Here is a 54,393-nt window from a genome sequence, read left to right as displayed (position 1 = left end):
AACTCCACAAATCACGCCAGCACGCCGCGCCGAGGCGTGCCTCCTTGGCGGCCGAAGCCGACGCTCAAGGATTGGCGAATTTGAGATCACCGATCTTCGATACGATGGTCTTGAGAAGGGGTGATGTATTGGCTTCGTTGTAGCCCAGCGACAGGTCGATCGTCGGCGGCACGCCGGCGAGTGGCCTGCTGACGACAGTTGGGGGCAGCAGGTTGCGCGCATAGAGCGGCATCAGGGCGATGCCGCGGGTCGAGGTGACCAGCGACATCGCCATCGCGAGGTTGTCGACATCGTGGTCGGGCGTGAGATCGATGCCCAGTTTCGCGCCGTAGGCGTCGGTCACCGCCCTGAGCGCCGGGGACTTGTCGTGAGGAACGCCGACGCGTTCTTCCCCGATGATGTCCTCGCTGGTGACGGCACTGCGCGCCGTGAGCGGATGATCCACTGGCATCAGCACGATCAGCGGCTCATCGATCAATCGCGTGAAGACGATTCCCGGCGCGTTGCGTTCGTGCCGGAGAAAGGCGAGGTCGATCTTGCCGCGCATCAATCCCTCGGCCAGGTCAGGCGATGAGAGGCTGAGAAGTACGACCTCGGTATTCGGCAGTTCGTCACGCATGATGCGCATGACCGCCGGTAGCCAATCGAATTCATAGCCGGTCAGGAAGCCGAGGACGAAAGACCGCTTGGCGGGCACTGCGGCGCGGCGCGTGGCCTCGACCGTCGCTTCGACCTGGACGAGCACGGCGCGCGCGTGGTCGAGAAACACGCGACCAGCAGCGGTCAGTTCAATGCCCTTTGCACCGCGGATCAGAAGCGCGCACCCAAGCTCGGCCTCGAGATCGCGCATCTGCCGGCTGAGGGATGGCTGCGCGGTATGCAGCCGCTTCTCCGCCGCGACGGTCAGGCTGCCTTCCTCGGCGACGGCGATGAAATACCGGAGATGACGAAGATCCATAATCCATGCCTTACAAGCATGGACCCCAAGAAACAAAGTCTTTTTCCCCGAAGAATTCCAAGCCTATTCCTCTCTCACCGGCCGGATTGTCCAGCCGAGTTTACGCAAGCCCGAAATCCACGATGGCCGAGCCAGACAATCAAGGCATGGCATGGCCAACTGGAACATTATTTCGAGTGGAGAATAACATGACTACGCCCGTCGTTCTGATCACCGGCGCACTCACCGGCATCGCCCGCGCCACCGCTTTCGCCTTCGCCGGGAAAGGGGCGAAGATCGTCGCCTCCGGCCGCCACGACGATGCGGGGGCCGCTCTCGTCGCGGAACTGCGCGCCGTCGGCGCGGAAGCCGAATTCGTCCGCGCCGATGTGCGCCATGAGGACGACGTTCGTGCCCTCGTCGATGAGGCCGTCAGGCGCTTCGGCCGGCTGGACATCGCCGTCAATTCCGCCGGCACCGAAGGCACGCCCGGCCCGGCTGTCGACCAGACCCCCGAGAGCTATGCCGCGACTTTCGACACCAACGTCCTCGGCACGATCCTCAGCATGAAGCATGAACTGCGCGTCATGCAGGCTCAGGGCAGCGGCAGCATCGTCAATATCTCCTCGACCTTCGGGCACGAGGGCGGCGCCGGCGCGTCGATCTATGCCGCGAGCAAGCACGCGGTCGAGGGCCTGACCAAGTCGGTCGCGCTGGAGGTCGGCAGCCTAGGCATCCGGGTCAACGCCGTGGCGCCGGGACCGATTCAGACCGGCATGCTCGATCGCTTCACCGGCGGCGAGGAGGTCAAGGCCTATCTGGCGACCCTCAACGCCCAAAAGCGGATCGGCCAGCCCGACGAGATCGCGCGCGCGATCCTCTACATCGCTTCGGACGACGCCAGCTTCGTCACCGGCCACATCCTGACCGTCGACGGCGGCAAGTCGGCCGGCTGAACCCAAGGGGGCCGGGGTCGAAACCCGGCCCCCGCTGGCATGCCCGACATCCCCGTTCTCATTCCCATTCAAAATGGTGCTGTCATGTCAAACGATCATCTGAAACTCTATGAGTCGAGCGGCTCGCCCAATTCGCGCCGCGTTCGCATCTTTATCGCGGAGAAGGGAATTTGCGTCTCGCGCGTCCCCGTCGATCTCGGCGCGAAGGAGCAGTTCTCCGAAGCCTACGTCAAAATCAATCCGCGCCAGGTCGTCCCGACGCTGGTTCTCGAAGACGGGACGGCGATCGGCGAGGTGCCGGCGATCCTGCGTTATCTTGAAGAGGCCTATCCCGGCACGCCGTTGCTCGGCACATCGCCCGCGGACAAGGCGCTGGTGACGATGTGGGAATGCCGGATGGAGCTTGAGGGCTTTGCGGCGGTGATGGAGACCATCCGCAACAAGGTTCCGGGGCTCAAGGGGCGCGCAATCGTCGGCACGCACGGTTACGAGCAGATCCCGGGGATCGTGGAGCGCGGCTATCAGCGGATCGCGGATTTCCATGCCGATCTGGAAACCAGGCTCGGCGAGGCGCCGTTCGTCGCGGGCGACCGGTTCAGCGCGGCCGACATTACCGCCGTCGTCGCGATCGATTTCGCGGCCAAGGCGTTGGCCCTCCCGATCCCGGACGGGAATGGCGCGACGCGCCGGTGGTGCGACAAGGTCGCCGGGCGCCCCAGCTTCGCGGCCTGAACGATTGCCGCCGTCCCCGACCAGGACGGCGGCTTCACGGTCATTCATGGTTTTCGGCGGCATATCGGAACGGAATATCCGAACGGGGCGAAGACCTGTTCGTTACACCGCGCCGATGGGCTCGTCAGCTTCGTCGTTGATGTCGATTGACCCCAGCCGGGCATTACGGCGGAGAACCTGTGGCGGCTGCCCAAAAGCGCGAAGAAATGCTCTCCTCATGTGGTCGCGGTCGCTAAAGCCGGTTTGCCGGGCCACCATGTCGATCGGATGGCGGCTTTGCTCCATGAGATTGCGCGCGCCCTCGACCCGAAGATTCTCGATCGCCTTGGCCGGAGACTGGCCCGTTTCGGCGTGGAAGGCGCGGCTGAACTGACGCGGGCTGAGGTTGGCCGCTTCGGCAAGGTCGGGGACGGTCAAGGGCTTATGAAGGTTATCGCGTGCGTAGGCGAGGGCCGCCTGGATGCGGTCCGATTTCGGCGAGAGCTCGAGCAAGGTGGAGAACTGCGACTGCCCGCCGCCGCGACGATGGTAGATGACCAGTTTTCGCGCCACGGCCTTGGCGATCTCGGGTCCGAGATCGTTCTCGATGAGCGCCAGGCCGAGGTCGACACCGGCCGTCATGCCCGCCGACGTCCAGATCGGCCCGTCGTTGATGAAGATGCGATCCTCTTCCATCTTCGCCTTCGGATAAGTCCGCTGTAGCGCGCGCGCATGAATCCAGTGGGTGGTGGCGCGCCGCCCATCCAGGAGTCCCGCCTCGGCCAGGACGAAGGCGCCGGTGCAGACCGCTGCGATCCGCCGATGACGCCTGGGCGCGTCCCGCATGAATTCGATGACGCCAGGGGTTGAGGGTGCAATCACGGCGGCACCGCCGACGACAAGCGTGTCGAACGGCTTTTCCGTGAACTGCTCTGTTTCCAGCTTCAGGCCAGTCGAGGTTTTGATCGGGCCGCCCTCTTCGGACACGTAGTGGAACGCGTAGGGCTCGGGATCGACCATAGAATTGGCCACTTCGAAGCCCGCCACCATGGCCAGCGCCATCAGCGAATAGCCGGGGTAAACGAGGAAAGCGATGTCACGCATGGCGTCCCGCCCTATGTCCTAAATGTCCGCTTATATGACATTTGAGACTTTTGGCTGCAAGCTTAGTGTCTGTCCACGGGCTCAATCACGAGCCGTCGAGACGGAGAAACACGATGAGCAGTCCATCCACCAAAGGCGTCGCCGTGATTACCGGCGCGTCGACCGGCATCGGCGCGATGTACGCCGATCGCCTCGCCAAGCGCGGCTATGACCTGATCCTGGTCGCCCGCAATGAGCAGCGGCTTCAGGCGGCCGCCGGGCGCCTGCAGGCCGAGACCGGAGTGACGGTCACCCCGCTGGTCGCCGACCTGAACAATCACGCCGATCTGGCGAAAGTCGAGGCGGTGCTCCGCGACGATCCCAAGATCACCATGCTGGTCAACAATGCCGGCGTCGGCTCGGTTGCCTCGATCCTGCAGGCCGACATCGACAAGATGGAGGCGATGATCGACCTGAATATCACCGCCCTGACTCGTCTGACCTACGCCGCCGCCCCGGCCTTCGTGGCCCGCGGCGCCGGCACCATCATCAACATCTCGTCGGTGGTGGGCGTCGCGGTGGAGGCCCTGAACGGGGTCTACAGCGCCTCGAAATCGTACGTGCTCAGCTTCGGTCATTCGCTGCAGAAGGACCTGGCCGAGAAGGGCGTCCGCATCCAGACGGTGCTGCCCGGCGCGACCGCCACGGCGTTCTGGGACGTCGCCGGCTACGCGCCCCAGAAGACCGCCGAAATCACCATGCAGGCCTCCGACCTGGTCGACGCCGCCCTGGCCGGCCTGGACGCGGGCGAGTTGGTGACCATCCCGGGCCTTCACGAAGGTGAGGCCTGGATCCGTTGGGAACAGGATCGTCGTGACCTGGCCCCGAAGTTCCTCAACCCGAAGCCCGCCCCGCGCTACCACGTCGCCTGACGTGCGCAACGCACCCCGCTAAGGCCCCCCGCCCCTTGGGGCGGCGGCCGTCACCCCAAGGCAAATCCCATGTTTCTGCTGAGCGGCTGATGCGCATCCTGCTGCGGCGCGTTTTGCGTGGCCGGCAGATAAACCGCCAATTTCAGTCCAAAATCCTCGTGGGCCTGGAATGTCGTATATTCGTAACAGATCGGGCCGTTGATTGGATGATGTAGCCGTTTGGTTCCCGATGAGGACGCTTGGACGGCGTGGTCCTTCCACCAGTGCGCGAGTTCCTTGCACCCTGCCTGCACGCGCTCCAGCAACTGTACGAAGGCGCGATCATACGCCCAGAGGTCATAAGTCGGCCGAGACAACCCGGGAGCCGAGATGGTCGTTATTCCAGGCGCTTCACACATGGTGCCGATGGAGGCGGCGGAACGGTTCAACGAAGAACTGATTCGCTTCCTCCGAACCATCGAGACCTGAACGTCCGAGAACCAAATCCGGCCGATGTCCGGACCATGCCTTCCATGCGTCTCGGAGCCAGCCAGCGGTGGGCGTCCTCTGTCAGGGGAGCGGGCGGTTGTCCCGGCAGCCCATGGAAGGGGCCGATGGCCGATGCCGTGCGCAGGCGGTGACGGTCGTAGGGGCGTGCCTGTGTATCCACCGGAGTCCACCAGGCGATGACATTGGACCCGGATCACGCCTCGGGGGCAGCCCACCTCTGGACACTAACATCCGCCAGCGCCTCGAATATAGCCGGTGTGCGTTCCAGGCGGGCGATCGTTCGCGCGCCTTCGAGGGCCGCAACCAATGCGGCTGCGCTAGAGGATGCGCGCGCGGGAGCGAAGCCGCATCCCCTGAAATGCTCCGCAATTATCTCGGTCGAATCGACAAATCCGCGCGCTACCCGTTTGGTCAACTCGGCATCGAGCGCCGGCAGCTCGTTCGCCAGATTTTGCATGAGACATCCATACTGGAAATCGGAGGCGACCATTTCGGCCGCGAATGTACTGAAAATCCGATTAACAAAATTCAGAGCATCGCCTGTCGTCTTCGCCGAGATGTCCTGCAATACGGCAATTCTACATGCAATGTAATGGTCGATCGCTTCTTCTGCGAGCTGAGTCTTTCCGCGAGGAAAGTGAAAGTAGAACGATCCTTTAGGCGCACCGCTTTCTTCAAGGATCTGGGTCAATCCAGTCGCAGTGTAGCCTTGGATGCGAAAAAGCCGTTCCGCCGCGGCGATCGCGCGAGCGCGTGCGTCAGTCTTACGTGCCATGCCGTGAATATACCACGCTTCGCTTGACTCCGCTATGGTGATCGCCATACTATGGCAATCACCATATAAAAAGTTCGGCGCCGTCTTGGCGATGGGGGCGGCCGCCCTGGTTGCGGCTTCACTGCGACCGGGCCACGCAAACCCATGGGAGGAACTGATTTGACGACACCGACATATGGCGGGGGAACGCTTCCCACGGGGGTCCGCTCGCGCATGATCCGTGGGGTCAATGGCCTCGATGTCCATATTCTCGAGGCCGGTTACGAAAGCTCGGGCAGGCCGCTCGCACTGCTTCTGCATGGCTTTCCGGATCTGGCTTACGGCTGGCGGCATCTGATTCCGATCCTGGCCGATGCCGGCTACCATGTCGTGGCACCCGACCAGCGGGGTTTTGGCCGCACCACCGGTTGGGTGAACGGCTATGATGCCCCTCTTGGGCCCTTCAGCCTCTTGAATATGACGCGTGACGCCCTCGGACTGGTTTCGGCGTTGGGGTTTCGACGGACGGCGATGCTTGTCGGGCACGATTTCGGCTCGCCCGTGGCGGCCTATTGTGCGCTGGCCCGACCTGACGTCTTTCCCTCGGTGGTGCTGATGAGCGCACCGTTCCCCGGTCCGCCGGCGTTTCCGTTCAACACTGCGGAAAGCGAGGCAGCGTCGGTCCAACCGAACAATCAATTTCAAAATTTGGCGACGGCGCTGGCGGCGCTGGACCCGCCGAGAGCGTATTATCAGCAATATCTCAGCGGGCGGCGGGCGAATGACGACATGTGGCACCCGCCTCAGGGTTTACGCAGATTTCTTCGTGCATTTTTCTACGTCAAGAGCGCTGACTGGCCAGGAAACAAGCCCTATCCGTTGAAGGGAGGAACCGCCGCAGACCTTGCACAGATGCCTACTTATTACGTGATGGATCTCGGCAAGACGATGCCTGAGACGGTGGCTCCATTCGAACCGTCCGCCGCCGAGGTCAAGGCCTGCAAATGGCTCACCGAGCCGGAACTTGGGGTGTACACGGAGGAGTACGGCCGCACCGGGTTTCAGGGCGCCCTGCAGGCTTATCGCGTCTTTTCCGACCCTGACCTAAACGCTGAGTTACGCCTGTTTTCGGGCAAGGCGATCGATGTCCCGTCGCTCTTCATCGGCGGGAAGAGCGATTGGGGCACCTATGCGGCGCCGGGCGCGCTCGATCTTATGAGGACGAGGGCGGCGACGAGGATGGGTGGCATCGCGCTGATTGACGGTGCCGGTCACTGGATCCAACAGGAACAGCCGGCTCGGCTCGGCGCGCTCCTGCTCGCCTTCATCAACGAGGTTGGTGGGACGGATCAATGATCAGTTCGCTGAAGCGTTCTTCGGGCTCCGCCCATCAAACGGACGCGGCACCATCGCCTGGGCCGGGGCGACCGAGACAAAGAAGGCGATCGACGCGGCGGCGGCGTTGCCGGGCACCTCGCGGAGCATGTCTCTGATCGGCGTGCCGAAGCTCGGCCTCGTTCGATTTAGGGGGCGATGACGTGGCAGGCTTCTGGTCAGCTCGCCCCGGCCCAGGCCACCGCGTCAGCCCCTGCGGGGATCCGCACGGGACTTGAGGGATCGGTCACCGCGCGCCATACGGCTTTGGCGACATCCTGCGGATGCGTGATCGGTCCTGGTTCGCTGAATCCAGCCATGAAGCCCTTGACGAGATCGGCATAGGCCTCGTGGTCGAGGCCCTGCATGCGGGAGCTGCCATTCTCGGCGAAGCGGGTTTCGGGAGCGCGTCCAGGAAGCACGAGGTGTGCGCGCACGCCGAACGGCTGGAGTTCCAGCGCCATCGACTCGGTGAATGCGTTCACCGCCGCCTTGCTCGCTGTGTAGGCTGCGATCAGCGGGATGGCCCTCAAGGTTACGCTCGACGTGACGTTCACGACCACGCCGGCCTTGCGCCCTCTGAACTGCGGCAGCACCGCCTGCGTCACCGCCATCGTGCCGAAGCTGTTGGTTTCGAAGACCTCGCGTATCGTCGACATGGGCGTGACCTCGAACGGCGCCGCCGCACCGAAACCGGCATTGTTGACGAGAGCGTCAAGCGGCCCCGCAGCCTCGACGGCTTGCCGGATGCTGTCCGGATCCGTCACATCGAGTGCGAGCACGCGCACGTTCTTTGAAGCGGGCAGCACGTCTTCGCGTGGTGTGCGCATCGTCGCGACAACCATCCAGTCGCGATCGAGGAAATATTCGGCCGTTTCAAGCCCGAAGCCGGAAGAGCACCCGGTGATCAGAATGGTTTTCATGAAGGACTCTCGGGAGTGGTTGTCTACGCCAAGAGGATAGACCGCCTTATCTGGATCATCTATTATTGAAAATCTATATTTAGTTAGTAAGAGTCCTGAATATGATTGATCCGCTGGCGGAGGTCGTCACACTGCTCCAGCCGAGCGCCCGATACGCGAAGCTGGTCGTTGGAGCCGGGCCGTGGCACATCCGCCGCTCGGACGCCGGGCAGCCCTTCTATTGCGTCGTTCTCGAGGGAGCCTGCTGCCTCGCGATTGACAGGCGCGAGACCATTGAGCTCCGTTCAGGCGACTTCATCTTGGTCCCCGAGGCTTATGGCGTCGCAATGACCAGCATCATGCCAGCTTCGGCCGACTCCTCCGAAGCGGTGCCGGTTGCGCTTGGCGGGGGCGAATTCAGGATCGGCGATCAGGACGGACCACCCGATCTAAGAATGCTGGCCGGCCACTGCGGCTTCGGCTCTCCCGATGCGGACCTGCTGGTGTCGCTGCTTCCGCAGGTCGTGCATGTCCGCGGCGAGCCCCGGCTTGCCACCCTCGTCCAGCTCGTCAGAGACGAGTTCCGCGACCGCCGACCGGCGCGCGAGGTCATCCTCACCCACCTGCTCGAGGTCCTTCTTATAGAGGCGCTTCGGTCGACGGCCGCGACACCGTTCTCGCCCGGTCTCGTGCGGGGGCTAGCCGATGAACGCCTTGCCATGACGCTACGCCGGATGCATGAAAGCCCGACCAAGACGTGGACCGTCGCACAATTGGCGAAGGAGGCTGCGCTTTCCCGTTCGGCCTTCTTCGAACGTTTCAGTCGCGTCGTCGGTCTGGCGCCGATGGCCTACTTGCTGAACTGGCGCATGGCTCTGGCCAAAAACATGCTCCGGCGGAGCGAGGTTGGTATCGCCGAGATCGCGCAACGTGTCGGCTACGGCTCCGCGAGTGCTTTCAGCGTCGCCTTCACCCGCCATGTCGGACTGCCGCCGGCGCGCTATGCGCGGCAGCAATCCGTTCCTGCGCCCTGACCGATGCGGGCGGCGCATCCGGCGACCGAGCGAAGCGGGGAACGGCTTGACTATAAGAGCATATGCTCCTATATGGTCCGTATTGGAGCATATGCTCTTATGTTCGCGCGGAGCAGAACCATGAGCGACGCTGACTTTCTCGTAAGCGGCGCGACGGGCCGGACCGGCGGCGTCGCCATAGACGAACTGTTGAAGATGGGTAGGCGCGTCCGTGCCTATGTGCGCGCCGATGATGAGCGGGCGGCTGCCCTGAGGGCGCGCGGCGTCGATATCGCGGTCGGGGATTTCACCGACATCGACCGGATCCGGGCTGCGATGGAAGGCGTCAAATCGGCCTATTTTCTTTATCCGATTGCGCCCGGAATCATCGGAGCCGCCGCCTGTTTCGCGCAAGCCGCGAAGGAAGCGGGCGTCGCCTCGATCGTCAACATGTCGCAAATTTCGGCGCGCCGGGAGTCGGCGAGCCATGCCGCGCAGGATCATTGGGTGTCCGAACGGGTGTTCGACTGGTCTGGCGTGGCGACAACCCACATTCGCCCGACCTTCTTTGCCGACTGGCTGGTGTACCCGCATTTCGCCAAGGAAATCTGGGCGAAGAAAAAGATCGAATTCCCCTTCGAGAATGGCCGCCATGCCCCGATCAGCACCGACGACCAGGGACGAGTGATCGCCCACCTCCTGGCCAGGCCGGCGGGCCATGAAGGCAAGATCTATACCCTCCATGGTCCGGTCGAGATGAACCATGCCGAAATCGCCGCCGCCATGAGCGAAGTGCTCGACGCCAGGATCGAGTACGCGCCGACTTCGATCGAGGCGTTCAAGGACAAGATGGAAAATCTCTACGGATTTCCGCCGTTCCTCGTACAGCACCTTGTCGAGGTCGCGCAAAACTATCGCGACGGGATCTTCTCGGGCGTCAACGATGCCGTCGAGACGATTACCGGGACGCCGCCGCTCTCGGTCCAGCAGTTCATCGCGCGGAATCGCGCCGTGTTCGCCTGAGCGCGATCCCGGACAGGTCGAGGGTTTCAAAATGTCACACACCCAAGATGAGCGTCATCCGTTTCTGGATGATCTGACGCCTGACGCCGAACTCGTCAGCTCGGTGTTGCGCGGCTCGGTGATCGGGCGCGAAGATATCCGGCTCGCGGTCAACGCCGTCGGAACGTTCTACGCCTCGCAGACACCGACGTTCGTTCAGACCGCCGGTTCGCGGCTTTTCATCGAATACGACGCCGTCCTGACGAGCGGCGAAAGCCTGAGCGCGAGCGTTGTCGTCGACCACAACGCCGATGGCTCTGTGCCGCGCGTGAGCGTGCGGATGAGTCCGTTGGGCGCTGTGCTGTCTCTGGCCTCTCATCTGCGGGATGCGCTCTCGAAGCAGTTGCCGGAAGGCATGTTCCTTTGAATTGACACCCGCCGGCCCGGCGCGAATTGGTTCCCGCCGGCTGCGATTCTCGAAATGGAGTTTGTCATGGACGTCACCGACGCCACCGTCTTCATCACTGGCGCAAATCGTGGTCTGGGTCTGGCCTTTGCACGTGAGGCGCGTCGTCGCGGAGCGGCAAGGGTTTATGCGGGCATGCGCAAGACGAGCGGTTTCGACGAGCCTGGCCTCATTCCGGTCAGGATCGATGTCACCGACAAGGCGTCGATCGCCGCGGCTGCGGAACTGGCGGCGGATACCACGCTGCTGGTCAACAACGCCGGCATCGCCGCCCTGATCGACGGGCCGCTGGCCGCCGATGTCGAAGCGCAGTCCGCCCGCATGTTCGAGACCAACTATTATGGCGTGGTGCGCGTCACGCAGGCCTTTGAGCCGATATTGTCGAACAAACCGCAGGCCGCCATCATCAACGTGCTTTCCGACATTGTCTGGCTTCCGCGGCCCATTCTGGCGCCCTATGCAGCGTCGAAGGCGGCAGCCTGGAACTATACGAACCAGCTTCGCTTTTACCTGCATGAGCGCCGCATCCAGGTTCTCGGGCTGCATGTCGGGTTCGTGGACACCGACCTGACCAATGGGATCGACGTGCCAAAGGCCAGCCCGGATGACGTCGTGCGCCAGACCTATGACGCTCTCGCCGCCGGCAAGAACGAGATCATGGCTGACAAGGGGACTGAGTTGCTGAAGAGCACCCTTGCGGCAGAGGCGCCCGGCTACATCACCCCGCCGGCCGGGCTTTCGTAGAAAATTGAAAGGACAAAGCGATGCTGCCGGTCAGCCAGCCTCTCGGAATCGATCAATGCAATTGCTTCGCCATCAGGAAGGCGAACCGGCAGGTCTCCCGCTTCTACGATGCCCACCTTGAGCCGGCGGGCCTGCGCATCACGCAATTCCTCACCTTGGCGGCCCTGAACGAGGTAGGGAGCGCGGCGGTTAACGCTCTTGCCGAACGGTTGGACATCGAACGGACGGCGATGGGCAAAATGGTCGGGTTTCTGGAACGGGACGGCTTGGTCTGTATCAGGCCCTCTGCCACGGACGGCCGAAGCCGCCTGGTCGAACTCACCGAGGCGGGCCGCCGCCTTCACGACGAAGCGGCGCCCCTTTGGCAGGAAGCTCAACGACAATTCGTGCAACTGAACGGCACGAAACAGGTTGCCACGTTGCAAGGGGCCTTGAAGAGCATTGTGACGGGCGATGATGGCCCGTGAAACGAGGCGCTTGCCTTTAGACGGTCGCGCCCCGCATAACATTCATCACCCGCAAGGAGAGCCGACCATGACATTCGTGACGACCAAGGATGGCGTGAACATCTTCTACAAAGATTGGGGACCGAAGGACGCCCAGCCGATCATGTTCCACCACGGCTGGCCGCTCAGCGCCGACGATTGGGACGCGCAGATGCTGTTCTTCCTCGGCCAGGGCTACCGCGTCATCGCTCATGATCGCCGCGGCCACGGACGTTCGAGCCAGGTCGGCGACGGTCATGACATGGACCATTATGCGGCCGACGCCTCCGCGGTCGCCGAGTCCCTGGACTTGAAGAATGCCATCCACGTCGGTCATTCGACCGGAGGCGGCGAGGTCGCGCGCTATGTCGCCCGGTATGGTCAACCGCAAGGCCGGGTAGCCAAGGCGGTCCTGGTCAGCGCGGTTCCGCCGTTGATGGTCAAGACGGACCACAATCCCGGCGGCACGCCGATCGAGGTTTTCGACGGCTTCCGCGCGGCCTTGGCCGCCAACCGGGCGCAGTTCTTCCTCGATGTGGCTTCGGGGCCGTTCTACGGCTTCAACCGTCCGGGCGCGAAAATCTCGCAGGGCGTCATTCGGAACTGGTGGCGCCAGGGAATGATGGGGAGCGCCAAGGCCCACTACGACGGCATCAAGGCGTTCTCGGAGACCGACCAGACCGAGGATTTGAAAGCGATCACAGTGCCGACGTTCTGCATCCAGGGCGATGACGATCAGGTCGTGCCCTACAGGAACGCGGTCGAGTTGCAGGTCAAGCTGATAAAGTCCAGCACCCTCAAGGTCTATGCGGGGCTTTCGCATGGCCTGCTGACCGTGAATGCCGACCTCGTCAATCCCGACCTGCTCGCATTCATCCGTGGCTGAGCTTTGATCCTGGACCGTTGAAGGTCCATCAAGTCGGCGCGAGGGGCACAGTGCCCCTCGCGTGCAAGTTTAGCCGCGGGGCGGACTTTCCGATCCGGCGGAATTTCCCGCCGTAACCGCTCATCTTTTGCCGCCAAATTGTGTTGGCACACCGCTGCACAAGGTGAAATCATTACTCCTTAACACAGACCACCTATCATGAAGGTGAGGCGACTCTGTCTTTCACCGCGTCACGCCGCCGTTGCTTCCGAAGAGCGATCGTCGCCGCCAGGCGCAAGATGGCAAACCAGCTTGCCGGCCGCAGCTTGTCCAGTCCCACCAAAATTCTCGACGCCCGGACGAGTTGGTCCGCCGGGTAATCCTCCGGCAGCTTCGAGAGAATTTCCGTTGCTTTATCGCGGTTGCGCTTGGCCATTTCCCGATCGGCGCGCGCGAGCAACAGGCGCAGTTCTGCCCTTGTCGCATCGGTGCAGTAGGCTGGCTGTCCTGGCTGTTGGCGCCACGATTCCGCGAGGGAGCCGGCGTCGAACGCGTCGAACCCAAATGCCTCCACAAGAGCCATGATGGCTCTGCGGTTCGCCAAATCATCGCCAGCGACCGGCAGTGCGATGCGGCGCCGGTCTCCTGCGGGCCTACATTGATCGACCAGCCGGGATGCAATGATGCTGTTGAACGCTTTGACCACCGGTACGCCGAGCTTTCGGGAGATCCATTGAGACTCCGGAAGGCCCTGGTCGATTTCCGGGATCGCCCCATCACGTCGCGGGTAATAATTGCCGGCATCGACAATGATCGCGTCGCCAGGAAGCGAGCTGACGACCGATTTTGGCAGATCGGGAACACGACCGAACGGGATGGCAAGAACAAGGACCGCGGCACCCGCGGATATGTCCGTAATGTCGATGGGCTCGGCGCCTGTGCTTTTGGCGACATCCCGAAGGCTCGCCGGACCTCTCGAATTTGCAATCCGGACGACATATCCGAGCGCGACAAGCCGCTTGGCCAGGCCTTGTCCAACAGGGCCAGCGCCGATAACGCCAATTTGCTGCATTTGGGTTCCCTTTCATAACTCTTGATAGTTACGAAGGTATACTGCTATGGGGTTTCCACAAGACGGCACGTTTTTGTGCTTCGGTTACAAGGAGAGAACCGATGCCACCGACGGCAAATGGACAGTCGCAGGCAGATGTGGAGCCGGTCGCTTCGTGCGCACCGCATGATGTGCTCACTCACCTTGGCGATAAATGGACGATTCTTGTGTTATCGATGCTCGCTCAAGCTCCGGATAATCGCGCGAGGTTTTCTGAGATAAAACATGGGGTGCGGGGAATTTCTCAGAGAATGCTGACTTTAACTCTGAGGATGCTGGAACGAAACGGAATCGTATCAAGACATTATTTTCCAGAAGTGCCGCCCCGCGTTGAGTATCAACTGACTTCCATGGGGAAGAGCATGCTGCATCCGATTGAAGTCTTTGCGGGTTGGATCAAGGAGAACTGGCCGGCCATGGAGCAAGCGAGAGGTGTTTACGATGCTGCCGCGAGTGTCTCGAGTTGAGCCGATGCAGTTCAATGGTTTCTACCCGGTTTCAAATCAATTTTTGGAATTATTCGCCTTAGCCGAAACCGCGAATTGTTCGATTCTGTCAGCAATTTTTTGTTTATAGGCGAGCTCCCCTATTGTGCCCGAAGCCCCGGTTAACGCCACCATCATCTCGGCTGACGCCGGAGACATACGCGCCGGACGCCGCCTGATTGAACGGGTGCCCGGCCTCGGCCGCGGGCCGCTCGCCGAAGGCTCCGGTGTTCGGATGCGACGATCGCCCAGCGAAGCTCCCGGAACTCATCCGTGCGGCAGGAACGGCCGCATCCTGCTTGTGCCGCAAGGCACGCAGATCTCCGCGCGACATCCACCTATCATTCTCGTGTTTCAACGTCGCTTAGCCGGCGTGGCAACTGGATTGCGCCAAGAAAGGTGAATGCGTGGAGGCCGCAGAGAATCAGAAACGTCCAAGCATACGCATTCGAAACAGCGTGCCCGGTGGCATGCGGTCCCAGCTTCCACGCTAGAAACGTTGCACAAACGGTCGTCATCGTCGGGCCGCCGAGACGTTGAACGATGTTCAGCGAAGTCGTTGCCATCGGCATTTTCTGTCGGCTGACCGAAGCATAAGCTGCCGTCAGCGATGGCAGGCCGACCCCGCCCATTCCCATTCCTCTCAAGAGTAGAGCGGGAACAAGCACCAGCAGATTCAGCCCCCGTGCGGCAAGGTAAAGTATTGGCAATGTGGCGATGAGTGTCAGGAGCGCGCCTCCTGCGGACACGCGCCGAATGCCGAACCTATCCGTCAGCGCGCCCATGAAGGGATTGGTGAGCATCATGCCAATGCCCAGCGGCGCCAGCATCCAACCCATTTCGCCGGGCGTCCGGCCGCAAGCTTGGATGAGAAACGCCGGGATGAGCATCTGGCCGGCGAACATGCCGCCGTTCGAGAGGAATTGCGTGATGGCCGCTGCGGAGAAGACCTTGCCTCCGAACAGGCGCAAGTCGATCAGCGCATCGTCGCCTTTTCGCCGCGCTGTCCACAAGAAGCCCGCCATCATCGCAATTCCGCCTGCCAGAGTGATGCGCCCCATCACTCCGCCGAGACGCTCGGAGCCATAGAGAAACAGAACCAAGCCCGGTGAGAGCAGCGCGAGGCCGAGCCAGTCCAGAGTCTGTCGTCTCGTCTCGTGCCGATCGTTGGGCAGGAATATGAGCACCAGCAGAAGTGCAACAGCTCCGACCGGCAGATTGACCAGGAACAGCCAGCGCCATGACGCATATTGCAGGATAGCGCCGGCGATGACGGGACCGATGACCGGCGCCAACAGAACGGGCAGCGCCATATAGCCCGCTACGCGGGCCATATGCTTGCCCGCAGCCCGCGCGATCATCATCTGGGTCATGGGCGCCAGGAGGCCGCCGCTGATGCCCTGCAAGGCCCGGAATCCGATCAGGGAGGGTGCCGACCAAGCCAGACCGCACAGCGCCGAGCAGAGTGTGAATGCAGAGAAGCACCACAGATAAAGTGCCTTGGCGCCGATGCGGTCGACCAGCCATCCGTTCAACGGCAGAACCAGGGTGAGCGCCAACAAATAGCCGCTGGTGACCCACTGAATGGTCGAAAGGCTGGTCTTCAGCTCCGCCGCAAGGCTCGACAGGGAGACGTTGACGATCGTCGCATCCAGCTGTGCGAGCAAAGCCCCGAACAGCGCGACGCCGGCGATTTTCCAGACTGAGGGATCGAGCCGATCGTCCGCCGTATCAGCCGTTTCAGGATCGTTTTGTTGCATGCCGCCGTTGAACTGGCCGAAGTGCCGCGCCGAGAACAGCGAGATCAGGAATGCGCCGGCGCCCAGGGCGACGATGTCGGCCGTATTCCGCAACTGGAAATCCCCGACGCGGCAGACCAGCAGGTAGCCGACGACGATATTGAAGAAGCCCCAAAGCACATTGGTCGTCGAAGACGACAGGCCTTGTCCTGGCGGCTTTGCGAATGGACTCTGGAATGGCCGTCCCATCATACCGCTCACGGCGTGCGGCACCGCGTTCGCCAGGAAGAAGCCCCCAAAGAAATAAGCAAGAAGTGGAAGCCAGGACATATCAGGCGCCCCGCGCCGATAGGAGGTCGACAATGTCTTGGGTCGTGCCGGTCTCGCCGAGCTTTGGAAAAATCCGCTCCACGCTGTTGGCATGCGCCTCCGCGCTGAGATCGGTCATGGCGTCGACGGCGAGGGTTACGTTGAAGCCGAGTTCATGGGCCTGACGCGCTGTCGACTCGACGCCGACGCTCGTTGCGACGCCGCAGACCACGACATGGGTGACGCTGGCGGACCTGAGATAATCCTCAAGCCCGGTGTCGGTGAACGCGCCCCAAGTTTTCTTCGACACACGATGATCCTGCGGCTGCTGGTTCAATTCCGGCAGCAATTCGGACCAGTCAGGAGGAAGTCCGCCGCCCGAATGGCTCTGCTCCGTCCGACCCGGCGCCATCCCGACAACGTTGACCAGAACCACGGGAAGATCATCTTGACGGAAGGCGCCAGCCAACCGGCCGGCGTTCTTCAACACCTCCCCGAAGGGATGGGCGCTGGGCATAAAAGCGACGATCTTCTGGAGATCGACGACGATCAGGGCGGTTCTGGGATCGAGTTGAGTCGCAGCCATGACGGCCTCCACGATTGGATGTTTGATTGCTGCCGCAGACTGGCCTTTGGCGGCCGAGGGAAGGAGGTCAGGAATCGCCGACTTGGCGGATGACGGGGATCGCCGCGATGAGCGCTTCTCGTTGAGCCGGATCGAGTTTAGCGAGAGCGCCGACCAACCAGTCCCGCTTCATGGCGCGATGCTTCGTCCTCACCGCGGCGCCAGCCTCGGTCAGCGCGAAGAGCACCTGACGGCGGTCGGTCGGATGGGGCTGTCGCTCGACTAGCCCCTCCTGCTCGAGGCTTCCCAAGATGACGCCCATCGACTGCGGCTTCATCAGCTCTGCGCGCGCCAGGTCCGCCGTGTTCATCGGACCGCCCTCAAGGCGCGACAGCACACCCATCTGCGAAAGGGCCAACTCGGTCGGGTTCGCTTCGGTGCGAAGGCGGCGCAGCACCCGGCTGATGGCCGCAGTGAGATCCTTGGCGACGATTTCTAATGATCGGTCAGTTTCATCCGTCATACCCCATGCATATCATAAGACAGATTAACTTGCAAGTTTATCTGGTTATTGCGATTGGCGCCGCAGCACGGTCAATTGACGCGGCCCGGCGTGGGCTGCGGCATAGGCCACCGCCTCGTTGGCCTCATCCAGTCCGAATTCGGCAAGGCGATACGGACGCCGCATTCGGACAGTCGGTTCACCGGCGATGAAGCGCACGACCGAAGGTCGATCTGCGACGCGGCCGGCGAGCCGATCGATTTGGTCCTGGATTTCCTGGCAAAGTTTTCCAATGTCTCCTGACTGCGGCCAGTGACCGCGACCCGCCCCGCGCTCATCGCCAATGCCATCGCGATTCCTGCGCCGCCGAAGCCCCCGGTTCCGCCGTTGACGACAAGCGTCTCGCCGGCCTGCAGATTGCCTGCAAGTAGACCTCCGGAGGGAACCAACAGTCAGCCGCCGTGAACCCGCAGCCACCCGGCGACGCGGTCGATCACCGGCTGTTCGATGTCATAGTAGCCGTGCGGCGATAGCGAGCCGCACGCGCTTTGCGACCGCTGGGCGCCGCCGCTGACCGGTAACAACTGCACACTCGGAGAGTGGATCATGGCCGCGACGATGCGCTCTGCCATTGCGGGAGGCGCCACGTCGCAAGCATCGTCGCGGTTGGCGACGATCAGGGCGGGGACCCGCACGTCCTGCGGCCTGGCATCGAAGACGGTCTCCGTGCTGCGACGCCCGGGAACACTCACCGACTCGGTCAGCACCACGCCTGCAATCAGCCCAGGCCCAGCCCGGGCGGCGGCGTTCATCGCCGCGATCGTTCCTTGGCTGGTGCCGACCAGGAACACCGGCGCCTGAAACCGATCCCGAGCATAGCCAGCTACGTCATCCACCAAGCGGCCGTATGCGGGAGAACTGCGCACGCCGCGCAGGTTCGCCTGATCGATGGTGTCCGGGATCACCACGGCATAGCCCTTCGCCACCCAAGCCGCCCGCGTGCGGACGACGAAATTGTCGTCGTGCCGCGGATCGCCGTCGCGCCCTACGCCAACGTCGCCCGTTCCCCCCGGGAGCATGACCAGCGTGGCGCGCGGATGAACCGGCGCATCGAGCAGCACACGCTGGGTGACTCCATCCCCTAATGGCAGATCCACAACTTGTTCACCGGCGGCGGAGGTCGACCACGCCGGCTCGGGCTGCGCAAGGGCCGGAGCGGATACAGCAGGTAAGACTGTTGCGGCAGCGAGCAGCGAAAAGTTCAGCATGGCGAACTATCCCAGTCCTCCGTTTGTCGCTCCGCTACACCGCTGAGGATGAACGACGAGGGGGGGTGCCCAAGAAGAGACTGGCGTCCCGAACCCCGCCTTCATTCGGCTACGATGGACGATAGCTGACGTGGATTCATGTAATCCCGGAAATGTACGACCTTGCCGTCCCGGGTCTTGATGAACCAGACGTAGGAGATTTCCCTGACCGCGTCGTCGGCAACGCGCCGGTGATGTCCCGTGGCTTCGACGATCAGTTCATCATCCGCTACCCGCGCCCGCACATCGCTGAGCGCGCCGAAGCGGAGGAGCGATGGCAACCGGCTCATATAGACCGCGATGGCGTCACGCCCGACAAGCTCACGCGGGGCGCCCTCGGGTGCAAATGGAAATTCGTGAACTGCCTCGGGCGCGTAGATCGTCATCCATCGCCCGATATCTCCCGCGCGAAGCCCTTCGAGCGCCTGTTCGAACCAGTCCGGCAAACAAGATGTTGGGGTCATGAGGCAACCTCGCTATAATTCGGACCATGGGTCCAACAGCCTCTTCTATATCGGACTATCAGTCCGAAACGCAAGTCGTGCGGCGTGGGCGTCGCCCGCTTTCCCCTGTCGCGATGCTGGCGGCCGCCGACAGGCTGTTTGCCGCAAGCGATGTTCCGGGGAACGTGACGATGGACGCCATCGCGGCTGCTGCCGGGGTCGGCAAGGGGACGCTCTTTCGCGCCTTTGGGAGCCGTGACGGGCTTCTCGATGTGCTTTGGGCGTCTAAGATCGCGGCCTTACGCGAGGAGGTCGAGCGGGGTGCGCCGCCGTTCGAAGCCGCCACGACGCCAGAGGAGCGGCTTGTGGCGTTCCTGGATGCGGTTCTGACGTTCAAGCTGGACAACCGGCATCTGATCCGTGCCCGCGAGGTCGGCGCAGGTCTCCTGCAATCACCTCACTACCGCTGGATGCACAAGATCGCGCAAACGCTTATCGAAGATGCTACGAGCCCAACGACGGCGGACGACTCGCTCTATGTCGCCCACGCGCTGCTGGCCTCGCTCCATATCGATCTCATCGACGAACTGCTCGCGAGCGGTCTTTCGCTACAGGCGATCCGGCGCGCACAGGCCATGCGTGTCAGGGCTGTGGTCGACCACGCCGGCTCGGGCTGTGCGAAGCGCTCCGACCGACGATAGTAGGCCGGGGCCCGGCGCTGACTACTGCTGAGCCGGCGCCAGCCAACCCTTCCCCTGCGCCAGATCAAGCGTCAGATCCCAGTGGTCCAGAAAGCCGCGTCCGATATCGCCGTCCAAGATAAGGTCGCGAACGATCGCCGCATCCCGCACCGTCACACCGGGACGAAGTGGCATGGTGAGGGGCTGAGGCTTGTCCTCCCCCGCCTTCACGCCCACGAGATCCGCGACGTGGGCGGCGATCAGGGTCGGACCATTGTTGCCGGTGTCCAGTTCCATCCAGGCGGGGCCATCGGCTGTCGGCACGGCCACGTCCACGGTAAGGGCGGCGCCTTGTGCGTCGCGTACGAGCCGTACGGTGATCTCCTGAGCGGTCTTGATGCGAGCCTCTCGGCTAGCGCTGGTTTCCAGCACGAGGCGGTGAAGGTGCGACTGGATCGTCACGGTGTGCCCGGCAAAGAGGTCCAAGCCGATGCCGCCACTCAGGGGCTTCGTGCCCGGGGGTAAGAACTTCATGAGATCGACGACAATGACTTCCGGCGCCTTGGCCTGAAAACCGCCAGCCCGGAACGTGGCGGCGTTACAACGTTGGCTGTCCAGCCGCTCTCCGATCGCCCGAAACCCTGTGACACGTCCCCAGGGCTTGCAGCCGATAATGGCTGCAACCGTCGGTGTGACGGCGCTGACGCCCCAGCCGGTGTCAAAAAGAAAACGCCCAAGATGGCCATCGACGGTGACATCTAACGCCAACCCCACACCTGGCACTTCTTGCAAAGGCAAAACTTCGGGCGAGTCGGCCATGGCCGGCTCGCTTATCATGAACGCGCAGGCCAGAACTGCGGTAAATCTGGGAAGTTTCACGACGATCTCTTGCAATCCGTTGAACAGGAGGCGGTACTCGCCTGCTGTGGTAAAGCCACTAGACTAGCTCAAGGGGAGGCAACAGGGTTAGTTCAGTTTGGCAATGCCCTGGCATGTACGGGTGACACTCATAGGCTTGCGCGCACGACCTGACTGTCAGGCGAAGTGAGAAAGTGACCCCTGTCGCAATGAGGAACTGACCCCCCCTTCGTTTTTGAGCGGGGCACCGATGACGGAAGAAAAGAGCATGATTTCCGCGTTGTCTGGAACGATGCGGGGAACGGGATGAACCGCTCCGGGATTGGCGGAGACCGGTTTGCACAAATTAGGCTGCCATAGGGACACGGTCTATAGCGGCGTAGAACTGTTGTTCGGCCTCGGCCGGCGTGATGTTGCCGATGGGCATCGAGGATGCGGCGGTTGTTGAACCAGTCCACCCATTCCAGCGTCGCATATTCGACGGCATCGAACGATCGCCACGGGCCGCGCCTGGCGCGATGACGGCGGCGTCGACTGGGGCTTCGGTCGCAATCGGGGGTTGGGGCTCTGAGATGATTCGCACCGCACTACAGCGTCGTCGCCTGCCGATGGCCCCATCAAAAAGGGCACGGACCTGACGCGCTTAAGCTTCCGCCTCCCACTGCCATGGAAGGCGGGCATTGTGCGGCTATGCGATGGCGTGAAGCTTGCCCGGCGCGGTCCATTCGGCGCCCTTCATGAAGTCGTCGTTGGGAGTGGCCGCCAGGTGGTTGGTGTAGTTGGAGATGAGCTTGGTGGCCGCCAGGACCAGCACATCGAGCACGGACTGGTTGGTGTAGCCCGCGGCCTTGAAGGCGGCCACGTCCGTCTCACTGACGACACCGCGCTGGCGGGTGATTTTGGCAGCAAACTGCCGCAGGGCCTCCAGCTTGCTATCGGCGATGGCGCGGCCTGCCCGGATCGCTTCGATATCGGCCGGGTTCACCTTTGCCATCTTAGAAAGATTGGTGTGCCCCGCCATGCAGTAGGTGCACTCGTTTTCGTAAATGATCGAGAGATAGGCGATATTCCGTTCTTGAGCGGTGAAGCTCGTCTTCTCCGCGATACCCCACAGAGTGGCATAAGCTTCCAGGGCGGCGGGACTTTCCGCGAGCACGCGGTGCAGATTGGGCACGAAGCCCCACGCCGCCTGGACCTCATTGAGGATTTGGGCCGACTCGGTGGGGGCTGTCGTCGCGTCGAGAAGCGTGAATCCGTTGATCATGGTGTGTCTCCGTTCGAGGAAGGCTGAGAGATGAGGGTGCGCCAGCACGGCCGGTCGCCTTGATCCGTCGACGAGCGCCGACGCGCTAGCCGCGGTGTTTCTGCTGGCCAAAGGTCAGAAGGCAGATTTGCCGATAGATGCGCCGCCATCGACATGCAGCGCCTGTCCCGTGACGAAGCCCGCATCTTCGGACAGAAGAAATGCGATCGCCGCGGCGATCTCATCGGGCTTGCCGAAGCGCCGCATCGGCACCGCCGTAAGATAGCGGCGCTCCCCGTCGGAGCCCGGCGGATTATTAGCGCGGAAGAGTTCCGTCTCGGTCGGTCCCGGTGCGACGGCATTGACGGTAATCCCCGTCTCGGCAAGCTCCAGCGCCCAGCCTCGGGTGAAGCTGGTCAGGGCTGCCTTGGCGGCCGCATAGGCGGTCCGCTGAACGCTGCCGAGCACGGTCAAGCTGGTGATATTGACGATACGTCCCCAGCCGCGCGCTTTCATGCCGGGCAGAAACACCTGGGCGCTTTGTACGGCGGGATGAAGATTGACCCGCATCACCTCATCGAGCGTCGGGAGATCGACCGCTCCCAGCAATTGCGGGCGAACGAGGCCGACATTGTTGACCACACCATCGACCTCGAAACGGCCGCTGAGATCGGTCAGCACCGCATTGGTCGCGGCACCGTCCCCGAGGTCGATGGGCACAAGCTCGCCCGGAAAGTCGTCGGTCCGGTGGCGGGCGATGCCGATGACGTGATGCCCAGCTTTAACCAGGCGATGGGAGAGCGCCAAGCCTATGCCCTTGCTGGCGCCGGTGACGAGGAACGTACGAGACATCAATTTGCACTCCGTCCGGGGCTCCGGGCGCGGTAGCGACCGTCGCCTGCGTTTCCTCATGCCGCGACGCGCGCTGCGTGGCGCAGCGCGGGCAGCATGCCCGCGGGCTCCGGGCGGCGCGTATAGTCCGGGTTCACCTCAGCATAGAGGATGACGCCGTCCTGGCCGATGACGAAGCGGCCCGGCATCGGCAGGGTCCAGCTGTCATCGCCATTGAAGGACGGCAGATCGTTCTTGAGCTCCTTGTAGAGGTCGACAAGATAGTCAGGCATGGCAAAGCGCAGACCAAAGGCGGCGGCAACATCGTTGTGCTCGTCCGAGAGGATCGGAAATGAAAGTTCGTTCTGGCGGACCGACTTTCGGCTGTTCACCGAGGTTTGCGGTGAAATGGCAATCAGGCTCGCGCCGAGCTTTTCGAAAGCCGGGAGCGTCTCCTGAAGCGCCTGCAATTCCATGTTGCAATAGGGGCACCAGACACCGCGATAGAAGCTCACGACCAGGGGGCCATGGGCGAGCAGATCGCGCGAGGAGACCGGTTTGCCGTCCGGGTCGTTCAACGTGAACGCGGGCATCTTGTCACCGGCCTTGAGCGCGCGGCCGGCAGCGCCCGAGGCGATCAATTCCGCCGTCGCCCGATGCATGGTCTCGATCACCGAATAGGGCACGTTATACGGCGGCTTGCCCGCTTCGAAGTCGCCCTTGAAGGCGTCGAGCTTCTCTTGAAGGGTCATGATGGCACTCCCTGATTGGCGTCTTGATGTGACGAGAATGATGCGCCCCGGTGGGGCCGCGTAGGCGGCTTTCCCGAATAGGCGTTATTCCTGAGAGGAATGCGGATCAGGCTGCGTCTGCGCGGAAGGGGTAATCCGTGTAGCCGCGCTGATCGCCGCCGTAGAAGGTCGACCGGTCATAGCGGTTGAGCGGCAGAGAGAGCCGAAGGCGCTCGGGAAGGTCCAGGTTGGCGATAAAGGCGCGGCCGAAGGCGACGGCATCCGCGCGGCCCGTGGCGATCGTTCGATGCCGTCGAATATGCGACGCTGGAAGGGGTGGACTGGTTCAACAACCGCCGCATCCTCGAGCCCATCGGCAACATCACGCCGGCCGAGGCCGAACAACAGTTCTACGCCGCTATAGACCGTGTCCTATCGCGGCGTAATTTGCCCAAACCGGTCTCCGCCAATCCCGGAGCGGTTCAGATCGTGGAGCGCAGCTTTGCATGGCTCGGGCGCTACCGCCGCCTCACTCGTCATCCCACGCGTGGTTGATGATCGCCCATATCCGCAGAGTTCTGCGGAAAATCAATCAGACCGCTTTCTGATTCAGGCTCTAAGAGACTGATATCAATGGAACAGATACCAAGGCATGGTCGCCCAGGGATTTCCGACGGCAGGCGAAGTCGAAGTGCGACATGAATGACGGCATCTTAAGCCGACCGCGCCGGCTGGGCTGCCACGGACCTGCGTTTATCATTTTCCCCGACCAGATTTCCAATCAGGTTTCGGACCCAGCGGTGGCCTGCATGCCCATGACATCTCTCGTGCCAAATCAGGCTGACATTGAATTGCTCACCTAGCCAGGGCAGGTCAACCATCGTGAACTTTTCTGATTGTCTAAGAAATAGCCGCCTGGGCACGAGTGCAACCAAATCGCTGTCTGAGACGATCTCCGGCAGGAACAAAAAGGAGGCCGCTGATACGACGACGTTGCGTCGATAGCCAAGTGTCGCCAAAGCGCTGTCCACTGGCGTTTCGAAGCCGCCGCCTTGCGGTGAGACCACGACGTGTTCCAATTCGACATATTCGTTTATTGTCATGCCCGATTTCAGCCGAGGATGACTGTGCCTTCCTACGAGGACATAACTTTCATCGAATAGGTGGTACGTCCGCAAGTGCGGGGTCGACCGTTCGGGAGTAGCGATAACGAGATCGACTTCTTTATTTCCCAATTGCTGCTCGATCAGCTCGGGTACCAGATGCCGTACCGCCACCCGTACTCCCGGCGCCGTCTGCCGGAGAGCCAAGACGAACGGCATCACCACTGCTGCCTGGATGTAGTCAGAACAACCGATCGATACGGTCAGTTCAGCCTTGCCTGGATCAAACTCCTGATGAGAATGTAGCGCGTTGCGCACGTGATCCAGCGCGTCTCTCAGTTGCGGCGCAAGTTCGAGTGCCTTGGCGGTCGGGATCATGCCTCGACGCGTCGGGAGCAGAAGCGGGTCGTCAAACAAATCCCGAAGCCGTGCCAGTTGCGCGCTTACAGCCGGCTGACTGAGATGCAGTTTAGTTGCCGCTTTCGTGACGTTTTGTTCGGCAAGCAGCACTTCGAGTGTCGCCAAGAGATTGAGGTCGATGCGACTGTCATCCACGCCGTCTATTCCTGGTCGCCGTTTAATCGATTTCATATATGATGGTCGTGGCGCGACACGTCAACGGCTTGGGCCGCTTGGCCGGAAGCTGTCTGTGTTCGCGTCGGACCGCTTGCGACGAAAGCGATCGGCGCCGTTCTCACGATTGGTAGATGGCCACCAAACTGGAGCGTGTTGAGCCGCGCCTCGGCGACGGGCCAGTGCACGCTCCGTGCAAGTGCCGCAAACGTCGCGATCAGCGACTAGATATCCGTCATTTGGATACCATGGGTTAAGATAATCGATTTCACAAATCTCTGTCAGATGCCCACGTTGATGCTCGTCGGGCTTCCAATCCCGAGCCGGAGGCATCGAGTGATCTTAGTCAGCATCCCATACCCGAATAGCCTAGCGCGCGGTTTGGCGCGAATCGCTGCAACGACAAGCATTCTGCTCGTGATCGAGGAGCCTCGCCGCGCCATCGACAGCGTAAGTGTCGAAATCGATGTCGGCACCACCGAGCCCAGCGCGCCCGCGCAGGCACGCAAATTTCTCGAAGATGTCCGTGTCACCAGCGCGCAGGCCCTGGCGAGAAATTGATGCCGATCGGCAACATCAATCAAGCGGACAAAGCTCTCAACAACTACGGAGATCATTTCGTGAGAAGAAATATTCTCGTCGTTTACGCGCACCCTGAACCCACCTCGCTGACACGGCAGTTGGTCGACGTGACCGCTGAGACGCTGTCGGCGGCGGGGCACACCGTGGTCCATTCGGACCTCTACGGCATGAAGTGGAAGGCGGTGTACGACGCCGATGACTTTCCGACGCGCGACAACCCCGAACGGCTGTCGTTCATCATGGAATCGGGCCATGCTTACGCAAGCGGGCGTCAGACGCCAGACGTGATCGCCGAGCGGCAGAAGCTGCTCGAGGCCGATGCTGTGGTCCTACAATTCCCGCTGTGGTGGTACGGCGTGCCCGCGATCCTGAAGGGCTGGATAGAGCGGGTCTATGCCTTCGGTTTTGCCTACGGCTATCAGAATGGCTCCAACGAGTTCCGCTTTGGCGAGGGCATCCTCAAGGGCAAGCGAGCGTTGGTCAACGTGCAGGCAGGCGGCCCAGTGGCCGATTATGGCCCGCGGGGTATCAACGGGCCGATCGAGCAACTGTTGTTCCCGCTGACTCATGGCGCGCTGTTCTACCCCGGCATGGACGTGCTGCCGACGCACGCGGTCTATGGCGCGGGTCAAATTTCCACGGCGGAAGACGTGGAGGCGATCAAGGCAGCATGGCGTGTGCGTCTCGCCGGGCTATTCACCGACACGCCGATTCCCTTCCGGTCGCAAAACGGCGGCGACTTCCCCGATCGCCACACCATGGCCGACCATGTTGCGCCGGGCCAAACCGGCCTCGTCGCGCACTTTGCCGATCTGGTCGACGTATAAAGAGCAACACCGATGTCGCCCGCATTGATCGCGCTTGCCGTGGCGGCCTTCGCCATCGGCACTACGGAATTCGTCATGATCGGGCTTATCCCGGATGTCGCGCGCGATCTTACGGTAACGATACCCCAAGCCGGTCTGCTTGTGACTGGCTATGCCCTGGCCGTGACCGTTGGTGCGCCGACGGTCACGGCCCTTACCGGGAGGCTTCCCCGCCGCGGGCTTGCGGTTGGGCTGATGGGCCTATTCACGCTCGGTAATCTGCTTGGCGGCGCTGCGCCGACTTATGAAGTGCTGCTGTCCGGGCGGATTATGACCGGAGTGGCGCACGGCGTGTTCTTCGCAATCGGCGCGCCGATTGCGATGAGCCTGGCGGATCGTGAGCGCGGCGCGCAGGCGGTGGCGATGATGTTCGCAGGGCTCACCCTTGCAATGGTGATCGGTGTCCCGTTCGGCACAATCGTCGGACAGAGCCTTGGGTGGCGCGCACCGCTGCTGGCGGTGGCTGTGCTCGGATGCCTCGCGACAGCGCTATTGCGACTTTTGTTGCCGCGGGAAATCCCCCACGCTCGGCCCGCCGGATTGCAGTCGCAGTTCGCCGTACTGGCGAAGCCCCGCCTCCTGGCGCTCTATTTCATCGCCATGACGGGGTTCGGCGGATCATTCGTGGTTTTCACCTTTCTCGCGCCGCTGCTGATGGAGGTCACCCGTGTGTCTCCGGCCGCAGTCAGCTTGGCGCTTATGGCATTCGGCGCAGCTGCGATGGTCGGGAATTTTGGCGGGGGCCGGCTTAGCGATGCACTCGGCACGCGGCGCGGCCTGACAGCAGCGCTGGTCGGTCTTGTCCTGGCGCTTGCGGCGCTGCCCTTTTCGGCTCCGCACGTCCTGACAATGTTCGCCAACCTTCTCCTCTGGTCTGCCTGCTGCTTCTGTCTTGGCCCCATCGTTCAGTCGGGCGTGGTCGCGGCCGCGGAAGAGGTCGCGCCCGACGCGGTCGCGACTGCTTCGGGCTTCAACATCGCCGCGTTCAACTTCGGCATCGCAACATTCTCGGCGATCGGCGGTCTGCTCGTGGCCGGCCCCGGCATCATGACGACACCCTGGGGGGGCGCAGCTGCTGGCTGCGCTGCGCTTGTCGCCAGTTTGTTCGTCCGCTCGTGGCAGCCGGGGCGCATGCCGATTTCCGGAGAAAGGTCCGGTTCTGCAGCCCGATCAACCATTAATGAAAGCACTGTCTTATGAAGACCTACGTCGTGCGCACCCCCGGCGGTTTAGACCGTCTCGAAATCGTCGAGCGGGATGATCCGGGCGAGCCCGGACCCGGCGAAGTACGCGTGGCGATCCACGCGACCTCGCTCAATTTCCATGACTTGCTCGTCGCTAACGGCGGTATCCCTACCGAAGATGGTCGTGTCCTCATGGCCGATGGCGCTGGCGTTGTCGAGGCAGTGGGCGCAGGCGTTGCCGAATTCACCCCGGGCGATCATGTCGTTTCGACTTTCTTTCCGCACTGGATCGCCGGCAGGCCCTTCACCGCAGTCGGCAACTTCGCGGGGACGCCAGGCGACGGGATCGACGGCATGGCGGCGGCGCATGTCGTGCGCCCTGTCTCGGCCTTCACCCGGGCGCCCAAGGGCTGGAGCCATCCCGAAGCCGCGACTATTACCACCGCCGGGCTTACCGCTTGGCGCGCGCTCGTCGTCGACGGCGCGCTGCAGGCGGGTCAAACCGTGCTGACCATGGGAGGCGGCGGCGTGTCAATCGCCGCACTTCAACTCGCCAAAGCGATGGGTGCGAATGTAGTAGCCACCTCGTCCTCAGACGAAAAACGCGAGCGTCTACGCGCGCTCGGGGCAGATCACACGATCAACTACAAAGCCACGCCCGAATGGGGCAACGAGGTCTTGCGGCTGACGGGCGGAGAAGGCGTGAGCCATGTCGTCGAAATCGGCGGGCCGGGCACCTTGCCACAGTCGGTCAGGGCCACACGGGTTGGCGGCCATATCGCGCTGATCGGCGTGCTCACCGGGCGCGAGGGTCAGGTGCCGACGATGGAGCTGATGCGCAAGCAAATTCGCTTGCAGGGATTGATCGTCGGCAGTCGGCGCGATCAGCAGAATTATATCGCAGCGCTTGAAGCGACCGGCGTCCGTCCCGTCATCGACCGCAGCTTTGCCTTCGGGGAGTTGCCCGAGGCCTTCGCCTATCAGCTGAGCGGCGAACATTTCGGCAAGATCTGCGTCGAATGGTGAAGGGTGAAGCCTCTTTTCGCGCAGAGGCGGCCCCTTCGGTGGGGCGCTCGGCACGGAGCGAGCGATGAGCAGAATCGGGCTGTCAGACGCGACGGCGACCGACGATCTCGCCGGATCGCGCGGCACCGGATGCCCACCATCGCGCAGGGATATATCGAGAGCGGCACGGGCGCCGACATGGGCTGCGCCGCAATCGCGACGCACTGGACGCGCTTACGCTGAGGCCCCGCTATATGCGCGACGTTGCCGCGCGCCCGATCGCGACGGAACTCTTTGGCCGAAGCTATTGACCTTTCCAGCCGGCATATCGCCCTCAGGGCTCGCCAATAGTTTGTGGCCCGATGCCGATCCATCCTCGCTCGACATCCCTTCTGAGCGGCACGGCTTTCAACGCCGCGCTGTGGGTCGCCTTCAGTAACGAGCCGCACACGTTCTCCCGAAGGCGATCGAAGCGTTCAGGCTCGTGGCTGAAGGATTGGTGGCGAGTTGAGCCTGACCTTAAATGTAAGCGCTAAAAGCGAAGGGCCGCCCTGCGGCGGCCCTATCATAACGCTCTGATTTCCTTGAAGGAAACTTGGAGCGGGCGAAGGGATTCGAACCCTCGACCCCAACCTTGGCAAGGTTGTGTTCCGCCTACGCTGGCGTCACCTCGCTTCCTCTCTAATTCGCCTTAATTCTACGATATCAGTAGCTTATGTAGGAGGGTTCCGCCGCATTTGCGATCTACCGCGACCCACTTTTTGATCACGGTGGACACCATGTGGACACCATTGTAAACTGGTGTCCACTGGAAATGAGGGCGTCGGAGACGTGTCATGGATCGTTCGTCCAGCGTTCGATTGACAAAGACGGTAGCCGAGAAGGCCGAGATTCGCGACGCCCGGTACGACCTCTGGGACCTGGAACTTGCCGGCTTCGGTCTGCGGGTCGAGAAGAGCGGCACAAAGACGTTCATCGTCCGCTACCGCACCGACGGGGGTGGCAGGTCCGCGCCAAGACGCTTCCTGACGGTCGGACGTTTTGGGACGCTGACGGTTGAGCAGGCGAGGAAGAGGGCGAAGAATTTGCTGGGCGCAGCCGCCAGTGGAGAAGATCCCGCCGGCGACGTGCAGGAGAAGCGTCGCGAGAAGACAGTGCGCGAACTGCTCGACTACTACGAGGAGCATGGCTGTTTCATTCAGCGCGGCATCCACAAGGGGAAACCGATGAAGCCCCTGACGAAGAAGTACACGATGGCCCGGCTCCGCAATCACTTCGAGGTGCTGCTCGGCCACCGGCGGGCCAGCGAAATCAGCTCAGGCGATATCGAAACGATGGTCGCAGACATTACGGCGGGCAAGACGGCGAAGGACGAGAAAATCGGGCCACGCAAGCGCATCATCGTCCGTGGCGGCGAAGGCGCCGCACGAAAAGTCGTGCGCGACGTATCGGCCGTGTTCAGCTTCGGAGCGCGTCACGGCTTTGTCACGACGAACCCAGTCGAGACCGCATCGGTAAGAAAGACGGACAATCGCCGTGGACGCTTTCTCACGCTGGAGGAGGTCTCGCGACTCGGCGAGGCATTCAACCAGGTCGAGGCCAATGGCGCCAACCCAAAGGCCGTGGCAATCGCACGGCTCTGGGCGCTGACCGGCTGTCGACGCAACGAAATCGCGGCACTCAGGGTCCACGAGGTCAATCTGGATCAGAGCCTTTTCGAGTTCGACGACACGAAGACGGGAAAGTCCATTCGCCCCTTCGGGCCGGCGGCGGCGACGCTCCTCGCCCAGCTTTTGAAGGATCGGAGGTCAGGTTACGTATTCCCGGCGGAGACGGGCGAAGGCTACTATCAGAGCACGCGCAAGGTCTGGGCGGAAGTGATCAAGACCGCCAAGTTGCCGGGCGTCACCCCGCACACTCTACGCCATACGCTTGGATCCACGGCGACGTCGAGTGGTGAGGCGTTGGCGCTCATCGGCGCGATCCTCGGTCACGCGAACGTTCGTTCAACCGCGATCTACGCGCATGTGCAGCGGGACCCGTCCCTTGAGGCCGCGAAGCGCGTGGAAGAGTTGCTGGCTACAGCGTTGGAGGGAAAGGCCGCGCAATCGAACGACGGCGACGCCTCTGATGATACCCCGGAACTCGATGCGGACCTGATCCGCATGTTGGCCGAACGGCTATCGAAAGAAGATTCAGACGCGGCCCGCCTGCGAGCGATCATAGCCCAGGTGGTCGCGCTGAACACATAAATTCCCCTGTGCCGGCCACCGGAGCAGGTTTGCGCATTTCGTTAGCGTCGTCCGTTGCCCTCCGAACGTAGAGGCCACACGTTCGAGTCTTGCCGGGTGAGCTATTTCATTGCCAAGGGCGCAACTCGTGCCCTCGGCCATCTCGACCGCGATGCAGGAGTCGTCTTAGTTTCGCCGCTCGATAAACTCTCGGAGCAAGCTGGCAGGAATGAGGGCGTGGACGCCGGTGCCAAGGCGGCCGCACTATCCCGACACCGCCATACTCGCCGCCTTTCCGGTGTGATCAAGTTGGCCGGCGCGCGCAGCGATAAGCTCAACGGCGTGGCGGTCTGGCCCTTTTGCCCGCGACGCCTGGACGCTGAGTCTGCCTTTGCAAGCGCGACTTGCGCCATAGGCCGCGCCAAACGTCCAGCCATGTAGACGCGCCGGGCAGGGGTTTACAATTGCAGCGAGGCTTCGCCGGCGCAACGTTGCGCCGCCAGCATCGAGATGCCCGTTCGCGTCCTAAATTGCGGGCATATCTGACATTTGCGCCCATGAGGCCTCAACATAGAAATGAAGGACGTTATCGTCGCAAGCCTATGCTCGAGAGCCGGCAGATAGCCCCTCTTGCATCAAGGGAAGGCAGCAGACATGGGGTCCACAACTTACAAGGCGTTCCAGGCGGTCGGCGGTGGCAAGCTCGAGTTAGTGGAGAAAGCGATCGAGCCTCCTGCTCCCGGCATGGTGCGGGTCGCAGTTGAGGCTTGCGGCGTCTGCCATACCGATGCCGTGACCGTCGAGGGTGGGTTTCCGGGACTGAGCTATCCGCGGGTTCCCGGGCACGAAGCGGTGGGGCGGATCGACGCGATCGGAGAGGGCGTGGCGCGTTGGACGATCGGACAGCGGGTCGGGGTTGGTTTCCTCGCCGGACGATGCGGCGTATGCCCCTCTTGTCGCCGTGGCGATTTCGTCAACTGCTCCAACCAGGCGATCACCGGCATTCACCTCGATGGCGGCTATGCCGAAATTATGACAGCGAGTCAGCATGCTCTCGTCGCCATTCCGGATGCGCTGCAGTCGGTCGATGCGGCTCCGCTGCAATGCGCCGGCGTCACGACCTTCAACGCATTGCGCAAATCAGGGGCCACGGCGGGCGATCTGGTCGCCATTCAGGGAGTTGGCGGTCTCGGCCATCTCGCCATCCAATTCGCCCGACACATGGGGTTCCAGACGGTCGCCATTGCGCGGGGCGCAGGCAAGAAGGATCTTGCTCTATCGCTCGGCGCGCACCGGTACATCGATAGCGAGGCCGAAGATCCAGCCGCTACGCTCCGGGAGCTTGGCGGCGCCAGCGTGATCGTCGCGACGGCGTCGAACCCCGCAACGTTTGGGCCGCTTCTGGGCGGGCTAGCGGCAAAGGGTCAACTCATCGTCGTCGGCGCCGGCGCAGAGCCAATACAGTTCGGTGTGGTCGATCTGCTGTTCGGCGAACGCTCGATCGCAGGACGAAACACCGGAACACCAATCGAGATCGAGGAAGCGCTGAACTTTAGCCTGTTCCAGGACGTGCGGGCTACGATCGAGCGCGTACCGTTCGAGCGAGCACCCGAGGCCTACGCCAAGATGCTCGCCAACGAAGCACGCTTCCGCATGGTCTTGGAGATGACGCAGGCGGGGTAGGCTCATGTCCATTCAGCCACCGCCCATGCGGGAGCTTTGGAATGCCCTTCGCTCGCCACAAGGGAACAGCGCTTATCACCGGCGCGTCTCTGGGTATCGGCGCTGTTTATGCAAAGCGGCTCGCTCGGGCCGGATATGATCTCATTCTGGTCGCGCGTCAGGCTGACCGCCTGAGAACCTTTGCCACCCTCCTCACCAATGAGAGCGGGCGCTCGGTCGAGATGATCGCCGCCGACTTAAGCAATCCGGCTGACCTCGTCACAGTGGTGAATACTTTGGCCATGGATGCCAGCGTGACGTTTCTCGTCAACAACGCCGGCATAGGGAGTTTTGCGCCGGGAACTCGATTGTTGGACGCCCACGAAGCGGAGCAATCGATTGCTCTTAGCGTCATAGCTACAATTCGACTCGCTTATGCCGTAGCGCCGGGATTTGCGGCACGCGGTCGCGGCACGATCGTCAATATCTCTTCAATGGCGGCAATCGCTCCGGAGTATGTGGGCGGCGTGCACGGTGCCAACGGTGCTTTCGTCCTCGCACTCACCCGTTCGCTCCATCACCAGTTTTCCCGGGACGGTGTACGGGTGCAAGTTGTCCTTCCGCCCGTGCCGACGGCCAGATTGCAAGGGCCTCTGGGCAAATCGAACGGACAGGGCCAGCGCAACATTGACATTGAATATCTCGTAGATGCGGCGCTCTCCAGCCTCGACCAAGGCGAGCTTGTCACAATGCCGTACCTCCCTGATACCACGCTCTGGACGAGTTACGAGCACGCTCGCGACGCAATCGCAACGCGACTGTCCTGTGTTACGCCCGCTCGGCGCCGCCGGCCTCGTTGATGACCGAGATAGGCCTCTCCTGCTCTGAAGCAGAGCTTCGCGGAAACCGGACCACAGCTTTTTACCGCCGTATTCGCTGCGTCTCGATCTTGCTGACGACGGTCAGCCGTTCAGCAAACGGCGCGTGCATGCGTCGTTCGGACATTTGGTGTCCTGATTTGATGGCCTATCTGACATTTGAGCCACCAAGCATGCCCGTTAGTCTTTGTGAAGCAAACAACCGATCGATCTCAGCGCGTCAGTGACGCACGCAGTTCGTCGTCAGCGCAGGTGGAAACAAAATGCGGGGTAAGATCGACAACAAGGCCTTTGTTCTCGAAGCCTTCGATACTCTCTTCAACAAGAGAGACTATGAGGCAGCCAAGAGATATTGGTCGCCGAACTATCTTCAGCACAGCGCCCACATCGCCCCTGGACGGGAAGGGCTTTTCGACCTCGTCAAGGCACTGCCATCCGAGTTGCACTACGAAAATGCGCTGGCGCTTGCCGAAGGCGACTACGTTATTTTGCACGGCCGCTTCTCGGGCAACGGTCAGCCGCGTGCACTCATCGCCGCCGACATCGTGCGGATGGCGGACGGCGTGCTAGCCGAGCATTGGGATGTCCTACAGGACGAAGCCTCCAAGGCCGAGTCTAAGAGTGGGCTCCCTATGTTCAAGGATCACTTTCCCGAATGACGGGCGTGCTCAGCGGCGGCCAAGGCGAACACGATGTCCATGATTAGCAGGACCATCGCGGCGCGAAAGTGCAGCACCGTCGTTGTGTCTACCCCTGCGGTCCGGACAACCGCAAGTTTTCCGAGCCCATCTTCGTATCGATCGGCATCGGACGACTCGAGTTCGATCGAGTCTGGAGCGACCGGCTAGCGCCAGCATTGCAAGGAAAATCGTGATGACGGATTCAACTACCATCGATGACGCCAAGGCAATTGTGAAGTCCTTCTACGATGGTGGCTCTGAGGGCAGAATCACGGGCTTCGCCGACCGGCTGGCCGAGAATTTCGAGCTTTTCGTTCCGCCGCAGCTTCCCTGGGGCGGCCGTTACGACCGCGCAGGCTATATCAGCATTCTGCCGCAGGTCGCAGAAACACTCGATTTCGGACGCCTGAGATATGTGAGCTTCGTCGCCGAGGGTAGCCACGTGGTTGCCCTCATCGATATCGGGGTCCGAGGCACCAGTGAATCGATCATGATTTCGGAGCACTGGGATATCGAGAATGGCAAGGCGGTTCGGCTTCTGGTCGCCTATTTTGATCCGACCGTCCTGCTCGACCAGTTCAACTCTTCTCAGAAATGATGCATCCGGAGTATATCCTCATGGCAACGCAGGACTACTCGGCCCGCGACAAGGCGGTTCGGCACAACATCTACGCTTCGGTTCGCCGTCGTGACGGCGTGCCGCACGACCTGTTCACGAGCTATTGGCGCGACGTCCACTCGACGCTCTGCTCGCGCCTTCCGGGCCTCGGCTTTTACGTCCAGCAGCATTTCGATCGGAACCGCACGGCCAATCTCTGGCCGCTTGCCGATGGGGTGCGCCCGATTAAGGCAGTCCTCGACGGCTCCGCCGAGCTCGGTTTCGCCAATCTCGACGACCAGGCGATCTTCGCGAAGGCCGGCACGATCCTTTATGGAGACGAGGCCAATTTCATCGGCGAGGCGGTCGCCTATGCGCTCCCGAACGGCTCGCTGACCTATGTTGACCGCGAAGAGGACGGCACCCGCAATGGACCGGACCATTATCATCGCGTACATGTCTACATGAATCGGAAGCACGGTCCTCAGGCTTCCGCCTGGCTCAAGGAGACTAGCGCCGAGCTTGCGCGGTTCGAGGCTGTCCAGAAATGGAAGCTGCATCTCCCGGAGCCGTACAGCAACGAACACCCAGCTCCGCCGTCCCCCAATGTGGAGCACGTCGTGGAGGAAGATCGGCTCAACCTCGCCGTAGCCGAGGTGGCCTTCACAAGCGCCCGTGCCGCACGAGAGTTCTTCGCAACGGCCGCCTTCCAGAAGGTGCTGGGCGGCCAGTCCGAGCACATTGAGGCGCTTGGCGCCTATTTGGTGACAGGCTTCTACACCTTTGTGCGCGATGGTCGGCCGACCATGGCCGGCCTCCGCGGTAGCCGCCCGGCTGAACTCATCGAAGCAGCAGGTGCCGCAAACCAGCGAGAGCATGCTGTGGTTTCCATGTTCACGCGGGATGGACAGGGACTCTAGGCTTCCGCACCGAACCGCGCGGCACGACGGATCGCTTGCGGCGGTTGGCCGAAGGTCCGCAAAAAAGCGCGGCGCATACGCTCGCGGTCGGTGAAGCCATTCTCTATGGCAATCTCGTCGAGCGTGTGCCGGCTTTGCTCTAGCATCAGACGCGCCGCCTCGACGCGGAGGTTTTCGACGGCCCGTGCAGGCGTCTGTCCAGTTTCGGCGCGAAAGGCGCGACTGAATTGGCGCGGACTAAGATTGGCGACTTCTGCGAGATCCTCGACGCTCAGGGTTAAGCGGAGGTTCTGTCGTGCAAACAATAATGCGCTCTGAATACGATCCGACTTAGCATTCATCGTAAGGAGCATCGAGTGTTGAGATTGGCCACCGGCGCGCCGATGATAGACAACAAGAAGTTGCGCGGCCGATCGCGCCAGCTCTGCTCCATAGTCCTTTTCAATCATGCCCAACGCGAGATCAATGCCCGCAGTCATTCCGGCTGAAGTCCATATATGACCATCTATAATGAAAATACGATCCTCTTCCATTAGCACCTGCGGGAAGCGCGATTGCAGCTCGCGGGCGAAAAACCAATGCGTCGTCGTACGCCGACCATCCAGCAAACCTGCCTCAGCGAGAATGAATGCTCCAGTGCAAATTGAGGCTACTCGACGGCAACGTTCTCCGGCCGCCTGGAAATAGGAGATCAAACCGGGGGATGACGGGACCGGCTTAATCAAACCGCCAGCGATGACTGTGTCGAAGCTGCCCGGCTCGATAAATGGCTCAGTCTCTAGGCCGGCACCCAACGTGTTCTTAACCAGACCGCCCCGCTCAGAGAGGATGGTAACTACGTACTGTTTTTCGCCTGCGGCCACATTTGCCGCCTCAAAGGCGGAGATCGCCGCAAAGCACATCATCTCGAAACCGGGTGATAGGACGATCGCAATATGCGGCATCAGCGGCCTTCCGTGTCTTGATTCGTGTGTGTCTATGACATTTAGGTCAAGGGTGCCGCTGCTTACAATAGCGCAGAAGTCGAAGCGTCGCGGCTCACTCGAACGCGGCCAGGCGACCCGACCTAGGACCCTTGAGGCTCGATTCTATGAAAGCAATCCAATACCAAGCCTTCGGCGGTTATGAGGAAAACCGGCTTGTAGATATCGCCGTCCCGGCGGCCGTAGAGGGCCAGATCCTTGTCGAGATGCGCACGGTCGGCATTAACCCCTTAGACAACACCTTTCGGTCTGGAGATTTTTATGCGGCGATAGCCGACAATCTGCCTCGCATCGGCGGCCAGACCGGTGTTGGGTTAGTGCGGGAGTCCACTGATCCAAGTTTTTCCCCCGGTGATCGCGTGTTCGTTGCCGGTCGAGGTTATGGCGTCGTCACCGACGGAACCTGGCGCGAATTCATTGCCGCGCCGGCGTCGGACCTCACTCACGTGCCGAACAACATCGACGATGACCGCGCCGCCGCCTATCTGGCAGGGGCTGGTTATTTGACAGGCTATGTCGCGCTGACCGCTCTCGCGCAGTTCAAGCCAGGACAGTCTGTACTCGCACCAGGAATCGGCGGTGCGGTCGGAATGGAGAGCGTCCAGGTCGCGCGCCGGCTTGGTGCGTCCCTCGCGATCTCCACGGCAAGTACGACCGCTAAAGCCGAACAGGCCCGTGCGGCCGGCTATGAGCATGTCATCGATCTCTCACGGGAGAGTTTGAAGGACGGCGTCCTGCGCCTCACCGAAGGAAGGGGCGTGGACGTCATCATCGATGGCGTCAGCGGCGCGCTGACGAAGCAGGCCCTGTCTGCACTCGCTTTCGGCGGGACTTTGATCACCGTCGGCTACGCAGCCGGCCGCCTGGCGGATATCGACGTCACGGACGTGATATGGAAGGCGGCGACCATCCGCGGATTCACCTTTCGTGCGCAGTCTTCCGAGGTCCTGGCAACCGCGCGGGCGAAGTTGCTGGGTCTCCTCGCGACGGGAGCACTCCAGCCGACGATCGCCAGGATGTTCCCACTGGCAGACGCTCCCGAAGCCGTACGGCATCTCATTGAGGCGCGACCGTTCGGCCGCGTGCTGATGAAAGTCAGAAGCTGAGAGGGTATCGCAATGGACCAGGACATCACTGCAGTCGTTGCCGAGGGACCGCTTTCGACGATCCGTACGCGGCACCTCTTCACGATGCGGCTCGACGTGCGTCCCATCGTTCCGATCGGGTCGACGCCGAACGGCTTTAGGCGGATCGGCTTTGTGACCGGCGGCGAGATCGTCGGCGAGCGGATCCGCGGAAAGGTACTGAATAAGGCCAACGACTGGCAGGTCAAGAGGCCGGATGGGAGTGTCACGCTCGACGTGCGACTTGCCTTCGAAACCGACAGTGGGGCGCTCGTGACCATGGCCTATCGCGGACTGCGACACGGTCCTGCCGAGGTGATCGAGCGCCTCGAACGCGGTGAGAACGTCGATCCCTCCAGCTACTACTTCCGCATCGCGCCAATCTTCGAGACCGCGAATGCGGACCTTATGTGGCTCAATGGCGTCTTCGCTATCGGGACCGGACACCGCTTTCCGCAAGGGCCAATCTACAACATTTTCGAAGTCCTCTGATGCAGGACGGCCCGCCGCGAGCCTTGCCGCCACGAGTGGTTCTGTTGCTCGCCGCCAGCTGCGGCCAGCTAATCGCCAATCTCTATTTCATTCAGCCGATTGCCGCCCTCGTTGCCGCCGACTTCCGGATGCCTCGACAGGAGGCCGGCCTTCTTACCACGCTGCCGCTGGCTGGTTACGGCATGGGCCTGCTGCTGGTGGTGCCGTTGGCCGATCTCGTCGAAAACCGCCGACTCATCCTCGTGATGATGACGACCGAAACGATCTGCTTAAGCCTTCTGTGGCTTGTCCATCAAACGGCTCTGTTTCTGACGATTGGCTTCTTCGCGGGTGTTTCCGCGAGCGCGATCCAGGTCATCCTGCCCTATGCCAGTCAGTTGCTCCCGGGCGAACGGCAGGGCCGCGCTGTTGCGACGCTGGTGAGCGGCATGATGCTGGGTATCATGCTGGCCAGACCTGCGTCGAGCTTCATCGCTGATGCGCTGGCGTGGCGCTCAATCTTCGTCATCGCCGCAATTCTGATGGTGCTAATGACCGCGACCTTGTTCATCTCTTTACCGGTTCGTTGGCCATCAAGCTCTCAAACCTATAGCGAACTCATACGCTCGATGGGTGACATTTTCTACAAGACCGAAATCCTTCGGCGCCGCGCCTACTACCATGCCGCGATGTTCGGTGCTTTCATCAGCTTTTGGACGGCGGTTCCTTTGTGGCTTGCACAAGCGCCATTCAACCTCTCGCAAGGCGGCATCGCATGGGTCGCACTCGCCGGCGTCGCCGGCGCGGTCGCGCCGCCGATCGCGAGCCGCCTCGTCGACCAAGGCTATAGTCGCACCGCAACAACTGCCGCCATGATCCTTGTGATGCTGGCTTTCGGTGCCACGCTTCTAGCTGAAAGGGGGATCGTTGTGATTGTCGTAATCGCGGCCATCGTGCTCGACGGCGCGGTTTCGGCGAACCTCGTCATTGGGCAGCGGGCGATCTACGCACTTGCGCCAGAGCAGCGGGGCCGCATGAACGCCATCTACATTGCCGTCTTCTTCGTCGGCGGGTCGGTGGCGTCCGCCATTGCAGCCTGGAGCTTTGTCCACTTCGACTGGCTGGGGGTCGTCATCCTGGGCGTGCTGCTGCCTCTCTCCGCGCTTTGCTACAGCGTCGGTGACAGGACGAACGCTCGCTCTACGAGCGCCAAACCATCTTGAGCCAGAGTTTCTGCAGTGGCCGGAACGGCCGCCTGGGAGGAGTAGCAGATGCCGCTTATCATGGTCGATATCGTCAAGGGCAGAACTGCTGCAGAAGTCGGGTCGCTGCTGGACGCTGTTCATGATGCAGTGCTAGGCGCTTTCGGTGTTCCCGCGCAGGATCGCTACCAGATTGTCACCGAACACGAGCCGCAGCACCTCGTCGTTCAGGACACCGGGCTCGGCATCGAGCGCTCGGAGGCTGTTATCCTCGTCCGAGTCCTGACGCGGCCCCGATCACGGGAAGCCAAGGCCGGGTTCTACCGTCTCCTTACCGAGAGGCTTGAGACTCGTTGCGGCATATCTCCATCCGACGTCGTCATCGCACTCAGCGTCAATGACGACGAAGATTGGAGTTTCGGATTTGGCCGTGCACAGTTTCTCACCGGTGAACTCTGAGCCAGGGCTTGCCCAACCGTACAGCGGAGACGCTGCTTGCGGCGATTCTGAGCGTCACCCGAAGAGCGATGCGTCGAACGCGCTCCTGCGACCGCTGTCGCTCGACGACAGGGCAGTATCGATCAGCCGATGCATACGAATCGCATCGAGGAACGTCGGCGCCGTGCTTGTACCGTCCCGCACGTCGCGTGCGAAGGCGGCGAAGTTCTCCGCGGCTTCCATTACTGCCGAAGGAAGTCCGGCTTTCGGCAGGACGTCATATTTGGAAGGGATGGGCATCGGTTGCAGGTCGAGCTTGTCCCCACGGGCGCCAAAGATGCGGTAGTCATCGCCCACGTCGCCGAAGGCGGAGGTGTTTGTCACCCGCAGGTCGCCCTCTGTGCCGCTGATGTCGATCTGCACACCGGAGCCGTTCCGCTTACCGCCCTCGAGATGGACGGTGACGACGGCGTTGTCGGGCAACAGGCCGGTCAAGACGAACTCGTCGGCGTTGGTGGTGGCGATTTCTTCTCCCGTCTCAACGATCTTCACCTTGGGAAACTGGTTGACCGCAAGTGCCTGGATGCTTTCGGGCCAGCCAACGGCATAAAACAGCATGTCAAGAAAATGGCCGGCATAGATGGCGACCATGGAGGAGAAGTTCTCGGATGGCGCGGTCCAGGCCAGGGCCTTGGGAAGCTGCGGTTGGAAGTAGTTCATGCTGACGTGCATGCGAACCGAGCGGAGGCGACCGATATAGCCCTCTCCGATGAGATCCTTGACGTAGCGGTTAAACGGCGCGAAGCGGCGCTGGAGACTGGTGAAGGTCCGCACTCCCTTGGCTTCGGCGAGCGTTGCGAGTTCCTGCGACAACGCAGTCGAAGTCGTGAGGGGCCATTCGCAATAGACGTCCTTGCCGGCCTCAATCGCCGCGCGGATTCCGGCTGCATGTTGGGGAGCCGTCGTGAGCACGGCGACGAGATCGACCTCGGGACGCCGGACAAGATCTCCGACAGAATCCGCCACGTGATCGAACCCGTATTTGGCCGCACCGACCTCCGCCGCCTTACGTCTCTGGCTAAAGAGTGTCGACAGCGCATAGTCGGGCAGGAGGTTCAGGACGCGGATAGGGCCATGCTGGGCCCAGTTGCCGATACCGATCATGCCAACACGGATCGGGGGCCGATTGCTGACGCTCATGGATGAGATCTCCTTCAGGAATCCACTCGCCACATAGCTAAGGACTGAGCGCCTGGGCCGGAATACAGCTTGCCTTCCGGTCATTGCGGACGCCAGAGTCCGATATTCTAGCCGGCTAGCCAGCTCTGGCTGACAGGAGATCTGGATTGAATATGGATCGACTTGGCTCGCTCAATACATTCGTGCAAGCGGCCGAACTGAGGAACTTCACTAGCGCGGGACGCAGGCTCGGCATTTCCTCCTCGGCCGTGGGCAAGACCATAGCCCGCCTGGAGGAGCGCCTCGGCGTTCGCCTGTTCGTCCGTTCGACCCGCAGCGTGACGCTCACCGCCGAGGGACAGGCATTCCTCGAACGCTGCCGGCGGATCTTCGCCGAGATCGAAGCGGCCGAAGCGGAGATGGCGCAGAGCAACGGCGTGCCGGCCGGCCGCCTCAGGGTTAGTATGCCGCTTACCGGCATGTTGCTCACGCCCGCCATCAGTGCCTTTGCTGTCGCGCATCCGAATATCGAACTCGACATCGATTTTTCGGATCGCCTCGTCGACATTGTCGAGGAGGGGTTCGACGTAGTGCTGCGCACCGGAGCGGCAGCCGACTCCACGCTGATGACCAGGGTGCTCGGTACTTATTCCTATGTGATCGTTGCCTCGCCAGACTATCTTGCCCGCGCCGGTACGCCGACAGAGCCTGAAGGTCTGCTGTCGCATGCCTGCCTGCATCACCGCTGGTCGACCACGGGCAAGCTAGAAGGCTGGCGGCTGAAGCGCGACGGCGCCTATCTCGACCTCGCCCTGCCTACAACGCTGATTTGTAGCACTATCGAACCATTGATCGAAATGGCCGAGCGCGGGCTTGGCTTTACGGCGATGCCGGTCTTCGCCGTGCGGCGGCAGTTGGACGAAGGCAGGCTGGTTTCAGTGCTCGACCGCTATCTCGATGATGTCGGCACGTTCCGCATGATGTGGCCCGCCGGGCGGCAATTGCTGCCGCGCGTGCGGGCCTTCGTCAACTTCATGGGCGAGCATCTGTTTGCCGAGATTCGGCAGGGCTGATGCTCCAGGTTATCTACCTCAGGCGGGCTGGCTGGCCCGCACGTCCCTGACGGCATCGAAGAAGGTGATCGTGCGCGGTTCGCGCAGGATTTGCGGCAAGCGTTCCTCGTAAGCGCGGCGATAGTCGCGCTTACGCTGGACGGTCTCGAACTCGTGGCGGTCGAGCCAAGTCTCGTAAAGGACGATGCTGTCGGGGTCGTCCTGGTTCTGGAGCGCCACGACGTCGATGAAGCTTTCTTCGCGTCGCATCGGCTCGATGATGTCGTCCAGCAATGCGAGGAACTCCTGCGCATAGCCGGGCTTGAGATTAATGCCGACGAGGATGGTGAAGGGTTTGCGATCCATGATGTTATCTCCTTTAGGCTGCCGCATCGGCCACATCTCGCCAGGGTAAGAAATCGGTGTAGCCGTGCCCGTCTCCGCCCCAGAAGGTGGAGCGGTCGTAGGGTGTCAGCGGCAGGTCGCGACGCAGCCTGTCCGGCAGGTCGGGATTGGAGGAGAAGAAGCGACCGAAGGCGACGAGATCAGCGTCCCCACGCTCGACGATTTCCTGCGCGTCCGAGCGATTGAAGCCGCCCGCTGCAATGATCGGGCCGCGGAAAATCTTGCGCAGCTGCGCCGCCGCCACGGGTGCCTTGCTCTCATCCGGTACCTCGCCACCGACCACGCGCGGCTCAATGATGTGCAGGTAAGCAAGGCCATACCGGTTGAGAGCGTTGGCTATGTAGCCGAACGTTGCGGCCGGATCGCTATCATGCATGGAGGCCCAGCTTCCGCTCGGGCCCAAACGGACGCCCACCCGGTCCGCTCCCCACACCGAACTCACCGCCTCGACGACCTCCATCAGGAGCCGCGCCCGATTCTCGATTGGTCCGCCGTACTGGTCGGTGCGTTTGTTCGTGCCGTCCTGGATGAACTGGTCGATCAGGTAGCCATTGGCGCCGTGGATCTCGACGCCGTCGAAACCCGCCGCCTTGGCGCGCACGGCGCCCTGGCGGAATTCCTCTACGATGCCGGGGATTTCATCGGTTTCGAGCGCCCGAGCCGGCGAGACCGGGACCCAGCCGTTCGCAGTGAAGACCACCTGTTCGAACGGGACTGCGGATGGCGCCACGGGGGCCGCACCACCGGTCATGTCGATATGGCTCTGCCGGCCGACATGCCAGAGCTGGAGGAAGATGCGTCCGCCCTTGGCATGAACCGCATCTGTTACCTTTCGCCAGCCGACCACCTGTGCGTCCGAGTAGATGCCGGGAGCGCCAAGATAACCGCGCCCAACGATGGAGACCGTGGTTGCCTCTGCGATCTGCAAGCCGCCTTCAGATGCTCGCTGCCCGTAGTGCGTGGCCATCAGGTCGCCGGGAATATCCCCCGGCTGTTCCGAACGAAGACGGGTAAGGGGCGCCTGCACGACCCGATGCGAGAGATGAATCGCCCCAAGGGCAATCGGTGAGTAGAGCTTCAGCATGGTGACAATCCTTGAAAGCAGTGTTTGGGGAGGAAGGATCAGGCGACTGACGCTTCCGCTCCTTGCCAGGGCAGGAAGTCGACATAGGCGCGCCCGTCGCCGCCCCAGAAGGCGGAGCGATCGTACTTGGTGAGCGGCAGTCCGCGCCGGAGGCGTTCTGGGAGGTCGGGATTGGAGGTGAACCAGCGGCCGAAGGCGATCAAGTCGGCGTCGCCGCGCTGCAGCGTCTCCTCTGCCCCGGCGGCGTCCCTGAATCCACCAGCCGCGATAATCGGCCCACTGAAATGGTTGCGCAGGAAGGCGGACGCGACTGGCGGATGATCTAAGGAGTCGACCTTGTCGTCGTCGCCCTTCACCCGCGGCTCGATGACGTGAAGATAGGCCAGGCCATAGGGATCGAGGAGCTCGGCGACACGGCGGAATGTCGTCTCGGGATCGCTGTCATGGATCGAGTTCCATTCGCCGCTGGGTGAAAGGCGGACGCCGACACGATCGAAGCCCCTGAGTGAGCCGATCGCCTCGACCGTCTCGATCAGGATTCGGGCCCGGTTCTCCACCGCCCCGCCATATCTGTCGGTCCGGCGATTGGTACCGTCCTGCAAAAAGCTGTCCAGCAGATAGCCGTTCGCTGCGTGGATCTCGACACCATCGATGTCCGCGTCGAAGGCCCGCCGCGCCGCCGCGCGGAAATCGTCGATGACGCGTTTAATGTCATCGACTGTGGCCTCGCGCCCGGGCGAGACCGGCTTCCAACCCGTGGGAGTGAGCGCCTGCGCGTCGAGCGGCACAATTGATGGCCCGAGAGGCGGGACGCCGCCGTTCATCTCGACGTGGCTTGTCCGGCCATTGTGCGCCAGTTGGGCGATCACGACACCTCCCTTGGAGTGCACGCCATCGGCGATCCGCCGATATCCGGCAACATGTTCGTCACGGTACAGGCCTGGCGCACCATCGTAGGCGCGCGCTTCCACCGAGATCATCGCAGACTCGACGATGATGAGTCCGCCGTCGGAGGCGCGTTGCTTGTAATGCTCGGCCATCATGGCGCTGGCGGTATCATCGGGGTCGGCACGCAGCCGAGTCAGAGGCGGCATCACCACGCGGTGCTTCAGTTCATAGGGGCCGACCCGGATTGGGCTGAACAGCTTAGACATAGATAAATCTCCAAATGCCGCCGGCTGACGCGAGAGGCATGAAGGCGATGGCGGTCGGGCCAGAAATAGATTGCTCCCGCGGCTGCCTGAATTAGGTCGGGACGAACAACAGTTCAGCCGTCAGCGTCCATAATTGCCCGCTCCGTCGCCCGACGAGCCATGTCGCGAATTGCGGGTCTCTTTGACCTTCTTGCCAAATCGTCGCCGCCTTAAAAGCAACGGGGGCACAGCGCCCGGCGGACCGCCATTCGGATTTCGGACGTGAGCGTCCGCTCAGTTGCGATGATCGCGTCTCTGGCCCGGGCAGCTGCCGACCCAATTTTCGTGGGCGATCCGCCCCAAGAGGGAAACATGTTCCTTCGCGCGCGGACGGAGTTTCATGGAGTTCCGAAAATGATTTTTGACTTCACTCAGCTCGATGCGCCGCTTCGCTACAAGCTGCTTGGCTCCACCATCACGCCTCGCCCGATTGCGTGGGTGTCGTCCCTGGACGAGACCGAAGTTGCCAACGCGGCCCCGTTCTCGTTCTTCAACGCTTTTGGGGAAGACCCCCCGGTGGTTGGCTTCTCGATTCTCAGCCGCTCGATGCACGACAGGAAGGATACCGGAAACAACGTCCGCGCCCGGGGCGAGTTCGTCGTCAACCTCGTAAGCGAGGAAACCCTTGAGCAGATGAACGTGACAGCCATCGACTTCGGCCCGGGTGTCAGCGAATTTGCCGAGGCTGGGCTGACAGCCTCTCCATCAATCAAGATCAGGACACCCCGTATCGCCGAAAGCCGCGTCGCTCTCGAATGCAAGGTCATGCAGATCGTCGAGCTCGGCCCAATGAGGTCATTGGTGCTCGGTGAAGTTCTCGCGATGCATATAGCCGACGACGCCGTGCTGAATGCCGAGCGTGGATACATCGATACGCCCTCGCTTCGCATCATCGGAAGAGCGGGCCCAAACTCATATGTGCAGACCACACAAGTCATAAAACTGCCCTCGATGTCTGTCGGCGACTGGGACGCCCGACAGAAAACGGAAGCCTGAGGGCTGTCGCAGTGAAACACATGCCCGCCCACAACTCGCCGGTCCACGCCGACGCGGATATCAACAAACTGGAAACGCGATCTGCGCCTGAACTGGTGACGTCCCACGTCGGCGCGCTTTATGCCCTGGCTGCGGGGACCTTTGCCGTCGGCACCGAAGGCTTTATGATAGCGGCTATCCTACCCGAGGTTGCCCACGCGCTCTCGGTCGGCGTTCCGGCCGCCGGCCAACTCGTCACGGTGTTCACGCTCATTTATGCGATCAGCTCTCCTTTGCTCACGGCTTTCACGGCAGTCCACAGCCGCCGCGCGCTGCTGATGGGTTCGCTAGCCGCCTTCGTGCTCGCCAACCTTCTCGCAGCTGCTGCTCACTCCTACTGGTCGCTGATGGGTGCCCGCATCCTTCTTGCGCTCGCCGCCGGACTCTATGTTCCCAATGCAAATGCGCTGGCGGGAACACTCGTTCATCCCTCTCGACGAGGACGCGCACTGGCCATCGTCAATGGTGGCATCACCGTTGCCGTTGCGCTCGGAGTGCCGGCCGGGGCGTTCGTCGGCGCCCATCTCGGCTGGCGGCTGACCTTTGTCGGCGTCGCCGTGCTCGCGGCAGCTGCACTTCTTGTCCTAACGGTCCGCCTGCCTCGGAACATGCAAGGCAGTGCGCCGGCTTCCGTTAGGGAGAGGCTGGCGATCATTGCCTATCCCGGCGCTCTCGGCACGCTTGCCACCACAACTCTGTGGGCGACAGGCGCCTACGCAGTCTACACCTACGTTTCACCGTTCATCAGCGTGAGCACGGGCCTGCCCGCCGAACACGCCGGCATGATGATCACCGTTGTCGGCGTATCGGCCATCTTCGGAGTCACGCTCGGCGGCATCGCGAATGACCATTGGGGCGCTCGGCGGGCGCAGGCGATCGCACTTCCGCTGTTGGCGATGGCGTTTGCAGGATTGACAGTCGCCGGGCTGATGATGGCGCCGGCTGCCATGGTTCCGGTACTAGCATTGATGGTGGTTTGGGGGCTTAGCGCTTGGGGATTCTACCCGCCCCAGCAGGACCGGCTTATCGCGGTGGTCGGCGTCGGCCACGCTCCGGTCGCGCTGTCGTTAAACGCATCGTTTATGTATCTTGGCTTCGCACTGGGGGCGGCTCTCGGCTCCCTCGTCATCGCCCTAACCTCAGTCCTTTGGATCGGTCTCGCGGGCGCGCTGTGCATCATCGCCGCGGCGCTGATCTCTCAAGCCACCTGGGCAGCTTCGGCGTCGCGAACACGGGTCCAGCACGTCGCCGGCGGCCCGGGCCACTAGCATCACGATTTGGCGGAAGGGTAGTCGATGTAACCTTGCTCGCCTTGCGTGTACCAGGTCGCCATGTCGTCAGGGGCGAGGGGCAAATCGTTCGCGAAGCGATGCGGAAGGTCGGGATTGGAGATGAAAAGACGACCGAAGCCGATCGCATCAGCCGCTCCCTGTGCAAGAGCGGTCTGCGCTTTGGCAAAGTCATAGTCGGTATTGAGGACGAACGGGCCCTCAAAAGCCCCGCGCATATAAGGCGCGATCGGCGGCTTGTCGGCCTTACCGAAAGTTCCATCGTACCCAGGCTCACGAACATCGAGGAATGCGATGCCTATATCGGAAAGCATCGCGGCCGCGGCTTCAAACAAGGGCCTGGGATTGCTGTCGTTCACCCCGCGCCGATCGCCGTTGGGCGACAGGCGCACGGAGGTGCGGTTGTTCCCAACGACTTCCGCGACCGCGCTTGTGACCTCCCCCAGCAGACGGATTCGGTTCTCGATCGAACCACCATAGCGATCGGTCCGAAAGTTCGTGCTGTCGCGCAGGAACTGGTCCAGCAGATAGCCGTTCGCGGCATGGATCTGGACGCCGTCGAAGCCGGCTGCCAAGGCGTTGCGGGCAGCCCGCCGGTAATCATCTAGAAGGAGCGGGATCTCATCGAGGTGCAACGGTCGAGCCTCGACGAATGGCCTCTTTCCTTCATAAGTGTGATCTTCTCCGGGCTGCGTCGTTGCCGAGGCCGACACTGGCTGGCCGCGTCCTGGCATGGAAGGATGGACTGCACGTCCCATATGCCAGAGCTGAGAGATGATCCGTCCGCCCGCCTCCTTGACGGCCGCAACGATTGGTCTCCACGCCTCAATCTGGGTCTCGTTCCAGATGCCGGCAGCATAGGGCCAGCCGAGTCCTTGCAGGCTGATTCCTGTTGCCTCGCTGACGATCAACCCTGCTGAAGCTCGCTGACGGTAATACTCGATCATGATCGGTGTCGCGACATGGTCGCGGGTGTTGCGCGCGCGCGTTAGCGGCGCCATCAAAATGCGGTTTGGCGCTTCGATGGCGCCCAGACGGATCGGATCGAAGATAGATGGCATCGGTTGGAGCTCCGATTTAAGTTCCCGGTCAGCTGCGGTTCTTGACGATCTCGGCCTTTGCCATTCTACGTTTTATGTCTCCGGGCGATACAACTGTGAGTTTCGTCAGCCGATTCGGGCGCGTACGAGATCTCCAGGCCGGTGGTCGGAGTGTTCGGTCAAATGACTTCGGCAACTGCTTCACCCACCGTCACATCCGCCCGCACATTTACAGATCAAGCGACAAGTAGCGTAATTTGAGTGGGAGTTGCTCTTCTGCGAGAGGCGGCATCAGTCCAGTTTCAGGGCTGCACTTGTCTGTCGCGGGGATGACTACGAGCTGGTGCTTGAGAGTTATTTGACGATAGGTCATCAGTTTCTTGCCCGAAGATGGAAGGCGACCTGCCGTCGTGCGCCTGACCAGACGAAGGACCATATGCCCCTCGGCTCGCCCTCGAGAAGGACGAAAACAGGCTCAATTCGGGACGAGTGGTCGCTTGTCGCGGTGGCGAGGGCCTGTCCTGCCCGAGCCTGGTCAGCGTGCGATCAGCGCATTGGCCGGCGTGAGTTCTTCGGCCAAGATCTTTGAAATAAAGCCCGTGAACACCTCAACTTTCTTGGCCAATCTCCGACCTGAGGGTCTGAGGCTGAAGATCGGCTTGGAAAAGTTGAAGTCAAGCAGCAGGGCTTGGACCGTCCCGGCTGCCAGCTCTCTGGCAAAGAGCCAAGACGGTGCGTTGGCAATTCCTAGATGAGAAAGAACGGCGCTTCTTAGTTGCTCTGCATCGTTTGTTCGCAGGAACCCTCTCGGCTGATGAACGTGCCGGGCTGTTGCGTTCGCAAATACCCAGTTGCGAACCGCGCCGAACTCGAGGACTGCGATGGCCGAATGGGTTTCGAGATCTTGTGGCCGGCAAGGCGTGCCGTGACCCACAAGATACTCCGGCGTCGCAACTGTAACCATCGTGGCATCTGCAATCTTCTTCGCGACAAGGCTGGAATCCGAAAGTTCACCGCCGTAAATCGCGACGTCGGCACCGTCTTCCATCATTCGCGTAGGAGGCGTCGCTGTAATAAGATCGACCGAGACATCCGGATAGCGATCGCGAAACAGGGCCAAGTGGGGGGTGATGTAGAGGCGGCTGAACGTGGGAGACGCGAGTACCCGAAGCAGCCCACTAGGATAGACCTGGACCTTCTTCGCCTCTGATGCCGCATCATCATAATCCTCGAGCAACCGAACTGAGGCCTCGTAGAAGCGCCGGCCGCTCTCCGTGACCGTGAATGTTCTCGAAGAGCGTCGGATCAACTCCACACCCAGTTCGGCCTCGAGTGCGGCGACGCGCTTGCTGATGGCGGGCTGCCCGACGCCGAGTTCGCGAGCCGTAGCAGAGAAGTTGCCGTGCTCTACGACCCGCGAGAAAATTCGAATGAGGTCCAGCCTGTCCATAGCGCCCGATATCCATTCCTCGATTGGAATACATTCTATTCCGAATTAGCCACCTGAGAATTTGGTGGGAATAGATGTAGATCAGGTAGCACGCTCGGCAACCCCGAGGTGCGCTGTCCATCCCCACCATTGCGTCAGATGCCAGGATCTCGTGACCATGTTTACCTATTTTCCCGAGAACTACATGTGGTCCTCTACAGTCGTGATGAGTCTCATGGCAGGTGGCCAACTAGGGGAGATGCACCGGTGGCTGAGCGCGCTTCGGAGCGCTGAAGGGAATATGGAGGCCTGGGACGGGGCTTGGGTCGGAATGGCAACTCAGCAGGAGGAACTCGCGGCCGCCGACCTGAATGCCGGGCACCGGCTGAGTGCCGGAGCGCGATATGCCAGGGCCGCCGCATACAGACTCCTCGGCGAGCGGCAAATGCCTCCTGGTTCAGACAAGCTAGCTCGTTACAAGGCCGCACTCGACACTTTCGACGCGGCGAGCCTGCACGCGCCTTTTCCTATCGAGCGTGTCGAGGTTGCATCACCCGATGGTTCCCTTCCCGGTTACCTCATTCCGGCAAGGAGCTCCGAACCGGCGCCGACCGTCATATTCTATTCTGGGCTCGATGTAACAAAGGAACTCCTGTTCCTCTTCATTCGGGAGGAGTTTATCCGAAGGGGCATAAGCGTCCTTGCCATCGACACGCCGGGCGTCGGGGCGCCGTTACGCCTGCGTGGAGTTCCATCGCGTCCCGACTATGAGGTCCCCACTGCGGCGATCATCGATTTTCTTGAAACGCGCGCCGACGTCGATTCGTCGCGGATCGGGATCCTTGGGATCAGCCTTGGCGGATACTACGCACCGCGGGCAGCAGCCTTCGAGCCACGAATTAAGGCGTGTGTCGCATGGGGAGGCGTGTGGGACTACGGAGCGCTGTGGACAAGACGCTGGGAAACACAAACCAAAAATATCTCGGTCGGCTTCTTCCAGCTGAAGTGGATCATGGGCACAGCGACGATGGAGGAGGCCCTTCAGCGTGTCCAACAATACAAGCTGGACGGAGTAATGCAGCGAATTACCCAGCCTTTGCTGATTCTGCATGGCGCGCATGATCTAGCGATTTCGGCCGATGACGCACGCAAGGCATATGAAGCCGCAAGTTCGGCGGACAAGCAACTTCGGATTTTTTCTGAGGCCGAAGGTGGTGCGGAACATGTCCAAGCCGATGAGCCGGATGCAGCCCGGCAGCTGATCGCCGACTGGTTCGCTCGGCGTCTTCGCGCACGGACCGCCCTAGATTGAACTGCACCAAATTGAAGAACCACGAATTCGGGTCAGCCGCTTCTATCGGACTTTTCGCGTAGGAAGGTTTGCGTTCCATGACTGAACGTGTTGACGTGGAGTTCAACGCCATCGACGGAACAAGGCTTGCTGCTTGGCTATTCCGTCCAGCGAACGCCACGAAACCTCTGCCCGCTGTGACGATGGCGCATGGCTTCAGCGCGACAAGATATCACGGCATCGAACCCCTCGCCCGTGCCTTTGCCGATGCAGGTTTCGTGGTTCTACTCCACGATCATCGGAACTTCGGTGGCAGCGGTGGCGAACCGCGTCACGATATTGATCCTTGGCGGCAGATCGAGGATTGGCGGCAGGCAATCAGTTATCTGGAGACGCTCGACGACGTCGATCCGTTGAGGATCGGGCTGTGGGGGACCAGTTATTCAGGGGGCCACGCGATCGTACTGGGAGCGACGGACCGGCGACTCAAAGCGGTGGTTACTCAAGTGCCGACGATCGATGGCTTCGCTGCGGGCCAGAGGCGAGTGAATCCAGCTAGCCTGAGCGCTCTGGAAGAGTCCTTCAACGAAGACCAGCGCGCTCAACTCAAGGGAGCACCGCCCCGCCGGCAGAAACTCGTCGACCCGGACCCGAGCGTCGCGGCCCAGTATCATACACCCGACACAGTGAAGTTCCTGACGCAGGACGTGCCCCCAGGGATGTGGCAGAACGATATCACCATCCAGTCGAATCGCCGCGCCAGGATGTACGAACCGGGTCGGTGGATCGATCGAGTCTCGCCCACTCCCCTGCTGATGATCGCGGTGACGCACGATACTACTGCCCCAACAGATCTCGCCCTTGCTGCCTATGAGAGGGCGTTGGAACCGAAGTCGCTCGTTCTGATGCCGGGAGGCCACTATTCGACCTATCTTGAGGGGTTCGAGACGGCTTCCAGGGCTGCCATCGAGTGGTTTGCACGGCATCTATGAACGCAGAGGCGGCGTGTTTCGGACGGGCAAGCGACCCTGTCCCAACCTGGGTCGGTGATGGTTAGAATGTCTCTCTCAAAGGATTCCGAAGACGCCGTGTGCGACTAAATTAGGGACCGGCAGAACGGTGACAATAGAGTTGCGGGAACTGAAGTGGGCTATTGTAGCCGCGCAATATCGGAGTCTCCGACGCGCAGCCGAGACGCTGAACATCCGGCAATCCACTCTCAGTCGCTCCCTGCGGCAGCTCGAAAGCAAATTAGGTGGCGTTCTTTTTGAGCGCACAAATGGAGGAACGAATCCTACTCCGGAGGGGAAAGAATTCGTCGAAGCGGCTCGGAGAATAGCGGAGAGTCTGGAGATTGTTGCTTCTCGCTTTCGAGCGTCCTCGCTAGGAAAGACCGGGCATCTGACCATTGGTGTTCACGTTTCACTCGCAACCGGAAACCTTAAAGCAACATTGGCCGAGTACCACAGAAAGTGTCCGGCCGTTGCAGTACAAATTGTTGATGGGGCGCGGGAGCGTCTGCTCGCTGAAACACTCGCTAATGCGATCGATGTGGCTGTCGTTATCGCCCAGGGCGGTGGTTGGGATGATCGTTCACTCTCTCTTTGGAGCGAGCGGGTGATAGTAGCCCTACCTGAAGGGCATTCGCTGTGCGATCGAGCGGTATTACAATGGGCCGATTTGGCCGGATACCCGATCTTGGTTCAAGAGAGAGGGGCAGGGCCGGAAATGCAGCGCCTCCTAGAAGCAAAACTCGGAGCGTTTGCGAGCCAGCGTTTCTCGCGGCAAGACGGAGGGATCGACCGCTTGATGGGTATGGTAGGAGCTGGTTTTGGTCTCTACCTGCTGTTTGAGGGAGCCACTGGCGCCCACTATGATGACGTTGTCTATCGAGAGGTCCATGACCCGGAAGGCCCGACTCGCGTGAACTTCGCCGCCTGCTGGCGTGGAGCTAGCAGAAATCCAACATTGAAACCCTTCCTTGAGCTGCTCGAAAATCGATACCCGGATCTTTCAGCCGCTCCTGGGCCGCAGCCGTGAGCATGCGTTCGGCGAATTTGGCAATAGACAAGCCGAAATCCAATCTAGCCGCCTTTTAAGGGCTGCCCGAGCGTTCCCCCGACCTCGCTGGTGTCGGAAGGTGAATTTCTTCTCTCCGCTTTGCCTTCGCGAACGCACGATCAGTTACCATGAATCGCTCGATCATCGGCACGATCAGCTTCGTCGGATCGGGAGCCGCGCGACTTGTCGTCCGGCCTAGCAGCTCAGCATAGGCAACCAGGTCTCGATGCACGGCAGCGGGAAGCTCGACACTTACTTTGACAGGCTTATCATCTGCGAGCGGGCCGAGCTTCAACTTGGTCATGGTGTGTCTCCCTGTCCATACGGCGCCATCACCAAGTCGCGGGTCACGATGACGCGCACTGGGAATCCCGGGCGGATTGTGAGCGTCGGTTGGATGTTGAGCTGGCGCTGGACGATCTGCTGGCCGGTCTGGCTGATGCTGTTAGAGGCGCCACTCCGGATCGCCTGAACGAGATTGTTCTCATCCTGGCTTGTACCGGCTTCGGCGCCGACACTGAGCAACGTCGAGAGCACGGCGGCCTTGAACAGCATGCCCCAGTGGTTGTCGACTTCGTCCTCCAGGCCGGCATAGCCTTCAGTATCGGCGCCGGGCTGGCGCTCCAGCACGATCGAGTTGCCATCCGGCATGATGATGCGCGTCCAGACCAGGAGGATGCGGCTTTGGCCGAAAGCGACCGAGCTGTCGTACTGGCCGATCAGCTTCGCGCCCTGGGGGATCAACAGAAACTGCCCGGTCGGACTGTCGTAGACGGCCTCGGTAACCTGGGCGGTGATCTGGCCCGGAAGATCGGATCGAATTCCAGTAATGAGCGCCGCCGGGATCACCGTCCCCGCCTGAACGACATAGGGCGAGGCCTTGGCGTCGAGGCGGTCGGGGCTGACCGTCCGCTTGTCCGGCGTGGCGTTGAGGAAGGCGGTCTTGCGATCCTGCATGTTCTGCGCGGATCCGGCGTCGACAGGCGGCGTGGGCGTCGGACCGCTCTGCGTCCCCGTCGCCGGCGGAGTGACCAGGCTGACCGGCTGCGGCTGCTGGTTGGTCTGGGCGAAGAGGCGGCTCACGCGGGCGGCGTCCGTCTCCTGGGCAAGCCGCTGGGCTGCGGGATCGGGCGTGGTTGCCGGAGCGCCGGTATTCGGCGCGGCGCCGGCATTCAGGATCGGTTTGCCGAGATCGCCGGGCAGCGGCTGTCAGTGCTGGATGTAATCTCCCCAAAACGGCTGGCTGAAATTTCCCCAGTTTGACCGAGGATCGTCCTGGCGGGGGCATGCCCCCGCCAGGACGATCGTTCCCCAAATA

Annotated in this window: 61 protein-coding genes and 3 pseudogenes; 36 read left to right on the top strand and 28 right to left on the bottom strand. The window is 61.8% G+C overall.

Annotation, left to right across the window (positions count from 1 at the left end; genetic code table 11):
• Nucleotides 1–64: 64 nt before the first annotated feature.
• The gene (locus HUK84_RS00685; protein WP_176638470.1) at nt 65–958 is read right to left on the bottom strand and encodes a LysR family transcriptional regulator; all 894 of its coding nucleotides are present in this window, start codon (nt 956–958) and stop codon (nt 65–67) included.
• Between the two features lie 188 nt (nt 959–1,146).
• On the opposite strand from HUK84_RS00685, the gene HUK84_RS00680 reads away from it, so the two are divergent.
• The gene (locus HUK84_RS00680; RefSeq protein ID WP_176638489.1) at nt 1,147–1,893 is read left to right on the top strand and encodes an SDR family NAD(P)-dependent oxidoreductase; all 747 of its coding nucleotides are present in this window, start codon (nt 1,147–1,149) and stop codon (nt 1,891–1,893) included.
• 39 nt (nt 1,894–1,932) lie between these two features.
• Nucleotides 1,933–2,625 (top strand): glutathione S-transferase family protein, encoded by a 693-nt coding sequence (locus HUK84_RS00675; RefSeq protein ID WP_218064110.1) that lies wholly within the window; start codon nt 1,933–1,935, stop codon nt 2,623–2,625.
• A 102-nt stretch (nt 2,626–2,727) separates the two neighbouring features.
• On the opposite strand, the gene HUK84_RS00670 is transcribed toward HUK84_RS00675, so the two are convergent.
• Nucleotides 2,728–3,708, bottom strand: coding sequence for a GlxA family transcriptional regulator (locus HUK84_RS00670; RefSeq protein WP_176638469.1), 981 nt, complete (start codon nt 3,706–3,708; stop codon nt 2,728–2,730).
• 143 nt (nt 3,709–3,851) lie between these two features.
• Between HUK84_RS00670 and HUK84_RS00665 the strand changes: the two genes are divergently transcribed.
• Complete coding sequence (locus tag HUK84_RS00665; RefSeq protein WP_317135191.1) at nt 3,852–4,619, top strand: SDR family NAD(P)-dependent oxidoreductase; 768 nt, start codon at nt 3,852–3,854, stop codon at nt 4,617–4,619.
• A gap of 50 nt (nt 4,620–4,669) precedes the next feature.
• Here the strand turns inward: HUK84_RS00665 and HUK84_RS00660 are convergent, their stop codons facing one another.
• Together HUK84_RS00660 and HUK84_RS00655 are read right to left on the bottom strand one after the other, a co-directional pair.
• Nucleotides 4,670–5,047, bottom strand: a complete 378-nt coding sequence (locus tag HUK84_RS00660; protein ID WP_246285253.1) for an MmyB family transcriptional regulator — start codon at nt 5,045–5,047, stop codon at nt 4,670–4,672.
• A 254-nt stretch (nt 5,048–5,301) separates the two neighbouring features.
• Complete coding sequence (locus tag HUK84_RS00655) at nt 5,302–5,931, bottom strand: TetR/AcrR family transcriptional regulator (RefSeq protein ID WP_218064108.1); 630 nt, start codon at nt 5,929–5,931, stop codon at nt 5,302–5,304.
• A gap of 111 nt (nt 5,932–6,042) precedes the next feature.
• On the opposite strand from HUK84_RS00655, the gene HUK84_RS00650 reads away from it, so the two are divergent.
• Nucleotides 6,043–7,218 (top strand): alpha/beta fold hydrolase, encoded by a 1,176-nt coding sequence (locus tag HUK84_RS00650; protein ID WP_218064107.1) that lies wholly within the window; start codon nt 6,043–6,045, stop codon nt 7,216–7,218.
• Here the strand turns inward: HUK84_RS00650 and HUK84_RS23475 are convergent, their stop codons facing one another.
• Nucleotides 7,219–7,347, bottom strand: a complete 129-nt coding sequence (locus tag HUK84_RS23475; protein WP_281362707.1) for a hypothetical protein — start codon at nt 7,345–7,347, stop codon at nt 7,219–7,221.
• Between the two features lie 68 nt (nt 7,348–7,415).
• The gene (locus tag HUK84_RS00645) at nt 7,416–8,159 is read right to left on the bottom strand and encodes an SDR family oxidoreductase (RefSeq protein WP_176638466.1); all 744 of its coding nucleotides are present in this window, start codon (nt 8,157–8,159) and stop codon (nt 7,416–7,418) included.
• Nucleotides 8,160–8,260: 101 nt separating this feature from the next.
• Here HUK84_RS00645 and HUK84_RS00640 point away from each other — a divergent pair, with 101 nt between their 5' ends.
• The 6 genes from HUK84_RS00640 (at nt 8,261) to HUK84_RS00615 (ending at nt 12,734) form a co-directional block, all read left to right on the top strand.
• A complete protein-coding gene (locus HUK84_RS00640) occupies nt 8,261–9,172 on the top strand; it encodes an AraC family transcriptional regulator (protein ID WP_176638465.1) in 912 nt (303 codons plus the stop codon).
• Between the two features lie 120 nt (nt 9,173–9,292).
• A complete protein-coding gene (locus HUK84_RS00635) occupies nt 9,293–10,174 on the top strand; it encodes an NmrA family NAD(P)-binding protein (protein ID WP_176638464.1) in 882 nt (293 codons plus the stop codon).
• 31 nt (nt 10,175–10,205) lie between these two features.
• Nucleotides 10,206–10,580, top strand: a complete 375-nt coding sequence (locus tag HUK84_RS00630; protein ID WP_176638463.1) for a hypothetical protein — start codon at nt 10,206–10,208, stop codon at nt 10,578–10,580.
• 66 nt (nt 10,581–10,646) lie between these two features.
• The gene (locus tag HUK84_RS00625) at nt 10,647–11,363 is read left to right on the top strand and encodes an SDR family oxidoreductase (RefSeq protein ID WP_176638462.1); all 717 of its coding nucleotides are present in this window, start codon (nt 10,647–10,649) and stop codon (nt 11,361–11,363) included.
• 20 nt (nt 11,364–11,383) lie between these two features.
• Nucleotides 11,384–11,830 (top strand): MarR family winged helix-turn-helix transcriptional regulator, encoded by a 447-nt coding sequence (locus tag HUK84_RS00620; RefSeq protein ID WP_176638461.1) that lies wholly within the window; start codon nt 11,384–11,386, stop codon nt 11,828–11,830.
• 67 nt (nt 11,831–11,897) lie between these two features.
• Entirely contained in the window at nt 11,898–12,734 is an 837-nt protein-coding gene (locus HUK84_RS00615; protein WP_176638460.1) for an alpha/beta fold hydrolase, read from the top strand.
• Nucleotides 12,735–12,930: 196 nt separating this feature from the next.
• Here HUK84_RS00615 and HUK84_RS00610 read toward each other — a convergent pair whose 3' ends face one another.
• A complete protein-coding gene (locus HUK84_RS00610) occupies nt 12,931–13,785 on the bottom strand; it encodes an NADPH-dependent F420 reductase (RefSeq protein ID WP_176638459.1) in 855 nt (284 codons plus the stop codon).
• Between the two features lie 101 nt (nt 13,786–13,886).
• Between HUK84_RS00610 and HUK84_RS00605 the strand changes: the two genes are divergently transcribed.
• Nucleotides 13,887–14,291 carry a winged helix-turn-helix transcriptional regulator gene (locus HUK84_RS00605; RefSeq protein ID WP_176638458.1) on the top strand — a complete coding sequence of 135 codons (405 nt, stop codon included), beginning with the start codon at nt 13,887–13,889 and terminating at the stop codon, nt 14,289–14,291.
• 359 nt (nt 14,292–14,650) lie between these two features.
• On the opposite strand, the gene HUK84_RS00600 is transcribed toward HUK84_RS00605, so the two are convergent.
• From HUK84_RS00600 to HUK84_RS00570, 6 genes are all read right to left on the bottom strand, one after another.
• Complete coding sequence (locus HUK84_RS00600) at nt 14,651–16,069, bottom strand: DHA2 family efflux MFS transporter permease subunit (RefSeq protein WP_176638485.1); 1,419 nt, start codon at nt 16,067–16,069, stop codon at nt 14,651–14,653.
• 310 nt (nt 16,070–16,379) lie between these two features.
• Nucleotides 16,380–16,943 carry an isochorismatase family protein gene (locus HUK84_RS00590; protein WP_176638457.1) on the bottom strand — a complete coding sequence of 188 codons (564 nt, stop codon included), beginning with the start codon at nt 16,941–16,943 and terminating at the stop codon, nt 16,380–16,382.
• 67 nt (nt 16,944–17,010) lie between these two features.
• Nucleotides 17,011–17,445 (bottom strand): MarR family winged helix-turn-helix transcriptional regulator, encoded by a 435-nt coding sequence (locus HUK84_RS00585; RefSeq protein WP_176638456.1) that lies wholly within the window; start codon nt 17,443–17,445, stop codon nt 17,011–17,013.
• Between the two features lie 45 nt (nt 17,446–17,490).
• The gene (locus HUK84_RS00580; protein WP_176638455.1) at nt 17,491–17,643 is read right to left on the bottom strand and encodes a hypothetical protein; all 153 of its coding nucleotides are present in this window, start codon (nt 17,641–17,643) and stop codon (nt 17,491–17,493) included.
• A gap of 233 nt (nt 17,644–17,876) precedes the next feature.
• Nucleotides 17,877–18,692, bottom strand: a complete 816-nt coding sequence (locus tag HUK84_RS00575) for an alpha/beta fold hydrolase (protein ID WP_246285251.1) — start codon at nt 18,690–18,692, stop codon at nt 17,877–17,879.
• A gap of 101 nt (nt 18,693–18,793) precedes the next feature.
• On the bottom strand, nt 18,794–19,195 hold the full coding sequence (locus tag HUK84_RS00570) for a nuclear transport factor 2 family protein (RefSeq protein ID WP_176638454.1): 402 nt from the start codon (nt 19,193–19,195) through the stop codon (nt 18,794–18,796).
• Nucleotides 19,196–19,308: 113 nt separating this feature from the next.
• On the opposite strand from HUK84_RS00570, the gene HUK84_RS00565 reads away from it, so the two are divergent.
• The gene (locus HUK84_RS00565; protein WP_176638453.1) at nt 19,309–19,875 is read left to right on the top strand and encodes a TetR/AcrR family transcriptional regulator; all 567 of its coding nucleotides are present in this window, start codon (nt 19,309–19,311) and stop codon (nt 19,873–19,875) included.
• Nucleotides 19,876–19,896: 21 nt separating this feature from the next.
• Here the strand turns inward: HUK84_RS00565 and HUK84_RS00560 are convergent, their stop codons facing one another.
• The 5 genes and pseudogenes from HUK84_RS00560 to HUK84_RS00540 all read right to left on the bottom strand — a co-directional run bounded on the left by HUK84_RS00560 (nt 19,897) and on the right by HUK84_RS00540 (nt 23,538).
• Entirely contained in the window at nt 19,897–20,733 is an 837-nt protein-coding gene (locus HUK84_RS00560) for an aspartyl protease family protein (RefSeq protein ID WP_218064106.1), read from the bottom strand.
• A gap of 325 nt (nt 20,734–21,058) precedes the next feature.
• A pseudogene (locus HUK84_RS00555) lies at nt 21,059–21,224 on the bottom strand (IS3 family transposase); the annotation flags it as partial.
• Between the two features lie 176 nt (nt 21,225–21,400).
• Nucleotides 21,401–21,976: a carboxymuconolactone decarboxylase family protein gene (locus HUK84_RS00550; RefSeq protein WP_176638451.1), complete on the bottom strand. Its 576-nt coding sequence runs from the start codon at nt 21,974–21,976 to the stop codon at nt 21,401–21,403.
• A gap of 114 nt (nt 21,977–22,090) precedes the next feature.
• Nucleotides 22,091–22,807, bottom strand: coding sequence for an SDR family oxidoreductase (locus HUK84_RS00545; protein WP_218064105.1), 717 nt, complete (start codon nt 22,805–22,807; stop codon nt 22,091–22,093).
• Nucleotides 22,808–22,863: 56 nt separating this feature from the next.
• A complete protein-coding gene (locus HUK84_RS00540) occupies nt 22,864–23,538 on the bottom strand; it encodes a peroxiredoxin-like family protein (RefSeq protein WP_176638449.1) in 675 nt (224 codons plus the stop codon).
• A gap of 258 nt (nt 23,539–23,796) precedes the next feature.
• Here HUK84_RS00540 and HUK84_RS00535 point away from each other — a divergent pair.
• Both HUK84_RS00535 and HUK84_RS00530 read left to right on the top strand, forming a co-directional pair.
• Nucleotides 23,797–23,940, top strand: a pseudogene (locus HUK84_RS00535) (IS3 family transposase); the annotation flags it as partial.
• A gap of 63 nt (nt 23,941–24,003) precedes the next feature.
• A pseudogene (locus tag HUK84_RS00530) lies at nt 24,004–24,125 on the top strand (IS5/IS1182 family transposase); the annotation flags it as partial.
• 105 nt (nt 24,126–24,230) lie between these two features.
• Here the strand turns inward: HUK84_RS00530 and HUK84_RS00525 are convergent.
• The gene (locus HUK84_RS00525; protein WP_176638448.1) at nt 24,231–25,175 is read right to left on the bottom strand and encodes a LysR family transcriptional regulator; all 945 of its coding nucleotides are present in this window, start codon (nt 25,173–25,175) and stop codon (nt 24,231–24,233) included.
• A gap of 435 nt (nt 25,176–25,610) precedes the next feature.
• On the opposite strand from HUK84_RS00525, the gene HUK84_RS00520 reads away from it, so the two are divergent.
• From HUK84_RS00520 to HUK84_RS00465, 12 genes are all read left to right on the top strand, one after another.
• Nucleotides 25,611–25,754: a hypothetical protein gene (locus HUK84_RS00520; RefSeq protein ID WP_176638447.1), complete on the top strand. Its 144-nt coding sequence runs from the start codon at nt 25,611–25,613 to the stop codon at nt 25,752–25,754.
• Nucleotides 25,754–26,602 (top strand): NAD(P)H-dependent oxidoreductase, encoded by an 849-nt coding sequence (locus tag HUK84_RS00515; RefSeq protein WP_218064104.1) that lies wholly within the window; start codon nt 25,754–25,756, stop codon nt 26,600–26,602. The genes HUK84_RS00520 and HUK84_RS00515 overlap by 1 nt, the downstream gene beginning before the upstream one ends.
• A gap of 12 nt (nt 26,603–26,614) precedes the next feature.
• Complete coding sequence (locus HUK84_RS00510) at nt 26,615–27,841, top strand: MFS transporter (protein ID WP_176638446.1); 1,227 nt, start codon at nt 26,615–26,617, stop codon at nt 27,839–27,841.
• Nucleotides 27,838–28,851: a zinc-dependent alcohol dehydrogenase family protein gene (locus tag HUK84_RS00505; RefSeq protein WP_176638445.1), complete on the top strand. Its 1,014-nt coding sequence runs from the start codon at nt 27,838–27,840 to the stop codon at nt 28,849–28,851. Before HUK84_RS00510 ends, HUK84_RS00505 begins: the two co-directional genes overlap by 4 nt.
• A 182-nt stretch (nt 28,852–29,033) precedes the next feature.
• Complete coding sequence (locus HUK84_RS23715; RefSeq protein ID WP_218064113.1) at nt 29,034–29,141, top strand: alpha-hydroxy-acid oxidizing protein; 108 nt, start codon at nt 29,034–29,036, stop codon at nt 29,139–29,141.
• 525 nt (nt 29,142–29,666) lie between these two features.
• Nucleotides 29,667–31,082 carry a site-specific integrase gene (locus HUK84_RS00495; protein WP_176638444.1) on the top strand — a complete coding sequence of 472 codons (1,416 nt, stop codon included), beginning with the start codon at nt 29,667–29,669 and terminating at the stop codon, nt 31,080–31,082.
• A gap of 96 nt (nt 31,083–31,178) precedes the next feature.
• A complete protein-coding gene (locus HUK84_RS00490) occupies nt 31,179–31,502 on the top strand; it encodes a hypothetical protein (protein ID WP_176638443.1) in 324 nt (107 codons plus the stop codon).
• A 213-nt stretch (nt 31,503–31,715) separates the two neighbouring features.
• Entirely contained in the window at nt 31,716–32,744 is a 1,029-nt protein-coding gene (locus HUK84_RS00485; protein ID WP_176638442.1) for an alcohol dehydrogenase, read from the top strand.
• Nucleotides 32,745–32,785: 41 nt separating this feature from the next.
• Nucleotides 32,786–33,583 (top strand): SDR family NAD(P)-dependent oxidoreductase, encoded by a 798-nt coding sequence (locus tag HUK84_RS00480; RefSeq protein ID WP_176638441.1) that lies wholly within the window; start codon nt 32,786–32,788, stop codon nt 33,581–33,583.
• A gap of 281 nt (nt 33,584–33,864) precedes the next feature.
• On the top strand, nt 33,865–34,260 hold the full coding sequence (locus HUK84_RS00475; protein ID WP_176638440.1) for a nuclear transport factor 2 family protein: 396 nt from the start codon (nt 33,865–33,867) through the stop codon (nt 34,258–34,260).
• Between the two features lie 214 nt (nt 34,261–34,474).
• Nucleotides 34,475–34,879 (top strand): nuclear transport factor 2 family protein, encoded by a 405-nt coding sequence (locus HUK84_RS00470; protein WP_176638439.1) that lies wholly within the window; start codon nt 34,475–34,477, stop codon nt 34,877–34,879.
• A gap of 20 nt (nt 34,880–34,899) precedes the next feature.
• Complete coding sequence (locus HUK84_RS00465) at nt 34,900–35,799, top strand: EthD domain-containing protein (protein ID WP_176638438.1); 900 nt, start codon at nt 34,900–34,902, stop codon at nt 35,797–35,799.
• Here the strand turns inward: HUK84_RS00465 and HUK84_RS00460 are convergent.
• Nucleotides 35,796–36,743, bottom strand: coding sequence for a GlxA family transcriptional regulator (locus tag HUK84_RS00460; protein WP_176638437.1), 948 nt, complete (start codon nt 36,741–36,743; stop codon nt 35,796–35,798). The genes HUK84_RS00465 and HUK84_RS00460 overlap by 4 nt on opposite strands.
• 146 nt (nt 36,744–36,889) lie before the next feature.
• Here HUK84_RS00460 and HUK84_RS00455 point away from each other — a divergent pair, with 146 nt between their 5' ends.
• Genes HUK84_RS00455 through HUK84_RS00440 form a run of 4 tightly spaced genes read left to right on the top strand, consistent with a single transcriptional unit; the run spans nt 36,890 to nt 40,038 of the window.
• Nucleotides 36,890–37,888: a quinone oxidoreductase family protein gene (locus tag HUK84_RS00455; RefSeq protein ID WP_176638436.1), complete on the top strand. Its 999-nt coding sequence runs from the start codon at nt 36,890–36,892 to the stop codon at nt 37,886–37,888.
• Nucleotides 37,889–37,900: 12 nt separating this feature from the next.
• Nucleotides 37,901–38,398, top strand: a complete 498-nt coding sequence (locus HUK84_RS00450; protein WP_176638435.1) for a DUF3237 domain-containing protein — start codon at nt 37,901–37,903, stop codon at nt 38,396–38,398.
• Entirely contained in the window at nt 38,398–39,600 is a 1,203-nt protein-coding gene (locus HUK84_RS00445) for an MFS transporter (RefSeq protein WP_176638434.1), read from the top strand. The genes HUK84_RS00450 and HUK84_RS00445 overlap by 1 nt, the downstream gene beginning before the upstream one ends.
• Before the next feature lie 48 nt (nt 39,601–39,648).
• Complete coding sequence (locus HUK84_RS00440) at nt 39,649–40,038, top strand: tautomerase family protein (RefSeq protein WP_176638433.1); 390 nt, start codon at nt 39,649–39,651, stop codon at nt 40,036–40,038.
• Nucleotides 40,039–40,092: 54 nt separating this feature from the next.
• On the opposite strand, the gene HUK84_RS00435 is transcribed toward HUK84_RS00440, so the two are convergent.
• Nucleotides 40,093–41,217, bottom strand: a complete 1,125-nt coding sequence (locus HUK84_RS00435) for a Gfo/Idh/MocA family protein (RefSeq protein ID WP_176638432.1) — start codon at nt 41,215–41,217, stop codon at nt 40,093–40,095.
• A gap of 152 nt (nt 41,218–41,369) precedes the next feature.
• On the opposite strand from HUK84_RS00435, the gene HUK84_RS00430 reads away from it, so the two are divergent.
• On the top strand, nt 41,370–42,269 hold the full coding sequence (locus HUK84_RS00430; RefSeq protein ID WP_176638431.1) for a LysR family transcriptional regulator: 900 nt from the start codon (nt 41,370–41,372) through the stop codon (nt 42,267–42,269).
• Nucleotides 42,270–42,287: 18 nt separating this feature from the next.
• Here the strand turns inward: HUK84_RS00430 and HUK84_RS00425 are convergent, their stop codons facing one another.
• The 3 genes from HUK84_RS00425 to HUK84_RS00415 are packed head-to-tail and all read right to left on the bottom strand — an operon-like array spanning nt 42,288 to nt 44,891.
• Complete coding sequence (locus HUK84_RS00425) at nt 42,288–42,614, bottom strand: putative quinol monooxygenase (protein WP_176638430.1); 327 nt, start codon at nt 42,612–42,614, stop codon at nt 42,288–42,290.
• A 13-nt stretch (nt 42,615–42,627) separates the two neighbouring features.
• Entirely contained in the window at nt 42,628–43,737 is a 1,110-nt protein-coding gene (locus tag HUK84_RS00420; RefSeq protein WP_176638429.1) for an alkene reductase, read from the bottom strand.
• Nucleotides 43,738–43,775: 38 nt separating this feature from the next.
• Nucleotides 43,776–44,891 carry an alkene reductase gene (locus tag HUK84_RS00415; protein ID WP_176638428.1) on the bottom strand — a complete coding sequence of 372 codons (1,116 nt, stop codon included), beginning with the start codon at nt 44,889–44,891 and terminating at the stop codon, nt 43,776–43,778.
• A 261-nt stretch (nt 44,892–45,152) separates the two neighbouring features.
• On the opposite strand from HUK84_RS00415, the gene HUK84_RS00410 reads away from it, so the two are divergent.
• Entirely contained in the window at nt 45,153–45,926 is a 774-nt protein-coding gene (locus HUK84_RS00410; RefSeq protein WP_317135186.1) for a flavin reductase family protein, read from the top strand.
• 20 nt (nt 45,927–45,946) lie between these two features.
• The gene (locus HUK84_RS00405; protein ID WP_176638480.1) at nt 45,947–47,233 is read left to right on the top strand and encodes an MFS transporter; all 1,287 of its coding nucleotides are present in this window, start codon (nt 45,947–45,949) and stop codon (nt 47,231–47,233) included.
• Between the two features lie 2 nt (nt 47,234–47,235).
• On the opposite strand, the gene HUK84_RS00400 is transcribed toward HUK84_RS00405, so the two are convergent.
• Both HUK84_RS00400 and HUK84_RS00395 read right to left on the bottom strand, forming a co-directional pair.
• Entirely contained in the window at nt 47,236–48,315 is a 1,080-nt protein-coding gene (locus HUK84_RS00400) for an alkene reductase (protein WP_176638427.1), read from the bottom strand.
• A 514-nt stretch (nt 48,316–48,829) separates the two neighbouring features.
• Nucleotides 48,830–49,744 (bottom strand): LysR family transcriptional regulator, encoded by a 915-nt coding sequence (locus HUK84_RS00395; RefSeq protein WP_176638426.1) that lies wholly within the window; start codon nt 49,742–49,744, stop codon nt 48,830–48,832.
• A gap of 157 nt (nt 49,745–49,901) precedes the next feature.
• Between HUK84_RS00395 and HUK84_RS00390 the strand changes: the two genes are divergently transcribed.
• From HUK84_RS00390 to HUK84_RS00380, 3 genes are all read left to right on the top strand, one after another.
• Complete coding sequence (locus HUK84_RS00390; protein WP_176638425.1) at nt 49,902–51,035, top strand: alpha/beta hydrolase; 1,134 nt, start codon at nt 49,902–49,904, stop codon at nt 51,033–51,035.
• 77 nt (nt 51,036–51,112) lie between these two features.
• Complete coding sequence (locus tag HUK84_RS00385; protein ID WP_176638424.1) at nt 51,113–52,006, top strand: alpha/beta hydrolase; 894 nt, start codon at nt 51,113–51,115, stop codon at nt 52,004–52,006.
• Between the two features lie 127 nt (nt 52,007–52,133).
• A complete protein-coding gene (locus HUK84_RS00380) occupies nt 52,134–53,054 on the top strand; it encodes a LysR family transcriptional regulator (protein WP_176638423.1) in 921 nt (306 codons plus the stop codon).
• A gap of 55 nt (nt 53,055–53,109) precedes the next feature.
• Here the strand turns inward: HUK84_RS00380 and HUK84_RS00375 are convergent, their stop codons facing one another.
• Nucleotides 53,110–53,379, bottom strand: a complete 270-nt coding sequence (locus HUK84_RS00375) for a DUF2274 domain-containing protein (protein ID WP_176638422.1) — start codon at nt 53,377–53,379, stop codon at nt 53,110–53,112.
• Entirely contained in the window at nt 53,376–54,158 is a 783-nt protein-coding gene (locus HUK84_RS00370) for a TrbI/VirB10 family protein (RefSeq protein ID WP_456306653.1), read from the bottom strand. The genes HUK84_RS00375 and HUK84_RS00370 overlap by 4 nt, the downstream gene beginning before the upstream one ends.
• Nucleotides 54,159–54,393: the final 235 nt, after the last annotated feature.

The organism is Nguyenibacter vanlangensis, from assembly GCF_013376155.1.
GTDB lineage: Bacteria > Pseudomonadota > Alphaproteobacteria > Acetobacterales > Acetobacteraceae > Gluconacetobacter > Gluconacetobacter vanlangensis.
The sequence above is the reverse complement of the archived record's forward strand: the minus strand, read 5'-3'. Positions and strand labels throughout refer to the sequence as shown.

Excerpts from the sequence above, each read along its gene's own strand:
- HUK84_RS00505 (WP_176638445.1), top strand. The coding sequence starts at position 27,838 with ATGAAGACCTACGTCGTGCGCACCCCCGGCGGTTTAGACCGTCTCGAA.
- HUK84_RS00415 (WP_176638428.1), bottom strand. The coding sequence starts at position 44,891 with ATGTCTAAGCTGTTCAGCCCAATCCGGGTCGGCCCCTATGAACTGAAG.
- HUK84_RS00495 (WP_176638444.1), top strand. The coding sequence starts at position 29,667 with ATGGATCGTTCGTCCAGCGTTCGATTGACAAAGACGGTAGCCGAGAAG.
- HUK84_RS00435 (WP_176638432.1), bottom strand. The coding sequence starts at position 41,217 with ATGAGCGTCAGCAATCGGCCCCCGATCCGTGTTGGCATGATCGGTATC.
- HUK84_RS00610 (WP_176638459.1), bottom strand. The coding sequence starts at position 13,785 with ATGCAGCAAATTGGCGTTATCGGCGCTGGCCCTGTTGGACAAGGCCTG.
- HUK84_RS00605 (WP_176638458.1), top strand. The coding sequence starts at position 13,887 with ATGCCACCGACGGCAAATGGACAGTCGCAGGCAGATGTGGAGCCGGTC.
- HUK84_RS00655 (WP_218064108.1), bottom strand. The coding sequence starts at position 5,931 with ATGGCGATCACCATAGCGGAGTCAAGCGAAGCGTGGTATATTCACGGC.
- HUK84_RS00585 (WP_176638456.1), bottom strand. The coding sequence starts at position 17,445 with ATGACGGATGAAACTGACCGATCATTAGAAATCGTCGCCAAGGATCTC.
- HUK84_RS00440 (WP_176638433.1), top strand. The coding sequence starts at position 39,649 with ATGCCGCTTATCATGGTCGATATCGTCAAGGGCAGAACTGCTGCAGAA.
- HUK84_RS00515 (WP_218064104.1), top strand. The coding sequence starts at position 25,754 with ATGCCGATCGGCAACATCAATCAAGCGGACAAAGCTCTCAACAACTAC.
- HUK84_RS00405 (WP_176638480.1), top strand. The coding sequence starts at position 45,947 with ATGCCCGCCCACAACTCGCCGGTCCACGCCGACGCGGATATCAACAAA.
- HUK84_RS00640 (WP_176638465.1), top strand. The coding sequence starts at position 8,261 with ATGATTGATCCGCTGGCGGAGGTCGTCACACTGCTCCAGCCGAGCGCC.
- HUK84_RS00570 (WP_176638454.1), bottom strand. The coding sequence starts at position 19,195 with ATGACCCCAACATCTTGTTTGCCGGACTGGTTCGAACAGGCGCTCGAA.
- HUK84_RS00685 (WP_176638470.1), bottom strand. The coding sequence starts at position 958 with ATGGATCTTCGTCATCTCCGGTATTTCATCGCCGTCGCCGAGGAAGGC.
- HUK84_RS00470 (WP_176638439.1), top strand. The coding sequence starts at position 34,475 with ATGACGGATTCAACTACCATCGATGACGCCAAGGCAATTGTGAAGTCC.
- HUK84_RS00445 (WP_176638434.1), top strand. The coding sequence starts at position 38,398 with ATGCAGGACGGCCCGCCGCGAGCCTTGCCGCCACGAGTGGTTCTGTTG.
- HUK84_RS00485 (WP_176638442.1), top strand. The coding sequence starts at position 31,716 with ATGGGGTCCACAACTTACAAGGCGTTCCAGGCGGTCGGCGGTGGCAAG.
- HUK84_RS00375 (WP_176638422.1), bottom strand. The coding sequence starts at position 53,379 with ATGACCAAGTTGAAGCTCGGCCCGCTCGCAGATGATAAGCCTGTCAAA.
- HUK84_RS00510 (WP_176638446.1), top strand. The coding sequence starts at position 26,615 with ATGTCGCCCGCATTGATCGCGCTTGCCGTGGCGGCCTTCGCCATCGGC.
- HUK84_RS00680 (WP_176638489.1), top strand. The coding sequence starts at position 1,147 with ATGACTACGCCCGTCGTTCTGATCACCGGCGCACTCACCGGCATCGCC.
- HUK84_RS23475 (WP_281362707.1), bottom strand. The coding sequence starts at position 7,347 with ATGCTCCGCGAGGTGCCCGGCAACGCCGCCGCCGCGTCGATCGCCTTC.
- HUK84_RS00425 (WP_176638430.1), bottom strand. The coding sequence starts at position 42,614 with ATGGATCGCAAACCCTTCACCATCCTCGTCGGCATTAATCTCAAGCCC.
- HUK84_RS00575 (WP_246285251.1), bottom strand. The coding sequence starts at position 18,692 with ATGCTGAACTTTTCGCTGCTCGCTGCCGCAACAGTCTTACCTGCTGTA.
- HUK84_RS00565 (WP_176638453.1), top strand. The coding sequence starts at position 19,309 with ATGCTGGCGGCCGCCGACAGGCTGTTTGCCGCAAGCGATGTTCCGGGG.
- HUK84_RS00450 (WP_176638435.1), top strand. The coding sequence starts at position 37,901 with ATGGACCAGGACATCACTGCAGTCGTTGCCGAGGGACCGCTTTCGACG.
- HUK84_RS00675 (WP_218064110.1), top strand. The coding sequence starts at position 1,933 with ATGCCCGACATCCCCGTTCTCATTCCCATTCAAAATGGTGCTGTCATG.
- HUK84_RS00455 (WP_176638436.1), top strand. The coding sequence starts at position 36,890 with ATGAAAGCAATCCAATACCAAGCCTTCGGCGGTTATGAGGAAAACCGG.
- HUK84_RS00390 (WP_176638425.1), top strand. The coding sequence starts at position 49,902 with ATGTTTACCTATTTTCCCGAGAACTACATGTGGTCCTCTACAGTCGTG.
- HUK84_RS00590 (WP_176638457.1), bottom strand. The coding sequence starts at position 16,943 with ATGGCTGCGACTCAACTCGATCCCAGAACCGCCCTGATCGTCGTCGAT.
- HUK84_RS00430 (WP_176638431.1), top strand. The coding sequence starts at position 41,370 with ATGGATCGACTTGGCTCGCTCAATACATTCGTGCAAGCGGCCGAACTG.
- HUK84_RS00420 (WP_176638429.1), bottom strand. The coding sequence starts at position 43,737 with ATGCTGAAGCTCTACTCACCGATTGCCCTTGGGGCGATTCATCTCTCG.
- HUK84_RS00635 (WP_176638464.1), top strand. The coding sequence starts at position 9,293 with ATGAGCGACGCTGACTTTCTCGTAAGCGGCGCGACGGGCCGGACCGGC.
- HUK84_RS00540 (WP_176638449.1), bottom strand. The coding sequence starts at position 23,538 with ATGACCCTTCAAGAGAAGCTCGACGCCTTCAAGGGCGACTTCGAAGCG.
- HUK84_RS00385 (WP_176638424.1), top strand. The coding sequence starts at position 51,113 with ATGACTGAACGTGTTGACGTGGAGTTCAACGCCATCGACGGAACAAGG.
- HUK84_RS00460 (WP_176638437.1), bottom strand. The coding sequence starts at position 36,743 with ATGCCGCATATTGCGATCGTCCTATCACCCGGTTTCGAGATGATGTGC.
- HUK84_RS00465 (WP_176638438.1), top strand. The coding sequence starts at position 34,900 with ATGGCAACGCAGGACTACTCGGCCCGCGACAAGGCGGTTCGGCACAAC.
- HUK84_RS00615 (WP_176638460.1), top strand. The coding sequence starts at position 11,898 with ATGACATTCGTGACGACCAAGGATGGCGTGAACATCTTCTACAAAGAT.
- HUK84_RS00620 (WP_176638461.1), top strand. The coding sequence starts at position 11,384 with ATGCTGCCGGTCAGCCAGCCTCTCGGAATCGATCAATGCAATTGCTTC.
- HUK84_RS00395 (WP_176638426.1), bottom strand. The coding sequence starts at position 49,744 with ATGGACAGGCTGGACCTCATTCGAATTTTCTCGCGGGTCGTAGAGCAC.
- HUK84_RS00475 (WP_176638440.1), top strand. The coding sequence starts at position 33,865 with ATGCGGGGTAAGATCGACAACAAGGCCTTTGTTCTCGAAGCCTTCGAT.
- HUK84_RS00600 (WP_176638485.1), bottom strand. The coding sequence starts at position 16,069 with ATGCAACAAAACGATCCTGAAACGGCTGATACGGCGGACGATCGGCTC.
- HUK84_RS00630 (WP_176638463.1), top strand. The coding sequence starts at position 10,206 with ATGTCACACACCCAAGATGAGCGTCATCCGTTTCTGGATGATCTGACG.
- HUK84_RS00625 (WP_176638462.1), top strand. The coding sequence starts at position 10,647 with ATGGACGTCACCGACGCCACCGTCTTCATCACTGGCGCAAATCGTGGT.
- HUK84_RS00545 (WP_218064105.1), bottom strand. The coding sequence starts at position 22,807 with ATGTCTCGTACGTTCCTCGTCACCGGCGCCAGCAAGGGCATAGGCTTG.
- HUK84_RS00480 (WP_176638441.1), top strand. The coding sequence starts at position 32,786 with ATGCCCTTCGCTCGCCACAAGGGAACAGCGCTTATCACCGGCGCGTCT.
- HUK84_RS00550 (WP_176638451.1), bottom strand. The coding sequence starts at position 21,976 with ATGATCAACGGATTCACGCTTCTCGACGCGACGACAGCCCCCACCGAG.
- HUK84_RS00645 (WP_176638466.1), bottom strand. The coding sequence starts at position 8,159 with ATGAAAACCATTCTGATCACCGGGTGCTCTTCCGGCTTCGGGCTTGAA.
- HUK84_RS00670 (WP_176638469.1), bottom strand. The coding sequence starts at position 3,708 with ATGCGTGACATCGCTTTCCTCGTTTACCCCGGCTATTCGCTGATGGCG.
- HUK84_RS00400 (WP_176638427.1), bottom strand. The coding sequence starts at position 48,315 with ATGCCATCTATCTTCGATCCGATCCGTCTGGGCGCCATCGAAGCGCCA.